Origin of the sequence: Mumia sp. zg.B21, assembly GCF_019550855.1 — a bacterium.
GTDB lineage: Bacteria > Actinomycetota > Actinomycetes > Propionibacteriales > Nocardioidaceae > Mumia.
In genome coordinates this window covers 789,958-845,819 of sequence record NZ_JAHWCJ010000002.1, presented here as the reverse complement: position 1 = coordinate 845,819, position 55,862 = coordinate 789,958, and the positions used below count along the sequence as shown (strand labels likewise).

General features: G+C 68.1%; 57 protein-coding genes, 1 tRNA gene and 1 pseudogene (2 of these 59 only partly in view). 21 read left to right on the top strand and 38 right to left on the bottom strand.

From position 1 onward, the window contains the following. Positions 1-90 carry the 5' end (the start) of an acyl-CoA dehydrogenase gene (locus KV100_RS12890; RefSeq protein ID WP_220343435.1) on the bottom strand. The gene continues 1,713 nt to the left of window position 1, outside the view, so only the first 90 of its 1,803 coding nucleotides appear in the window; its start codon is at positions 88-90; the stop codon falls past the left edge of the window. Positions 91-204: 114 nt separating this feature from the next. On the opposite strand from KV100_RS12890, the gene KV100_RS12885 reads away from it, so the two are divergent. From KV100_RS12885 to ppk2, 3 genes are all read left to right on the top strand, one after another. Beyond that, positions 205-1,407 (top strand): exonuclease domain-containing protein, encoded by a 1,203-nt coding sequence (locus KV100_RS12885; RefSeq protein WP_220343434.1) that lies wholly within the window; start codon positions 205-207, stop codon positions 1,405-1,407. Positions 1,408-1,468: 61 nt separating this feature from the next. Next, positions 1,469-2,146: a GAF and ANTAR domain-containing protein gene (locus KV100_RS12880; protein ID WP_220343433.1), complete on the top strand. Its 678-nt coding sequence runs from the start codon at positions 1,469-1,471 to the stop codon at positions 2,144-2,146. Between the two features lie 22 nt (positions 2,147-2,168). After that, a complete protein-coding gene (gene ppk2 / locus KV100_RS12875) occupies positions 2,169-3,062 on the top strand; it encodes a polyphosphate kinase 2 (protein ID WP_220343432.1) in 894 nt (297 codons plus the stop codon). A 551-nt stretch (positions 3,063-3,613) separates the two neighbouring features. Here the strand turns inward: ppk2 and KV100_RS12870 are convergent. The 3 genes from KV100_RS12870 to KV100_RS12860 all read right to left on the bottom strand — a co-directional run bounded on the left by KV100_RS12870 (position 3,614) and on the right by KV100_RS12860 (position 5,761). Continuing rightward, positions 3,614-4,192, bottom strand: a complete 579-nt coding sequence (locus KV100_RS12870; RefSeq protein ID WP_220343431.1) for a hypothetical protein — start codon at positions 4,190-4,192, stop codon at positions 3,614-3,616. Between the two features lie 213 nt (positions 4,193-4,405). After that, on the bottom strand, positions 4,406-4,669 hold the full coding sequence (locus KV100_RS12865) for a hypothetical protein (protein WP_220343430.1): 264 nt from the start codon (positions 4,667-4,669) through the stop codon (positions 4,406-4,408). Between the two features lie 429 nt (positions 4,670-5,098). Next, the gene (locus KV100_RS12860) at positions 5,099-5,761 is read right to left on the bottom strand and encodes a hypothetical protein (protein ID WP_220343429.1); all 663 of its coding nucleotides are present in this window, start codon (positions 5,759-5,761) and stop codon (positions 5,099-5,101) included. A 335-nt stretch (positions 5,762-6,096) separates the two neighbouring features. On the opposite strand from KV100_RS12860, the gene ddaH reads away from it, so the two are divergent. Both ddaH and KV100_RS12850 read left to right on the top strand, forming a co-directional pair. Then, entirely contained in the window at positions 6,097-6,966 is an 870-nt protein-coding gene (gene ddaH, locus KV100_RS12855) for a dimethylargininase (protein ID WP_255566136.1), read from the top strand. Then, positions 6,963-8,015 carry an ornithine cyclodeaminase gene (locus tag KV100_RS12850; protein ID WP_220343428.1) on the top strand — a complete coding sequence of 351 codons (1,053 nt, stop codon included), beginning with the start codon at positions 6,963-6,965 and terminating at the stop codon, positions 8,013-8,015. Before ddaH ends, KV100_RS12850 begins: the two co-directional genes overlap by 4 nt. A gap of 13 nt (positions 8,016-8,028) precedes the next feature. Here the strand turns inward: KV100_RS12850 and KV100_RS12845 are convergent, their stop codons facing one another. Beyond that, positions 8,029-8,928 (bottom strand): LysR family transcriptional regulator, encoded by a 900-nt coding sequence (locus KV100_RS12845; protein ID WP_220343427.1) that lies wholly within the window; start codon positions 8,926-8,928, stop codon positions 8,029-8,031. Positions 8,929-9,049: 121 nt separating this feature from the next. Here KV100_RS12845 and KV100_RS12840 point away from each other — a divergent pair, with 121 nt between their 5' ends. Continuing rightward, positions 9,050-12,505, top strand: a complete 3,456-nt coding sequence (locus tag KV100_RS12840; protein WP_220343426.1) for a bifunctional proline dehydrogenase/L-glutamate gamma-semialdehyde dehydrogenase — start codon at positions 9,050-9,052, stop codon at positions 12,503-12,505. Positions 12,506-12,541: 36 nt separating this feature from the next. Next, positions 12,542-13,249: a sortase domain-bontaining protein gene (locus KV100_RS12835; RefSeq protein ID WP_220343425.1), complete on the top strand. Its 708-nt coding sequence runs from the start codon at positions 12,542-12,544 to the stop codon at positions 13,247-13,249. Positions 13,250-13,285: 36 nt separating this feature from the next. Here KV100_RS12835 and KV100_RS12830 read toward each other — a convergent pair whose 3' ends face one another. Further along, a complete protein-coding gene (locus tag KV100_RS12830; RefSeq protein ID WP_220343424.1) occupies positions 13,286-13,867 on the bottom strand; it encodes a hypothetical protein in 582 nt (193 codons plus the stop codon). A gap of 96 nt (positions 13,868-13,963) precedes the next feature. Here KV100_RS12830 and KV100_RS12825 point away from each other — a divergent pair, with 96 nt between their 5' ends. Together KV100_RS12825 and KV100_RS12820 are read left to right on the top strand one after the other, a co-directional pair. After that, positions 13,964-14,935 (top strand): GlxA family transcriptional regulator, encoded by a 972-nt coding sequence (locus tag KV100_RS12825; RefSeq protein ID WP_220343423.1) that lies wholly within the window; start codon positions 13,964-13,966, stop codon positions 14,933-14,935. Between the two features lie 65 nt (positions 14,936-15,000). Next, the gene (locus KV100_RS12820) at positions 15,001-16,218 is read left to right on the top strand and encodes an MFS transporter (RefSeq protein WP_220343422.1); all 1,218 of its coding nucleotides are present in this window, start codon (positions 15,001-15,003) and stop codon (positions 16,216-16,218) included. Here KV100_RS12820 and KV100_RS12815 read toward each other — a convergent pair. From KV100_RS12815 to KV100_RS12795, 5 genes are all read right to left on the bottom strand, one after another. Further along, on the bottom strand, positions 16,203-16,586 hold the full coding sequence (locus KV100_RS12815; RefSeq protein ID WP_220343421.1) for a hypothetical protein: 384 nt from the start codon (positions 16,584-16,586) through the stop codon (positions 16,203-16,205). The two genes, KV100_RS12820 and KV100_RS12815, sit on opposite strands and share 16 nt — an antisense overlap. Beyond that, positions 16,579-18,033 (bottom strand): amino acid permease, encoded by a 1,455-nt coding sequence (locus KV100_RS12810; RefSeq protein ID WP_255559648.1) that lies wholly within the window; start codon positions 18,031-18,033, stop codon positions 16,579-16,581. Before KV100_RS12810 ends, KV100_RS12815 begins: the two co-directional genes overlap by 8 nt. Positions 18,034-18,041: 8 nt before the next feature. Then, entirely contained in the window at positions 18,042-19,421 is a 1,380-nt protein-coding gene (locus KV100_RS12805; protein ID WP_255566134.1) for a glutamate decarboxylase, read from the bottom strand. A 118-nt stretch (positions 19,422-19,539) separates the two neighbouring features. After that, positions 19,540-20,184, bottom strand: a complete 645-nt coding sequence (locus KV100_RS12800) for a bifunctional 2-polyprenyl-6-hydroxyphenol methylase/3-demethylubiquinol 3-O-methyltransferase UbiG (RefSeq protein ID WP_220343418.1) — start codon at positions 20,182-20,184, stop codon at positions 19,540-19,542. Positions 20,185-20,192: 8 nt separating this feature from the next. Further along, positions 20,193-21,524 (bottom strand): FAD-binding oxidoreductase, encoded by a 1,332-nt coding sequence (locus KV100_RS12795; RefSeq protein ID WP_220343417.1) that lies wholly within the window; start codon positions 21,522-21,524, stop codon positions 20,193-20,195. 81 nt (positions 21,525-21,605) lie between these two features. On the opposite strand from KV100_RS12795, the gene KV100_RS12790 reads away from it, so the two are divergent. Further along, on the top strand, positions 21,606-22,313 hold the full coding sequence (locus tag KV100_RS12790; RefSeq protein WP_308291432.1) for an HD domain-containing protein: 708 nt from the start codon (positions 21,606-21,608) through the stop codon (positions 22,311-22,313). On the opposite strand, the gene KV100_RS12785 is transcribed toward KV100_RS12790, so the two are convergent. The 7 genes from KV100_RS12785 to KV100_RS12755 form a co-directional block, all read right to left on the bottom strand. Next, positions 22,279-23,280: an alkaline phosphatase family protein gene (locus KV100_RS12785; RefSeq protein ID WP_220343416.1), complete on the bottom strand. Its 1,002-nt coding sequence runs from the start codon at positions 23,278-23,280 to the stop codon at positions 22,279-22,281. The genes KV100_RS12790 and KV100_RS12785 overlap by 35 nt on opposite strands. A gap of 42 nt (positions 23,281-23,322) precedes the next feature. Further along, on the bottom strand, positions 23,323-23,958 hold the full coding sequence (locus tag KV100_RS12780) for a cytochrome b/b6 domain-containing protein (RefSeq protein WP_308291431.1): 636 nt from the start codon (positions 23,956-23,958) through the stop codon (positions 23,323-23,325). After that, positions 23,951-24,637: a molybdopterin-dependent oxidoreductase gene (locus KV100_RS12775; protein ID WP_220343415.1), complete on the bottom strand. Its 687-nt coding sequence runs from the start codon at positions 24,635-24,637 to the stop codon at positions 23,951-23,953. Before KV100_RS12775 ends, KV100_RS12780 begins: the two co-directional genes overlap by 8 nt. Further along, the gene (locus KV100_RS12770) at positions 24,621-24,812 is read right to left on the bottom strand and encodes a hypothetical protein (protein ID WP_220343414.1); all 192 of its coding nucleotides are present in this window, start codon (positions 24,810-24,812) and stop codon (positions 24,621-24,623) included. The genes KV100_RS12775 and KV100_RS12770 overlap by 17 nt, the downstream gene beginning before the upstream one ends. A gap of 217 nt (positions 24,813-25,029) precedes the next feature. Continuing rightward, positions 25,030-26,817, bottom strand: coding sequence for a serine hydrolase domain-containing protein (locus tag KV100_RS12765; RefSeq protein ID WP_220343413.1), 1,788 nt, complete (start codon positions 26,815-26,817; stop codon positions 25,030-25,032). A gap of 18 nt (positions 26,818-26,835) precedes the next feature. After that, entirely contained in the window at positions 26,836-28,146 is a 1,311-nt protein-coding gene (locus KV100_RS12760; RefSeq protein WP_220343412.1) for an exo-beta-N-acetylmuramidase NamZ domain-containing protein, read from the bottom strand. A 149-nt stretch (positions 28,147-28,295) separates the two neighbouring features. Then, positions 28,296-28,670, bottom strand: coding sequence for a hypothetical protein (locus tag KV100_RS12755; RefSeq protein WP_220343411.1), 375 nt, complete (start codon positions 28,668-28,670; stop codon positions 28,296-28,298). A gap of 121 nt (positions 28,671-28,791) precedes the next feature. Between KV100_RS12755 and KV100_RS12750 the strand changes: the two genes are divergently transcribed. Next, positions 28,792-29,322 carry a hypothetical protein gene (locus tag KV100_RS12750; protein WP_220343410.1) on the top strand — a complete coding sequence of 177 codons (531 nt, stop codon included), beginning with the start codon at positions 28,792-28,794 and terminating at the stop codon, positions 29,320-29,322. 87 nt (positions 29,323-29,409) lie between these two features. On the opposite strand, the gene KV100_RS12745 is transcribed toward KV100_RS12750, so the two are convergent. Then, positions 29,410-30,525, bottom strand: coding sequence for a YbdK family carboxylate-amine ligase (locus KV100_RS12745; RefSeq protein ID WP_220343409.1), 1,116 nt, complete (start codon positions 30,523-30,525; stop codon positions 29,410-29,412). An 808-nt stretch (positions 30,526-31,333) separates the two neighbouring features. Here KV100_RS12745 and KV100_RS12740 point away from each other — a divergent pair. Then, positions 31,334-31,576: a hypothetical protein gene (locus KV100_RS12740; protein ID WP_220343408.1), complete on the top strand. Its 243-nt coding sequence runs from the start codon at positions 31,334-31,336 to the stop codon at positions 31,574-31,576. Here KV100_RS12740 and KV100_RS12735 read toward each other — a convergent pair whose 3' ends face one another. From KV100_RS12735 to KV100_RS12700, 8 genes are all read right to left on the bottom strand, one after another. After that, positions 31,577-32,128, bottom strand: coding sequence for an RNA 2'-phosphotransferase (locus KV100_RS12735; RefSeq protein WP_220343407.1), 552 nt, complete (start codon positions 32,126-32,128; stop codon positions 31,577-31,579). After that, positions 32,125-32,523, bottom strand: a complete 399-nt coding sequence (locus KV100_RS12730; RefSeq protein ID WP_220343406.1) for a hypothetical protein — start codon at positions 32,521-32,523, stop codon at positions 32,125-32,127. Before KV100_RS12730 ends, KV100_RS12735 begins: the two co-directional genes overlap by 4 nt. Before the next feature lie 719 nt (positions 32,524-33,242). Continuing rightward, the gene (locus KV100_RS12725) at positions 33,243-33,593 is read right to left on the bottom strand and encodes a hypothetical protein (RefSeq protein ID WP_220343405.1); all 351 of its coding nucleotides are present in this window, start codon (positions 33,591-33,593) and stop codon (positions 33,243-33,245) included. Next, on the bottom strand, positions 33,590-34,171 hold the full coding sequence (locus KV100_RS12720) for a hypothetical protein (protein WP_220343404.1): 582 nt from the start codon (positions 34,169-34,171) through the stop codon (positions 33,590-33,592). Before KV100_RS12720 ends, KV100_RS12725 begins: the two co-directional genes overlap by 4 nt. 36 nt (positions 34,172-34,207) lie before the next feature. After that, entirely contained in the window at positions 34,208-34,609 is a 402-nt protein-coding gene (locus KV100_RS12715) for a hypothetical protein (RefSeq protein ID WP_220343403.1), read from the bottom strand. Positions 34,610-34,734: 125 nt separating this feature from the next. Continuing rightward, the gene (locus KV100_RS12710) at positions 34,735-35,097 is read right to left on the bottom strand and encodes a hypothetical protein (protein ID WP_220343402.1); all 363 of its coding nucleotides are present in this window, start codon (positions 35,095-35,097) and stop codon (positions 34,735-34,737) included. After that, positions 35,094-36,197: a site-specific tyrosine recombinase XerC gene (xerC, locus tag KV100_RS12705; protein WP_220343401.1), complete on the bottom strand. Its 1,104-nt coding sequence runs from the start codon at positions 36,195-36,197 to the stop codon at positions 35,094-35,096. Before xerC ends, KV100_RS12710 begins: the two co-directional genes overlap by 4 nt. A gap of 61 nt (positions 36,198-36,258) precedes the next feature. Continuing rightward, positions 36,259-39,348 (bottom strand): CHC2 zinc finger domain-containing protein, encoded by a 3,090-nt coding sequence (locus KV100_RS12700; protein WP_220343400.1) that lies wholly within the window; start codon positions 39,346-39,348, stop codon positions 36,259-36,261. Between the two features lie 135 nt (positions 39,349-39,483). On the opposite strand from KV100_RS12700, the gene KV100_RS12695 reads away from it, so the two are divergent. Next, positions 39,484-39,840, top strand: coding sequence for a helix-turn-helix domain-containing protein (locus tag KV100_RS12695; RefSeq protein WP_220343399.1), 357 nt, complete (start codon positions 39,484-39,486; stop codon positions 39,838-39,840). Here KV100_RS12695 and KV100_RS12690 read toward each other — a convergent pair whose 3' ends face one another. The 4 genes from KV100_RS12690 to KV100_RS12675 are packed head-to-tail and all read right to left on the bottom strand — an operon-like array spanning position 39,841 to position 41,778. Beyond that, a complete protein-coding gene (locus KV100_RS12690; protein WP_220343398.1) occupies positions 39,841-40,194 on the bottom strand; it encodes an Imm8 family immunity protein in 354 nt (117 codons plus the stop codon). Then, complete coding sequence (locus KV100_RS12685; RefSeq protein WP_220343397.1) at positions 40,191-40,889, bottom strand: hypothetical protein; 699 nt, start codon at positions 40,887-40,889, stop codon at positions 40,191-40,193. Before KV100_RS12685 ends, KV100_RS12690 begins: the two co-directional genes overlap by 4 nt. After that, on the bottom strand, positions 40,886-41,194 hold the full coding sequence (locus tag KV100_RS12680) for a hypothetical protein (protein ID WP_220343396.1): 309 nt from the start codon (positions 41,192-41,194) through the stop codon (positions 40,886-40,888). Before KV100_RS12680 ends, KV100_RS12685 begins: the two co-directional genes overlap by 4 nt. Beyond that, positions 41,188-41,778: a hypothetical protein gene (locus KV100_RS12675; protein WP_220343395.1), complete on the bottom strand. Its 591-nt coding sequence runs from the start codon at positions 41,776-41,778 to the stop codon at positions 41,188-41,190. The genes KV100_RS12680 and KV100_RS12675 overlap by 7 nt, the downstream gene beginning before the upstream one ends. A gap of 799 nt (positions 41,779-42,577) precedes the next feature. Here KV100_RS12675 and KV100_RS12670 point away from each other — a divergent pair. Beyond that, positions 42,578-43,835 (top strand): annotated as a pseudogene (locus KV100_RS12670) (IS3 family transposase). Between the two features lie 61 nt (positions 43,836-43,896). Here KV100_RS12670 and KV100_RS12665 read toward each other — a convergent pair. Then, a complete protein-coding gene (locus KV100_RS12665; protein WP_220343394.1) occupies positions 43,897-44,241 on the bottom strand; it encodes a DUF2185 domain-containing protein in 345 nt (114 codons plus the stop codon). Then, positions 44,238-45,302 carry a polymorphic toxin-type HINT domain-containing protein gene (locus KV100_RS12660; RefSeq protein ID WP_220343393.1) on the bottom strand — a complete coding sequence of 355 codons (1,065 nt, stop codon included), beginning with the start codon at positions 45,300-45,302 and terminating at the stop codon, positions 44,238-44,240. The genes KV100_RS12665 and KV100_RS12660 overlap by 4 nt, the downstream gene beginning before the upstream one ends. A 111-nt stretch (positions 45,303-45,413) precedes the next feature. Here KV100_RS12660 and KV100_RS12655 point away from each other — a divergent pair, with 111 nt between their 5' ends. Both KV100_RS12655 and KV100_RS12650 read left to right on the top strand, forming a co-directional pair. Next, positions 45,414-46,439: an FtsX-like permease family protein gene (locus KV100_RS12655; RefSeq protein ID WP_308291449.1), complete on the top strand. Its 1,026-nt coding sequence runs from the start codon at positions 45,414-45,416 to the stop codon at positions 46,437-46,439. Positions 46,440-46,602: 163 nt separating this feature from the next. Then, entirely contained in the window at positions 46,603-47,154 is a 552-nt protein-coding gene (locus KV100_RS12650) for a hypothetical protein (RefSeq protein WP_220343391.1), read from the top strand. Positions 47,155-47,582: 428 nt separating this feature from the next. Here KV100_RS12650 and KV100_RS12645 read toward each other — a convergent pair. Together KV100_RS12645 and KV100_RS12640 are read right to left on the bottom strand one after the other, a co-directional pair. Beyond that, a tRNA-Thr gene (locus KV100_RS12645) sits at positions 47,583-47,655 on the bottom strand. Positions 47,656-47,687: 32 nt separating this feature from the next. Further along, positions 47,688-48,314 (bottom strand): DUF4203 domain-containing protein, encoded by a 627-nt coding sequence (locus tag KV100_RS12640; RefSeq protein ID WP_220343390.1) that lies wholly within the window; start codon positions 48,312-48,314, stop codon positions 47,688-47,690. An 84-nt stretch (positions 48,315-48,398) separates the two neighbouring features. Between KV100_RS12640 and KV100_RS12635 the strand changes: the two genes are divergently transcribed. The 4 genes from KV100_RS12635 to KV100_RS12620 are packed head-to-tail and all read left to right on the top strand — an operon-like array spanning position 48,399 to position 51,643. Beyond that, the gene (locus tag KV100_RS12635) at positions 48,399-48,809 is read left to right on the top strand and encodes a phage holin family protein (RefSeq protein ID WP_220343389.1); all 411 of its coding nucleotides are present in this window, start codon (positions 48,399-48,401) and stop codon (positions 48,807-48,809) included. Then, positions 48,799-49,071 (top strand): DUF3618 domain-containing protein, encoded by a 273-nt coding sequence (locus tag KV100_RS12630; protein WP_220343388.1) that lies wholly within the window; start codon positions 48,799-48,801, stop codon positions 49,069-49,071. Before KV100_RS12635 ends, KV100_RS12630 begins: the two co-directional genes overlap by 11 nt. Positions 49,072-49,130: 59 nt before the next feature. After that, entirely contained in the window at positions 49,131-50,327 is a 1,197-nt protein-coding gene (locus KV100_RS12625; protein WP_308289440.1) for an alanine racemase, read from the top strand. Next, on the top strand, positions 50,324-51,643 hold the full coding sequence (locus tag KV100_RS12620) for a D-arabinono-1,4-lactone oxidase (protein WP_220343387.1): 1,320 nt from the start codon (positions 50,324-50,326) through the stop codon (positions 51,641-51,643). The genes KV100_RS12625 and KV100_RS12620 overlap by 4 nt, the downstream gene beginning before the upstream one ends. Before the next feature lie 66 nt (positions 51,644-51,709). On the opposite strand, the gene KV100_RS12615 is transcribed toward KV100_RS12620, so the two are convergent. The 3 genes from KV100_RS12615 to KV100_RS12605 form a co-directional block, all read right to left on the bottom strand. Next, positions 51,710-53,008, bottom strand: coding sequence for a hypothetical protein (locus KV100_RS12615; protein ID WP_220343386.1), 1,299 nt, complete (start codon positions 53,006-53,008; stop codon positions 51,710-51,712). A gap of 104 nt (positions 53,009-53,112) precedes the next feature. Next, positions 53,113-53,616: a response regulator transcription factor gene (locus KV100_RS12610; protein WP_308291430.1), complete on the bottom strand. Its 504-nt coding sequence runs from the start codon at positions 53,614-53,616 to the stop codon at positions 53,113-53,115. Between the two features lie 150 nt (positions 53,617-53,766). Continuing rightward, positions 53,767-55,653 (bottom strand): sensor histidine kinase, encoded by a 1,887-nt coding sequence (locus KV100_RS12605; protein ID WP_220343385.1) that lies wholly within the window; start codon positions 55,651-55,653, stop codon positions 53,767-53,769. Positions 55,654-55,758: 105 nt separating this feature from the next. Between KV100_RS12605 and KV100_RS12600 the strand changes: the two genes are divergently transcribed. Further along, positions 55,759-55,862 carry the 5' portion of a DUF4032 domain-containing protein gene (locus KV100_RS12600; protein WP_220343384.1) on the top strand. It continues 1,120 nt past the right edge of the window, so 104 of the gene's 1,224 nt are visible here — the first part of the coding sequence; the start codon lies at positions 55,759-55,761; the stop codon falls past the right edge of the window.

Here is a 55,862-nt window from a genome sequence, read left to right as displayed (position 1 = left end):
CCGCTCGCGAGACGTGAGCTCTTCGACGTCGAGCCACTCGTGCAGGAGGAACTCGAGGTCGCGCCGCGAGAGGATCCGGGAATCGGCCATGCGGCTGATACTAAGCGCTCGCTTAGTCAGCGTGTGAGCCCGGTCTCAGGCGGACGCTCTCCTGTCGGTGCCGACGGCTAGGTTGCTGATCACGACCCAGGAGCGCGAGGTGCTATGTACGCCGTGATCGACACCGAGACGACCGGGCTCAGTCCGGCGTTCCACCACCGCGTGGCCGAGGTCGCCGTCGTCCTCGTCGATGCCGACGGCCGGGTCGAGCACGAGTGGTCCACTCTGGTCAACCCCGAGCGAGACCTCGGACCCCAGCGCATCCACGGCATCCGTGCCGTCGACGCCGTGCGCGCACCGCGGTTCTCCGAGGTCGCCGCGCACCTGGTGTCGCTCCTCCACGGCCGCACGCTCGTCGCCCACAACCTCCCGTTCGACCTGACGTTCCTCGTGGCGGAGTTCGACCGGATGGGGCTCGTCTTTCCCGTGGCTCACGACGCCGGACTGTGCACGATGACCCTGAGTGCCGACCTTCTCCCGGGCACGGGACGCTCGCTCGGAGACTGCTGCGCTGCGGCGGGGGTCCCTCTCGACGGATGGCACGCCGCCGCGGCCGACACCCGCGCGACCGCCGCGCTGCTCGCCCACTACCTCCGTCGCGTCGGGACACCACCTCCCTGGCACGACGTCGTCGACCGGGCGCGCGACGTCGCGTGGCCCGAGATCGCACCGCGGCGGTTCCGCGCGGTGCCGCGCCCCGACGATGCCTCGGCCGCGCGCCCGACCGGCTTCATGGCCGGCCTCGTCGGCGACCTCCCGCGAGACTCGGCGTCGGACCTCGCCGACCCGTACCTCGCGGTGCTCGACCGAGCGCTGATGGACCACGAGCTGGCGGCCGACGCCCCGGCCATGCTGGCGGCGGTCTCTCGCTCGCTCGGTCTGGGAGCCTCGGATGTCACTCGCATGCACCGCGACTACCTCCGTGCTCTCGCCCGGCTCGCCACCCGCGACCGGACCTGCACCGACGCTGAACGACGAGAGCTCGAGCGCGTCGCCGACGCTCTCGGCCTCGACGGGTCCGACCTCGACGCTGCCCTGGCCGGCGCGGCCGTTCCGATGATCGTCGCCCCGTTCGCGCTCCCGCGCAGCGCCCGGGTGGTCTTCACCGGTGAGATGTCCGAGCCGCACGACGCCTGGGCCCGGCGCGCCACGGCGGCCGGGTTGCAGGTCCTCGACGGCGTCACGACCGAGGTCGACGTGGTGGTGGCCGCCGACTCGTGCACGATGTCGGTCAAGGCCAAGAAGGCACGCGGATACGGCATCCCGGTGATCACCGTGGAGGAGTTCGCACGCCACCTCGACCGCTGACCCTCGGCGCACCCGGACACCGGGGGTTAGGCTGCACCATCGGCTTCGAGGAGGACGTCCGATGGCAGAGCACAATGAGATCGTGAGCACGGTCGTGCGCGAGCTCAGCAGCATCCGGGGCCTGGAGCCGTCGATCGAGAAGGTGACGCAGTCCGCACGACTCCTCTTCGACGCCGACCAGGCGGGGGTCACGCTCATCCGTTCGCGCGGCGAGCTCGAGACCGTCGGGCCGACGCACGAGATCGTGACCGAGCTGGACTCGCTGCAGTACGCGCTCGGCCAGGGTCCGTGCGTCGATGCGGTCACCGAGCAGCACGTCGTCATCGCCAACGATCTCGACTCCGACCCGCGCTGGCCGGAGTGGGGTCCGCGGGCATGCAGCGTCGGCATCCAGAGCATCGTGGCGGCCGACCTCCAGGCCGACGGCAGGAGGATCGGCGCTCTCAACCTGTACGGTTCTCGCACCAACCAGTTCAAGGGCACCGACGCCGCACTGCTGCTGTCGTTCTCGGCCCACGCGTCCGCGGCGCTCGCCGCCGCCCGCACGATCGAGTCGCTGAGCGCCGCGCTCGACACGCGCACCGTCATCGGCCAGGCGGAGGGCATCATCATGGAGCGGTTCGGTGTCGACCCGGTGACGGCGTTCGCGATCCTCAAGCGCTACTCCCAGGACTCCAACAAGCGTCTGCGCGAGATCGCCGAGCAGATCGTCGAGCGACGAGAGCTGCCGAGCAGCTAGTCGCACACCGGACGGGGGCATCATGATCCAGAACTTCCGCGAGTACCTCGAGGACCTGGTCGTCGCGGGCTACACGGTCAGGCACGACGGCCACGGGTCGGACCCGGATCTCATCGATCCCGGCGGCCACCCGATCGAGACCTGGCGCGAGGACTACCCGTACACGACACGGATGGACCGCGACCACTACGAGGCGGAGAAGTACCGCTTGCAGGTCGAGCTCCTCAAATTCCAGTACTGGGCCCAGGACAGCGGCACCAAGCACGTCATCCTCTTCGAGGGCCGTGACGCCGCCGGCAAGGGCGGCACCATCAAGCGCTTCACCGAGCATCTCAACCCCCGCAGTGCACGCGTGGTCGCCCTCACCCGACCGACGGAGACCGAGCGCGGCCAGTGGTACTTCCAGCGCTACGTCGAGCGGTTGCCGACCTCCGGCGAGATCGTCATGTTCGACCGCTCCTGGTACAACCGGGCGGGTGTCGAGAAGGTCATGGGCTTCTGCACCGACGTTCAGTACGAACGCTTCATGCGCCAGGCGCCGCTCTTCGAGCAGATGCTGACCGACAGCGGGGTATCGCTCACCAAACTGTGGTTCTCGGTGACCCAGCACGAGCAGCGGACGCGTTTTGCCATCCGCCAGATCGACCCCGTACGCCGGTGGAAGCTGTCGCCGATGGACATCGAGTCGCTCGACCGGTGGGACGACTACAGCGACGCGAAGGAGGCGATGATGCGGCACACCGACACCGACATCTCCCCCTGGACCGCGATCAAGAGCAACGACAAGAAGCGCGGTCGTCTCAACGCCATGCGGTTCTTCCTGAGCCAGTTCGACTACGAGGACAAGGACACCGCGGTCGTCGGCTATCCGGACCCCAAGCTCGTCCGTCGCGGCAAGGAGTCGGTCGGCGACTGAGCGCATGGGGCTCCTGGCGGGCAGAATCTCTTGCGACCGCCCGTGGACGTCACGATGAGGCCTGGTCCGTACCGGAAGCCGCCGGAAATGCACTCGCCAAGATTTCCCTGTGCCCATTCGTCTGAGTACTCGTCCGTAAGCGAGTCGATCAGATCGCGAGCTTCGCTCTCCCGTCCAGTTTCGACGAGCAGTCTCACAAGATCGTCAGCCGCCTCCAGAGCGTCCAGACACAGTCACGCAGCGCTGCCTCGGCGAGTGCATCGTTGCCCAGCATTCGTTGCGCCAAGGCATACCCGCGCGCACCTCGCACGTTCCCGTCCAACGCGAGGTCGAGGAAGATTTCCGCTGCGAGCTCGGGATCCTCGGACAGTGTGAGATGGCCAAGAAATGATCTTCCGCCTCATCTTCGTCCCCGGCATGAGCAGCGACCACGCCCAGAAGCCTGTGGGTCGGCACTGAGACACCCCGCTCTAGCGCGTCGCCCAGATGTCGGCGGAGACGTCATCCGCACTTCGAGGAGCACCTCACCGTTTGCTCGCCGCGCCGTCTGCTCAGCCTTCCGCGACGAAGACTGGCTTGTTCCCGGTGAGATCACGAAGACGCTCTAACCATTCGTCCGTGGAGCATCGTTCCAACTCCCCGGTGCCGATGACGACAGCAGACCACGCCGCTCGTTCAAGGCCTTGCGCCTCCACGGAGAACCACGAGCCTCCCGACTCGGCGTACCGCAGGAACACCTCACCCAACCCAACTGGATCTCCGTTGTCTATCCCTACCCCCACCAGCGGAGGAGCACCACCTTCGAACGCGTCTCGGTCAACGACGGAGTAGTCGGTTCTCGAGATAACTGAGATCTGGGTCGACGACTCCGCGGGATCAAGCATGTCGATTCCGGGCGCGTGAAATTCGTCCTCATCCTCGACGGCGAAGGGAGGAACAGTATTGGCATAATCCGATAGCGCATCCGAGTACTCCTCAATGGCATGGACAAGCGGGTCGTCGAAAGAGAAGGCCTCGCGAGTTTCCGAGCTTGACGTGAGGTTCGACATCGACTCGGTGTACTCGAGGATCGCGCGCGCCAACTTCTCTCCCGACCTGACAAACGCGTCGCGCTCTTCAACAGTCCACATACCACTTCCCTGCTTTCCCTTATTTCATTGCGTGCAGCGACATCCGAGACGAGTCCGGGGAACGAGGACGAACAACGTTCGCACAAGTTATCCCAGGAGGCGCACCGCGTCCCGGCGTTCGCCAACATGGTTCGAGCCTCAGTGCCGAGTCGAGTCAACCCGGCGAAGGGCTGCCCGTCCGGTCGCGCTCGTTCGCGTCACGGCAGCGCCTCATCATGACGACGTCTCGAACGTGGGCCCTTCCAGAAGGTAGGAATCGCCTTCCACTGCGAGCCGCAAGCCGTGCCTAGTCCGACCGCGAATCGGCCGTATCGCGCACCATTCACCTTCACCATCGAAATAGGAAACAGAGAGGCGCACCATGAGGCGGAATACTTCGTCCCACGAATCCACGCAGTCATCGATCTCGATGAGACCGAATCCACCCTCGATCGCAAGCTCGAACAGGCCGGCCCCCGAGAGCTCGATGAAGGCCATCTCCCTCCGGAGAGGCTCGACCGGGGCTTGCTTGCGGCTCATCGTGAGGGCTAGGCCACGCTTCCGTCTCTCGGATTCCACGATGAGGGGCCGATCACCAATTATGGCGCGAGCAGTGGCCCGAGCGATCTCCGGATCGAGGAGTTGAGCACCATACTTCGTCAATGTCGTCCGCCCTGGGATGCGATACGTCGTGGAGCAGCCGTGCCTACTGCGCCTTTGTCGCGGCGGGGGCCCATCAGCCACAGGCCGCCGACGATGCCGACACCTTGGCAGGGTCTTACAAGGGGTCGATCAGTGGTCTGCTCTAGTGGTTGAGACCTCAGAGCGGGTCCACCCACGGATGGAGCTCGAGCGGCTGAGCGACGATTCCGAGCAGACGGACCGCATCCGCCGTGAGCCCCGGAGGAGGACTCAGGTCAGACGGACTCAGCGTTCGGGCCCGTTGACGTCAAACTCGTCCAGCTCAACTGTGTTCCCCGCTGACAGCGCCACGAGGGCAGCCGCTGCGACCGCAACCAGCACCTCGCCGCGGTCAGCGCCTTTGGGATCCTCCAGAACCACGTCGAGAGCAGACTCGAGAAGCCCGATGGTTTCGCCCTTCTCAGCGGCATCGTCCATCTCGAAACAGAAGTCCGCGACCTCGTCACTGCCGAAGATCACAGTGGCCCCTACACCCATCCGCGGCAACCCCGCGACAGGCGATGAGTCAACACGCAGCCAACGAAGCGCCCCGGTGACACGTTCAAGGAGATCGGGCCGACCTTCCAGCACCTCAAGGTGCGCCAGTCGAGGTGCCGAGACACCTGTAACAACGACATCTGCCCGTCCAGTCAGTTCGGTGAGATTTGTGAGCCCCGAAAGATCGACCGGACCCGCAGACTCGAGCTCCTGGTCAAGTTGAAGGAGCTCGAACTGACGAAACTCGTCGAGCATTGACAGGTCGACGCCAGACCCGCCCCTCAGGACCAGATCGCGCAGTGTCCGGGCGAGCGGAAGGAGCGGTTCGAGCGATGTTGCCCCCCAGGGCAGCTCGAGAACAACCCCCAACCGCGGGACGAAATCTCCTTCAGCTCTTCCGGGCTCGGCCACCGCTGCCCAGCATCGAAACGCGGCCAGACCGGGTGGGACAGATACGCCTGTCTCATGAGACTGCCACCTCAGCCGAGATCAATTGACCGGATCAATTTGCAATAGCGGACGCAGGGAAGAGCGATCAGGTCCCGACGGCCGCCCCCGGTGCCGCCGTGTCACGGTCGCCGTCGTCGAGGGCGCCCTCGCGGGTCGGCTGCACGAGACCCGCTGACGAATCCGCGTCAACCCCACAACAGATCGCTGGTCGGGGCCTGATCTTCGCAACGAATGCGGCCCACTGGCGGAACGCTTGTCGACATACCTTCGAGTCACCGATGACACGGAGGTACTCGATGACGATCACCACCCGCGCTCCGCTGCCCTCGCCGGCGGAGCACGCGGTCAGCTCGACGACGGCCGGCGAGGCCATCCCTCGCCGGTTTCTCATGTGCCGACCAGAGCACTTCGACGTGACCTATGCGATCAACCCGTGGATGGATCCCACCAAGCCGGTCGACACCGACCTGGCGGTGGCCCAGTGGGAGGTGCTGCGCGCCACCTACGAGAGCCTCGGCCACCGCGTCGAGCTGATCCAGCCGGTGGAGGGACTCCCGGACATGGTGTACGCGGCCAACGGCGGGGTGGTCTACGACGGCAAGGCCATTGCGGCCAGCTTCACGTTCGCCGAGCGGCAGCCGGAGGGTGCCGCCTATCACGCATGGTTCGACGAGGCCGGGCTCCGACCGACCATCCAGGCGGCCTCGCAGAACGAGGGTGAGGGCGACTTCCTCGTCGTCGGACGCCTGATCCTCGCCGGCACCGGCTTCCGTACGTCAGTGGCCGCCCACCACGAGGCCCGTGAGTTCTTCGGCGCACCGGTGATCTCGCTGGAGCTGGTCGACGCCCGGTTCTATCACCTCGACACGGCCCTCGCGGCGATCGACGACCAGACGATCGCCTACTACCCGCCCGCCTTCAGCGCCGCGAGCAACGCGATCCTGCGTCAGCTGTTCCCCGACGCCATCATCGCGACCGCGGCCGACGCCGAGGTGCTCGGCCTCAACGCCGTCTCCGACGGCTACAACGTGGTCCTGACCGACAAGGCCGTGCACCTGCACGAGCGCCTGCGGGAGAGGGGCTTCAACCCGATCGGCGTCGACCTGAGCGAGCTGCTCAAGGGCGGCGGAAGCGTGAAGTGCTGCACCTTGGAGGTACGCGCATGACCACCGTCTCGTTCGTCGACGTCCCCGGCATGCGCCGCTGGATCGCCGAGCAGGGCGCCGAGCAGATCATCGGCGACATGGTGACGGCACTGGAGGGCGACTTCCGCCGCTGGCCGCAGTTCGACAAGTCGCCCCGCCACGCCGTTCACACCCGCGAGGGCGTGATGGAGCTGATGCCGACCAGCGACGGCGACGAGTACGGCTTCAAGTACGTCAACGGGCACCCGAAGAACCCCCTGCGGGGCTTCCAGACCGTCACCGCCTTCGGTGTGCTCGCACAGGTCGACAACGGATACCCGACGTTCATCGCCGAGATGACGCTGCTCACGGCCCTCCGGACGGCGGCCACGTCGGCGATGGCGGCGCGCTGGCTCGCCCGTCGCGACGCCTCCACGATGGCGATGATCGGGACGGGGTCGCAGGCGGAGTTCCAGGCGCTCGGGTTCCGGGCGGCCCTGGGCATCGACCGGCTCAGGATCTGGGACACCGACTCGGCCGCGATGCAGAAGCTCGTCCGCAACCTCGAGCCGCTCGGCTTCGAGGTGACCGTCGCGAGCAGCGCCGCCGACGCCGTCCTCGGCGCCGACGTGATCACCACGTGCACCGCTGACAAGACCAACGCGACCGTGCTCCGCGACGCCGATGTGGCCCCCGGGGTCCACATCAACGCGATCGGCGGTGACTGCCCGGGCAAGACCGAGCTCGACCAGGCCATCCTCGAACGCGCGTCGGTGTTCGTGGAGTATCCGGAGCAGACCCGTGTCGAGGGTGAGATCCAGGCCTTCGGTCCTGAGTTCCCGGTCACCGAGCTGTGGACGGTCGTCGCCGGAGAGGCCCTGGGTCGTACGTCGGCCGACGAGATCACCGTCTTCGACTCCGTCGGCTTTGCGATCGAGGACTTCACCGCGCTGCGCTTCGTCCGCGATGCCGTCCGCGGCACCTCGTACGAGGCGGCGCTCGACCTCGTCGCCGAGCCGAGCGATCCCAAGGACCTCTTCGCGATGGTGACGCCGGCGCAGGTGCGCGAGCCGGTCGCCGCCGTGCACTGAGGCGACGGTGGCGTCAGCGCGGCGACTCGGCGGCGTACGCGAGGGCACGCCGGCACGAGGCGATGCCAGGACTCGACGCCGCCGAGAGCCGCGCGGACGTGAAGATCGAGCGTTGCGGGTCGTCCGGGAGGGGGCACAGCCGCGCCGGTGCGGGCAGCCCCTTCCAGAGGATGTCGGGGAGCAGGGCGACCGCGTGACCGGACTGCACCAGCCGCAGGTGCGCCTGGAGATCGGCGGTCTCGAACCGTACGTCGGGCTCGAAGCCCGCACGTCGGCACGCCTGCTCGGCCCAGTGCCGCGACGCCGCTCCGACGGGCTCCATCACCCACGGCACGTGCGCCGCGTCCTCGATGCGCTCGATCCGGCGGTGCTCGGCAGCATCGGGCGAGATGGCGAGCCAGAGCGTGTCGGTCGTGAGCGGCAGCCGGTCGAGGCCCGGATGACGCGGTGCAGCGTGGTGCGGGTACTCCTCGGCGACGACCAGGTCGAAGTCACGTGCCCAGGTCTCCGCGAGAGCGGTCTCGGGCTCCCGCTGGACGACCGTGACGCGGAGATCGGGGTGCTCGGCGTCCAGCCACGTGAGGGCCGCGGGAAGCAGGGCGAGCGCCGCGGACTGGAAGACGGCCACCCGCACCGAGCCGGACGGGCGTTCGAGGGAGGCCGCGACATCGGACTCCGCCTGCTCCAGCCGCGCGAGCATCGCCTCGGTGTGCTCGACGAGGATCTCGGCCTGCGGCGTCAGGCGCACGCCGCGACCGGACTTGAAGAGCAGCGGGACGCCGACCTCGCGCTCAAGCTGGGTCAGCTGCTGGGAGACCGACGACGGGCTCTGGTGCAGCGCCTCGGCGACCCGGGCGAGGGTCCCGCGCAGGGCCAGCTCCCGGAGGAGACGGAGCCGTCGAACCTCAAGCACGACGGCCGCCTTTCATCAGAGATCCTGACGAATCATCGTCAAGAATCGTCACTTTACCTAACGACACCCCGAGCGCACACTGAACACGACACGCTCGACGACCCTGGGACGGCGAAACCTCATGACCTCGACCACTGAGACTGACGCTCTCGCCACCGACCTCTCCGACGAGGTCGAGTCCCTCGTACGGCAGTGGCTGGACACCGCGAGGGACATCCCGGCCGACCGGTCCGCCGAGCAGCTCGCGGCCGTGCTGAAGGACCCCAAGGGCCTGCCGTTCGCCGTCGGCTTCGTCGACGGCGTGATCCGGCCCGAAGACCCTCGCGTGGCCGCGCAGGCCTTCGCCGACCTCGCGGGCGACCTGCCGCGCTTCCTTCCCCTGCACCTGCGCACAGCGGTCAAGGCGGGTGCCGTCGCGGCGCGGGTCGCCCCCGGGCTGGTGATCCCGGTCGTCCGCCGGGTCCTGCGCGCGATGGTCGGCCACCTCGTCGTCGACGCCTCCGACCGCCGGCTCGGTCCGGCCATCTCCCGGATCCGCAGCCGTGGAGTGCGGCTCAACGTGAACCTCCTCGGCGAGGCGGTCCTCGGCGAGCGCGAGGCAGCCCGTCGGCTGGACGGGACGCACCGTCTCCTGGCCCGCGACGACGTCGACTACGTGTCGATCAAGGTCTCCTCGACGGTGGCACCGCACTCCCCGTTCGCGTTCGACGAGACGGTCGACCACGTCGTCGAACAGCTCCGCCCCCTCTACCGGCGTGCCGCCGCGGCGTCCCCGCAGAAGTTCATCAACCTCGACATGGAGGAGTACCGCGACCTCGACCTGACCGTCGCCGTCTTCACCCGGCTCCTCGACGAGCCCGAGCTGCTCGACCTCGAGGGCGGGATCGTGCTCCAGGCCTACCTGCCCGACACGCTCGCGACGATGGCGCACCTCCAGGACTGGGCCGCGGCTCGGCGAGCGCGCGGCGGCGCGGAGATCAAGGTCAGGCTCGTCAAGGGAGCGAACCTCCCGATGGAGACCGTCGAGGCGTCCGTACGCGACTGGCCGCTCGCGACCTGGGGCTCCAAGCAGGAGACCGACACGCACTACAAGCGGATCCTCGACTACGCCCTCCACCCCGACCGCATCGCGAACGTCCGGCTCGGTGTGGCCGGGCACAACCTGTTCGACATCGCGTTCGCGTGGCTGCTCGCCGGTCGTCGCGGCGTCCGTGACGGCGTCGACTTCGAGATGCTGCTCGGCATGGCCCAGGGCCAGGCCGAGGCCGTCCGCCGCACCGTCGGTGACCTGCTCCTCTACACGCCGGTGGTACGCGCCTCAGAGTTCGACACGGCGATCGCGTACCTGGTGCGGCGCCTCGAGGAGGGCGCGAGCCAGGAGAACTTCATGTCCGCGGTGTTCGACCTGGACAGCGACGAACGGCTCTTCGCGCGCGAGCGGGCGCGGTTCCTCGCCTCGCTCCGGGCGCTCGACGCGACGGTCCCGGAGCCGAACCGCCGTCAGGACCGCCGTACCGACAGCGTCCCCGTACCGCCCGCCGGCTTCGAGAACACCCCTGACACCGACCCTGCACTCCCGGGCAACCGCGAGTGGGCACGCGACATCCTCGACCGTGCCACCACGACCACCCGCGGCGAGGACCTCGTCCGCGACCACACGGTGACGTCGCCGGAGGCACTGGAGAGCATCGTCGCCGCGGCCGTCGGCGCGCAGCCGGCGTGGTCCTCGCTCGGCGGCGACGGACGTGCGGAGGTGCTGCGGCAGGCCGCTGCCGAGCTCGAGCGCCGTCGCGCCGACCTCGTCGAGGTGATGGCGGCCGAGTGCGGCAAGACGATCGACCAGGCAGACCCGGAGGTGTCGGAGGCGATCGACTTCGCCCGGTTCTATGCCGAGTCGGCCGCGATGCTCGACCGTACCGATGGTGCCCGGCCGGTGCCTGTGCGCCTCACCGTCGTCACGCCCCCGTGGAACTTCCCCGTCGCCATCCCCGCGGGGTCGATGCTCGCGGCTCTCGCGTCGGGCTCGTCGGTGGTCGTGAAGCCGGCACCCCAGGCCCAGCGGTGCGGGTCACTGGTCGTCGAGGCGCTGTGGGCCGCCGGGGTCCCCCGTGACGTCCTCCACCTCGCCCACGTCGAGGAGTCCGACCTGGGGCGGCGCCTCGTCTCGGACCCGCGGGTGGACCGGCTCATCCTCACCGGTGCGTACGAGACGGCCGAGCTGTTCCGGACGTTCCGGCCCGACCTGCCGCTGCTCGCCGAGACGAGTGGCAAGAACGCGATCGTCGTGACCCCGAGCGCGGACCTCGACCTCGCGGTCAAGGACCTGGTCGCCTCGGCGTTCGGGCACGCGGGACAGAAGTGCTCAGCGGCCTCGCTGGCCATCCTGGTCGGTCCGATCGCCACCTCACGCCGGTTCCGCGACCAGCTCGCCGACGCCGTCCGCTCCCTCAAGGTCGGCTACCCCACCGACGCCACCAGCCAGGTCGGCCCGGTGATCGAGCCGGTCCACGGCAAGCTTCGTGACGCGCTCACCTCGCTCGAGACCGGTGAGTCGTGGCTCGTCGAGCCCCATCAGCTCGACGCCGACCAGCCCGACGGCGGTGGCCGGCTCTGGTCGCCGGGAGTGAAGGTCGGCGTCGCGCCGGGCTCACAGACCCATCTGGTCGAGTTCTTCGGGCCGGTCCTCGGCATCATGACGGCTGCGACGCTCGAGGAGGCGATCGCTCTGCAGAACGCCCCCTCGTACGGCCTCACCGCGGGCATCCACTCGCTCGACCCGCACGAGATCGCCACCTGGGTCGACGGTGTGCAGGCCGGAAACCTCTACGTCAACCGCGGCATCACCGGCGCGATCGTACGGCGACAGCCGTTCGGCGGCTGGAAGCGCTCGGCGGTCGGTGCCGGGACGAAGGCCGGCGGCCCGAGCTACCTCCACGGGCTCGTCGACTGGGAGCCGGCCGAGGCCACGGCGACCGACCCCGTGCTCGACGTGCAGCGGCCGTTCCTCGAGTCGGCCGGCGCCGCGGGTGCCGCTGTGCACGACCTCCGCACGCTCGAGCGTGCGCTGCGCAGCGACGCAGCCGCGTGGCGTACCGAGCTCGGGAGCCCGACCGACGTCACCGGCATCCCGTTCGAGCGCAACGTCCTGCGCCACCTGCCCGTGCCCGTCACCGTGCGCTACGACGGGTCGCGGCCGTTGGTCGAGCTGATCCGTGTCGTCGCCGCGGGCGCCCTGACCGGGTCGACCATCTCGGTCAGCTCCGCTGTGCCGCTGCCGGACGCCGTACGCGCCGCGTTCGGACGTGCACGAGCCTCGGTCGTCGTGGAGCCGGAGGACGCGTGGTTCGCGCGTGCCGCCGAGCTCCCGTCCGGGCGGGTCCGGCTCGTCGGTGGCGACGCGGCAGCCCTGGCGCGGGCGACGGGCGGTCGACCGGACCTCGCCGTCTACGGGCACGCGGTGACCGAGGCGGGGCGGGTCGAGCTGCTGCCGTTCCTGCACGAGCAGGCCGTGAGCATGACCGCCCACCGGTTCGGCACGCTCGACGGACTGACGGAGCAGGTGCTGCCGACGGTGTAGGGCGCCCGCGCCCCTGTGCGCGGGTACCGTCGAGAGATGCGTCGACTCGTCGTCCTGCTCGCAGGAGGCGCCGGCCTGGTCGTCACCGGGTGCGGTGTCTCCCAGGAGACGCGCACGCCGTCGCCACCACAGAGTGCCCCCTCTTCGACGACCGAGCGAGCAACGTCGCCTGCGACGCCGCCCGTAGCACCGACCGAGCCCGTCGAGGCCAGACCTGCGACGCCGGCGAACCCTCCCCGCGACGCCGTCCTCTCGATACCCGCGATCGGCGTCGACGGTCTCCGTGTCGTCGCGTACCGGGGTCGGACCGACGACGCCGCCGGGACCCGCATCCAGAACCGCGGTCGCGCGGCGAGTCCGCACGGGCCTCGCGGCGGCGCCGGCCCCGGCGGTGTGGGCAACTACCAGGTCACCGCGCACCGGTTGTCGTCGACGCGCGCCTTCCTCGACCTTCCGGACCTGGATCGCGGTGACCGGGTGCACGTGACCGCCGGCGGGACCCGATGGACGTACGAGATCGTCCGCACCCGCTCGACGTCCTTCCGCTCCGCCCGCTCCCTCGCCGAGCAGCGGGCAGCCGTCCCCGGGCAACCCGGTCGTGAGCCGCGCCGTGCTTTCATCACGCTGTCGACCTGCGCGACGCCAGAGGACCACGCGCAGGGCAACTACTGGTCCGACGCCTTCGACAACCCCGAGCACCGCATCGACAAGATCGGCGTGCTCGTCCGCACCTCGGCCTCCTGAGCTCACCGGCGCGGCATCAAGCGGCGGGCTCCGTCCTCAGCGCAGCACGATCACCAGCACGCCGACCCCGAGCACCAGGTCGAGCGTCCCGCACCACTCCGCGAAGGGCCTGCTGACGACGGCATCCTCGTGCCAGTGGACGGCGTCCCAGGCGGCGTGCCCGATCAGCCCGACCCCGGCGACGGTGCCGGCGAGCACCGGGCTGGCGTACGCGCCGACGAGCCCAGCGACGAGGAACACCGCGGTGAGGTACGGATAGAGCACCTCGAACCGTGACGGACCCCACCGGCGTCCGACCGCTCCGACCAGCGCCAGGACGACGGCAGCGACCGCGAGCACAGGGACCGGGTCGACGCCGAAGGCCTCGAGCAGGACCACGACGACCATCTCGGCCGCGACGACCGCCCAGATGAGGCTCTGCCGGTCGAGGACGGCGGTCGCGAGGTAGCCGAGCGCGGCCACGACGATGACGAGCGCGGCCTCCGAGCCGTCGCTCGTCTCTGACACGAGGAACGCGCCGATGCCGACACCGAGCACCGTCGGCCAGCGGCGGACGAGCCATCGTCCACCGGTGCGCCACGTGGCCTCGGTCGGCCGCGCCTCCGTCGAGCGGTTCATGGAGGCGACGCTAGGACGACGGGGACGTACGGCGGGCCGGTCCGCCGCTCCGTGTCCGAGATCCTGGGATACCTGACACTCGGCCTAGACTCGAGCATGGCCGAACGCACCGTGGTCGTGGTCGCCTACGAGCAGGCCGAGCTGCTCGACATCTCCTGCATCACCACCCCGCTGATGATGGCGAACATGATCGGCACGCCGCGCATCCCGTACGCGTGGCGCCTCGCCTCGCCCGGCGGGCTTCCCGTCGTCGCCACGTCGGGGCTGACCTTGGCCGCGGACGAGGCGCTCGAGCGGGTCGAGACACCGCTCGACACGGTCATCGTCTCGGGGGGCATGGGGCACGAGCGCGCCGCCGAGAGCGTTCTGGTCCGGGACCACGTCCGCCGTCTCTCCGAGGGGGCGCGGCGGACCGCCTCGGTGTGCACCGGGGCGACGGTGCTCGCCGCAGCCGGTCTCCTCGACGACCGGCGGGCCACGACCCACTGGCAGTTCGCCGCACGACTGGCGCGGCACCATCCGTCCGTCGTCGTCGATGCGGAGCCCATCTTCATCCGCGACGGATCCATCGCCACCGCTGCCGGAGTTACCAGCGCACTCGACCTGACGCTGGCGTTCATCGAGGAGGACCACGGCGCTGAGCTCGCTCGGCAGGTCGCGCGCTACCTGGTCACGTATCTGCAGCGTCCCGGCAGCCAGGCGCAGATGAGCATCCACACCTCTGCGCCGGCACCCGACAGTCCGGTCCTCCGCCGTGTCACCGCGTACGTGACAACCGATCCGGCCGCTCCAGCCGACAGCACGGCGCTCGCCGACGTGGCGGGCGTGAGCGTGCGACACCTCGCTCGGGTGTTCGCCTCGGAGCTGGGGACGACACCCGCACGCTATGTCCGTACGGTGCGGCTGGAGGCCGCATCGCACCTGCTCGAAGAGACGTCCGAGCCGCTCTCGGTCGTCGCCCGACGGTGCGGTTTCGGCTCGGCGGAGATGCTGCGGCAGTCGTTCGTACGCCACTACGGGACGACGCCGTCGGCCTACCGCCGTGCGCACGCACGGGCGCATGCCTGAGCGCACGGCGGCAAAGCGTACGGAATGCGGGCGACCCCGACGGACGCATGACCTATCGTCGTCCGGTGACCGCGACCCTCGACCCGACCCTGCGTCGCGCCCGCACCGCCGTGGCCGTGCTGTTCCTCACGAACGGGGCGATCTTCGCCAACATCCTCCCGCGCTACCCGGGAATCAAGGCCGACCTCGACCTGAGCAACGCCTCGTACGGCCTCGCGGTCGCGGCGCTGCCCGCCGGTGCCTTGGTGGCCGGCCTCGCGGCGGGCGTGCTGATCCAGAGGCTGCGGTCGTCCCGGGTGGCGGTCGTCGGGACGTTCCTCGCCGGGCTCGCGTCGTTCGCGATCGGCCTGTCACCGAGCGCGGGAGCGTTCGCCACCGGTCTGTTCCTCCTCGGCGCCGTTGACGCCGTCACCGACGTGGCCCAGAACGCGCACGGGCTCCGCGTGCAGCGCAGGTACGGGCGCTCGATCCTCAACTCCTTCCACGCGGTGTGGTCGGCCGGCGCGGTGCTCGGCGGGTTGATGGGCGCAGGAGCCGTGGCCCTCGGGTTGTCGCCGGCGGTGCACCTCGGCCTGTCGTCGGCGCTGTTCACGCTCGTCGCCATAGCGGCGTACCCGTTCCTCCTGCGCGGGCCGGAAGCAGATCCGGTGGAGCAAATCGACGCCGCGCCGGGCGCCCGCCCCCGTCGTGTCAGCCGCTCCGGTGGTCCCACGCCACGGACCGTCCTCGTCCTGGGCGCGCTCGTCGTCCTCGGGATCGCCGGGACGCTGGTGGAGGACGCCGGGAGCACGTGGGCCGCGGTCTACCTCAGCGACTCGCTCGGCGCCGCCGGCTCGATCGCCGCATTCGGGTACGTCGCGCTGGTCGGCGCTCAGTTCGTCGGTCGTCTCGTGGGCGACCGGCTGGTCGACCGGTACGGCGAGCGCGCCGTCGTCCGCGTCGGCGGCCTCGTCACGGCCGCCGGGATGGGTGCCGCCCTCGCGTTCCCGTCCGTGCCCGCGACCATCGCCGGATTCGCCGCGGCAGGCTTCGGCGTCGCGACGGTGATCCCGGCGGCGATGCACGGCGCCGACGAGCTGCCGGGGTTCAAGCCCGGCACCGGTCTCACGCTGCTGACGTGGTTGATGCGGATCGGCTTCCTGGTGTCGCCGCCGCTCGTCGGTCTCATCGCCGACGCCACCAGCCTGCGTGTCGGTCTGCTCGTCGTCCCGCTCGCGGGCATCACCCTGCTGGCGCTTGCAGGCGTGCTCGACGGACGTCGCCGCCCTCAGTCAGGGTCGTAGTTGAGGTCGTCAAGGAGGGCATTGAACGTCGCCTCCTTGTCGGGGCAGTAGACGTCCACGACGACGCGGTCATAGTCCACGAGCTCCTTCACGTGCTCGCTCGGCATCCGGTGCGTCCGCGTCCACGCCCACGGCAGCGCGACGTCGTCCGGCTGGTCGTCCAGCGCCGCGCAGACCGCACCGCCATCGTCGCCGTAGAGCGACTTGGCCAGCTCGGGCGTCATCTCCGGCGCCACCCCCGAGTCGACGGCAGCCTTGGTGAAGTCAGAGGCCAACCCGTCCGCCGTGTCCTCGTTCGTCGACCCGCACCCCGCGGCCAGTCCCACGACGGCGACCAGCAGCGCGCCTCTCCTCAGCAGATCACGCATGGCTGTCCCCTCCCGCCGTGGCCTGCCCCTTCTCATGCTCGTCGCGCTGATCCCAGGCAGGTTTTCGGAACGCGTAGAAGAGCAGCGGCGGGACGCCCAGGACGATGATCACGGCGCCCATCACCCACGGGTATGCGCTGGACGGGATCCCCGCCAGGCCGGACGGCGGGATGAATCCCAGCAGGAATGCCGCCAAAGACGCGAAGAACCCGACCCCCGCGACCAGCGGCATGAGCGGCACCCGGTAGTCGCGCTTGACGTTCGGTGCCTTCTTCCGCAGCGTGATCGCGGAGGCGAACATCAGCATGTACATGATCAGGTAGAGCGCCGCTGCCATGTCGACCAGCGTGAAGAACGCCGCGCTGACGTTGGGGATCACCACGAACAGCCCGGCGAGGATCGTCACGATCACGCCCTGTGAGATGAGGATCCCGATCTGCACGCCGGCCTTGTTCTCCTTCTGGAGCCACGGTGGCAGCAAGCCCGTCCGACCGGCTGCGAGCAGCCCTTTGCTCGGACCGGCGATCCACGTGACGACCGATGCGAGCGCACCCAGTGCGATCGCCGCGGAGATGATCGCGGTCGCCCAGCCGATGCTCCAGTGGTCGAAGTACGCCTGGAACGCGATGTTGATCCCGGTCGTCAGCCCGAGCTGGCTCTTCGGGACGACGAAAGCGATGGCGAGGGTCGGCAGGATGAAGACGAGAAGGATCAGACCGGCCGCGATGAAGATCGACCGCGGATACTCCTTGCCCGGTCGCTTCATGTCGTTCGCATGGACGGCGTTGACCTCCATGCCCGCGTAGGCGAGGAAGTTGCTGACGATCAGCACGATGCTCGCGAGACCGGTGAACGGCGGGATGACGTCGCTCGTCTCCATCGGGACCTGGCTCTTGTTGCCGGCGATCAGCCACACCGCCCCGAGCACGATGAGGATGACCCCGGGGATCAGGGTGCCGATGAGTCCACCCCATGAGCCGACCTTCGCGAAGAGCCCGCCTCCACGAAGGTTCAGCAGGGTGCAGATCCAGTAGAAGACGACGATGACGATCGCCGTGTAGATGCCGGAGTTGGCCAGGTCGTTGTCTCCGAACACGAACGCGATGCTGGCGGCGATGAAAGCGAGCTGGACGGGGTACCAGACGACGTTCTGGACCCACTGGAGCCAGATCGCCTGGAAGCCCCACCTGTTGCCGAACGCCTCGCGCACCCATGCGTAGACCCCGCCGCGCCACCCGGTGGCCAGCTCTGCCGCCACCAGCGCGGTCGGCACCAGGAACAGCAGCGCAGGGATCAGGTAGAGCGTGATGCTTCCCAGCCCGTACCCCGACATCGCCGGCAGGCTGCGCAGGCTGGCGACGGCGACGACCGTCAAGATCGAGACCTGGAACATCGAGAGGTAGACCTTGGCGGCCCTCTGCCCGGGCGTGCTTCGCGTGTCGCTCATCATGCCCCTCAGTGGTGGAACTGCTGCTTCGACACAGCGTGGGGGATCGGGGCGGGCAGGCTGTCGAGGTCCTTGGTGGCCGAGGCGATGTCACCGAGCAGCTTGTCGGCCAGGTCGATGCTCAGCCCGTTGCGGACGACGATGCGCTGGACGGTGAGGTCGGACAGGTTGTCGGGCATCGGGTACGCCGGCACCTGCCACCCGTACGTGCGCAAGCGGTCCGACAGGTCGTACAGCGTCCAGTTGTCGGTGTGGCCCTCCCTGAGCCGCCACGCGAAGACGGGGATGTCGCTGCCGTCGTTCCACAGCTCGAACGCGCCATGCTGCGCGATCCCCTCGGCGAGGTGCTTCGCGGTGTCCTGCGAGGCTTGCTGCACGGCCGTGTATCCGTTGCGGCCCAGGCGCAGGAAGTTGAAGTACTGCAGGAGGACCTGCGCACCCGGACGTGAGAAGTTCAGCGCGAACGTCGGCATATCGCCGCCGAGATAGCTCACGTAGAAGATCAAGTCGTCGGGCAGGAGGTCGCGCGAGCGCCAGACGACCCAGCCGAGCCCCGGGTAGACGAGACCGTACTTGTGACCCGAGGTGTTGATCGAGTGCACCCGGTCGACGCGGAAGTCCCACTGGAGATCCTCCTGCAGGAACGGGGCGATCATCCCGCCGGAGGCGCCGTCCACGTGGATAGGGACGTCGAGACCGGTGCTCTTCTGGATCTCGTCGAGCGCCGCCGCCACCTTCGTCACCGGCTCGTACATGCCCGTGTACGTGACACCCATGATGACGACCACGCCGATCGTGTTCTCGTCGACGTACTTGTCGAGGTCGTGTCCGTCGAGGGTCTTGTGCTCCTCGGAGATCGGGACGTAGCGCGCCTCGACGTCCCAGTAGTTGCAGAACTTCTCCCACACCACCTGGACCGCCGAGCTCATCACGAGATTCGGCGTAGCAGCCGGCTTGCCCGCGGCCTTGCGAGCGTTCTGCCAGCGCCGCTTGAACGCCAGACCGGCGAGCATGCAGGCCTCGGACGAGCCGATCGTGGAGGTGCCGATCGAGTTGGCGGGGTCAGGCGCGTTCCACAGGTCGGCGACCATCCGCCAGCAGCGTTCCTCGATCGCCGCGGTCGCCGGGTACTCGTCCTTGTCGATCATGTTCTTGTCGAACGTCTCCGAGTACAGCTTCTCGGCGTAGGGGCCCATCCAGGTGCCCACGAACGTCGCCAGGTTGAGTCGTGCGTTGCCGTCGAGCATGACCTCGTCGTGCACGATCTGATAAGCCGTCTCCGGAAGCATCGGGTCGTCCTGCAGCACCGTGCGGGAGTAGGTCGTCTGCTCCCCCGGACGTGCGAACAACGGGTTGACCTCGCGGGTTCCCACCTCTGGTTCTGCCATCATTCCTCCAGACTGCGCGCTGAACTCAGCGCAACGAAACCGGACCCGGGGGAGGCACTTCGTCGAAGCGGTCGCTCTACGGTCCTAACACAGCCCTTCGCACAGTGCAGCCTGGAAGTCAGGCGCGTCGGCGAGCCAGCACGTACGCCTGGCGAGTGCGCTCGCCTGCCTCGACATCGGCGGCACGGACCGTGGTCGCATCAACGTCGAGACCGTGGCTGTCCAGCAGCGTGCCGAATGCGGCCGGGTCTGGCCGGTGGAACTCGAGCGACACCGCGATGTCCCTGAGGTGGTTCGGACGGAAGGTCTCGGCATCGGTCTGGAACGCAGCGAGCAGCCAGCCGCCGGGCTCGAGCACTCGAACGAGCTCCGCGACAGCACCGGGCAGCGCCTCAGGCGGGACATGGATCAGCGAGTACCAGGCGACCACGCCGACGTACGACTCGTCGTCGAAGCGCAGGTCCGTCAGCGACCCGACCTCGAAGCGCAGGTTCGGGTGGACGTCCCGCGCGTTGCGGATCATCTCCGCACTGAGGTCGATCCCGTGCGCATCGACCTCGAACGAGGCGAGCTGCGCGGTGATGCGGCCCTCGCCACAGCCCGCGTCGAGCACACGCCCGCGCCCCGCGACGTGTCGGGCGAACACGCCGAGCACGGCGTCGTCCCACGGACTGGTCGCCAGCTCGCGGACCCACGTCGCATACTCGTCGGCGAGCGCGTCGTACGAGGTCCGCGTGCGGGTGAGGAAGTCGGGTTCGGCCACCTTGGATCCTAGGTCGCCGCGCTCCCGGAGGGCGGGATGTTCTGGTTGAGGTGGAAGACGTTGTCGGGGTCGAAGGCGTCCTTGAGGGCAGTGAGCCGGGCGAGCTTCGCGGGTGGGTACGCCCGTCGTACGCCGGCGGCTCCGTCGTCGCTGAGCACGTTGACGTAGACCCCGCTGGCGAAGTGCTCCAGGCGCGCACCCGCGTCGCGCGCGGACTGCATCCGCGCCTCGTCCTCGGTGGGATCGGTCCACCGGACCGCGGCGACGTACTCGAACGCCGTACCGCGCTGGCTGTAGGCGGTCGCGTCGTCGGCCACGTCCGCGATCGCGCCACCGTAGGCTTGGAGACTCGCCGCGACGGCGGGGTCCTGCGCCACCAGGACCTCGATCGCGGCATCGGTGAGCTCACGGAAGTAGTGCCCCTTCCAGTAGCGCCGCAACGAGTGGCCTTCGACGGAGTCGCCGATGCGCTGAAGGTCGATGTAGGACAGCTCGCCGACACGTCGCTCGAGGGGCGTGTGGAGCGCATCGAGGACGCGTGCGTGCGCTCGCCCCTCCTCGGGGTCACCGATCCAGACGAAGCCGAGCGTCACGACACCACCTGCGATGTCGGCCGTGTACGTCGCCTGCCGCGGCGCGGTCGCGCTCAGGTCGCGCCACTGCGCGACGGCGGGTGCCGCACCCGAAGCGGGGAAGTCGAGCTCCACGGTGAGCGCCCGGGTCCCTGTCTCATGCAGCTCGAACTCGAACTCCGTCACGACACCGAAGTTGCCACCACCACCGCGAAGCCCCCAGAACAGCTCCGGCTCCTCCTCGGCCGACGCCCGGACGATGTCACCGCCGGCCGTGACCAGCTCGAACGACACGACGTTGTCGCAGGCCAGGCCGTACTGACGGGCGAGCCACCCCATGCCGCCACCCAGCGTCAGTCCGCCGACGCCGGTGTGGCTGACGTTGCCGGCGGTGGTCGCGAGCCCGTACGGCTGGGTGGCCGCGTCGAGCGCGCCGAGCAGCGCGCCGCCCTGCACCCACGCTCGTCGGCGGTCCGGATTCACACGGACGGCGCCCATCGGCGTCAGGTCGATCATCAGTCCCCCGTCGGGCACCGCGTGCCCGATCACGCTGTGGCCACCGCACCGGACACCGATCTCCAGGCCCTCCTGACGGGCGTGCTCGATGGCCGCGGCGACGTCTTCGGGCGTACGGCAGGGCACGATCATCGCGGGCCGGTGGTCCACCATCGCGTTCCAGACCTGACGCGCACCGTCGTACCCGTCGTCGCCTGGTCGCAGGACCTCGGTGTCAGAGATCGGGGTCGACTGTCTCCGGGTGGTCGCCATCGGTTCGCTCCTCGCATTCGGCCGTTCTGAGAGCACTGACCGACGACGACGGCGCAACTCATCGCGTGAGAGTGTCGAGTGGTGGACCACAACGTGGACGACGACGACCTCATCATCACGGGCAACCCGTTCCCGGACGGGATCGACGACCGCCTCTCCGCGCAGCTGGCCTTCATCGCCGAGGCCGACAAGCTCAAGACGATCGTGCGTGCCTCACCGTTGGCGGCAGCTGATCGACGGGAGAACGACGCCGAGCACTCGTGGCACCTCGCGCTGATGGTCATGCTGCTCGCGGAGCACGCGAGCGAGCCGATCGACGTCGGTCACACGCTGAGGCTCGTCATCATCCACGACCTGGTCGAGATCTACGCCGGCGACAGCCCCGTCTTCGACGCAGCCTTGCGCCTCGATCAGCGGGAGCGGGAGGAATCGGCGGCTGACCGGCTGTTCCCGCTGCTGCCCGCCGACCAAGCACAGGACATCCGGGCGCTGTGGGACGAGTTCGAGGCCGGCGCGACACCGGAGGCGCGCTTCGCCAAGGCGATCGACCGGCTGGAGCCGATGGTGCTCAACTGGTTCAACGAGGGCGGGACGTGGCGGCTGCCCGGCGCGAACCTCGCCACGATCCGCGCACGCGAGTCGGGGGTCGTCGCTGGATCCACCGCCCTCGGTGATGCGACCGGCATGCTCGTGGACGAGGGCCTGCGCCGCGGGTGGATCCGCGGCGAGGCGTCCGAGGACGACGGCCCCGAGGTCAGCGGAACGCGTCGAGGCGCTGACGGCGGTTGAACGTCGACCCGGGGACTCGAGGCAGATCGAGGACGTCGGTCACCAGGTTGGCGAGGTCGCCGTTGCGGATCGGCTGACGCCCGCGGTAGGTCGTGCGGGCCGAGCCGGGGCCTCGGTAACCACGGCTGAGGCCGTACAGGTTCCGCCCGGCGGCGACGCCCGGACCCCACACCAGGAACGGCACTCGGTAGTTGGCCACCCTACGAGCGTCGGCGTGCGTGGCACCGGAGCCGCCGTGGTCGGCGGTGAGGGCGACCAGGGTGTGCTTCCGCAGCGCCGGCCGGGAACGGACGGTCGAAAGGATCCGTCCGAGCAACCGGTCGGCCCGTCGGACCGCCCGCAGGTAGGCCGCACTCATGAAGCCGCGGGCGTGGCCCGCCTGGTCGGGCAGCGACAGGTGGACGAAGGTGAAGGTCCGAGGCGACCGCCGCAGCGAGGCCGTCACGTTTCTCACCAGTCGGGCGTTGTCGGTGTCGACGGTGAAACGGTCGATCTTGGGCCCCCAGCTGCGCTGGAAGAGCGCGAACTTCGTCTTCGCGGTGAAGAGTGCCGTCGAACGGCCGTGGTCGTGCACGACGTCGAACACGCTTGGGACGTATCGGCCCGCGGCGCGGTGCACGGTCGTGCCGGTGTCGGTGTTGAACGAGACCCCGTGCCCGCCGCGGCGCGCGTCGATCCGCCGGCCGGTCAGCATGCCTGTGTGGTTCGGCAGGGTCAGGGTCAGCTCGCGAGCGGTACGGGCGTTCAAGGTGGACGCTCCTTGCCGCATCATCCGGTGGAAGTTCGGAGTGCGGGACCGGCCCAGCACACGGATCGCCCTGGGATTCAGGCCGTCCATCGAGATCGCGACGACACGGTTCACCGGGTCGTCCGGGGAGTCGCGGGCGGCGGTTGCGGCGGGTGCGGTCAGCAGACCGACGACGGCCAGCCCGGCGTATGAGACGACTGCTGCACGACGGCGGATCATTGGAAATCCCCCAGTCCTTGGTCAGATCCTGTGCGGGAAGTCTCAATTCTGCGACTGATGGGCCTCGGACGCACCCGGCTCTTCGGCTATCTCGTCCAGCCACGCGGCATGCTCGTCCTGGGCCCAGCTGCGGGAGACCTGGCCGGTGCGCATCCCGCGGCGGGCCTCGGGGTCCTTGAGCGCGTAGACGATGTGGCCGATCACGAGGATCCCGAGCATCAGGGCCGTCCAGTCGTGGACGAACGTCGCGCCCGAGCGCCAGGACAGCCGGACGAGCCCGGTCCAGTACATGAGGACTCCGGTGCCGAGCAGGACCCCGGTCGCGCCGGCCACGAGCCACGAGTTGATCTTCTGTCCTGCGTTGAACTTGCCGACCGGGATCGTGCCGTCGCGGCGCGTACGCGTGCGCAGCCACCGCCAGTCGTTCGGCGTGAACCGGTTCAGGCGTCGTACGTCCAGCCTGTACGCCGCCGACACCGCGCCGACGAGCATCGGGACGGGGAGCGCGAAGCCGCTCCACACGTGGACCAGCTCGACGACGTGGCGGTAGCCGACGCCCATCGCCAGCGTGCCGTTGTAGAGGATCGCCGCGGTGACGAGGCAGATGCCCATGAGGATCGCCAGCAGCTTGTGGACCAACCGCTCCGCCTGCGTGAAGCGGCGCAGGGTGTCACTCACCGATGATCCCGTTCAGCGGATAGCCGCGGTCCTCCCAGTAGCCTGGGCGGTTGTCCGGCGTCACCTCGATCTCAGACAGCCACTTGGTGCTCTTGTAGCCGTACATCGACCCTGAGTAGATCCGCACCGGCCCACCGTGGTCGTGGGTGACCGGCTTGCCGTACATCCGCAGCGCCACGATCACGTCGTCCGCACGGGCCTGGTCGAGCGTCATGTTCACCGAGTAGACGCCGTCGAAGGACCGGAAGCGCACCCCGACGGCCTCGTCGGTCGGCGCCGCCCGTTCGAGCAGGTCGGCGACCCGCACGCCTCGCCACGGCACATCGGGCACGTGCCACCCGGTCACGCACTGGAAGGTGTCGGTGAACGACAGCTGCGGCAGCGCCTCGAGGTCGGCGTACGAGTACGTGGCCGAGCGGTCGACCAGGCCGGAGACCTTGAGCGTGTACGACCCGGCGGCGCGCGGCTCGACCTCACCCGTGACGGAGTAGTAGCGCCACGTGTTGCCGAGCGGAACCATCGACGTGAACCCGGTCGGGTCGCGCAGCTGGACCGGAGCGAGCAGCTCGCTCAACCCCGCCTGAACCTTGCTGCCCGTGATCACCCCGAGGGCGCCCAGACCGATCAGGCCGAGCACCGCACGGCGGCCGACAGGTGCGCCTTCAGGACTTGCGTCCACGGACACCGACCACCATGAGCAGGGCGCCGGCGAGCAGGACGATCGGGCCGATGATCGACCACGTGGTCGTATTGCTCATCACGCTGCCCTCGATGACGCCCACCCCCTGCAGGGTCCACACCAGCCCCACGAGAACGACGAGGACACCAGCAACGACCCACAGCGGCTTGGCCATAGGACAACTCAACCACGCGTGTGTGACGGCGTACAGGGCGTCTCACGCCGGCCGCCAGGTCGATGAGGGCACCACCATCGTGGAGGCCTTCGATCCTCAGGCCATGATCGCCTTCGCCGGCGACTCCGGTGACCCTCTGCGGGTGGTCGCCGACGACGCGCGCCAGCGACTCACCGCGGCACTCGCGGCCTCACCGGACGACAGCGCCGATCGGGAGTCAGTTCCTCGACTCCACCCAGCCGTCCGCGACGAAGCGGGCAGCGTCGGACCGCCGTTGGCCGTTGAACAGCGCCCCACCGAGATCCCGCGCCATGACACCGTCGACGTACACGCCCCGCCCGCGCGACGGGGTTGCTCGCAGGCCGGTGTAGCTCCAGCGGACGTGGGTCGCGCCCGCGGGCAGGGCAGCGTCCGCCTTCAACCACTGGCGTCCTTCGAATCCGGAGAACGTGCCGTCGGTGGACCAGCGGCTCTTGCCCGCCCTGAGGTCGAACGGCACCAGCTGCCAGGTCGTACCGCCGTCGGTGGACGCCTCGAGCTGCCCCACGTCGTACCCGGCCTCGGTGTCGTACCAGAGCCGGAACGTCAACCATGCCCAGTCCTTTGCCGGCCGCGACAGGGGCGCGGTCAGCGTGTGCGTCGTGGCGCTCGGTCGCCCGGCGAACCACGACGTACGACCGACGGCCGGCCGTACGGGGATGGCGCGGCCCATGTTGCGGGCCACAGACTGCCGAGCACCGTTGTTCGAGCCCCACGCACGGTTGGGGTGGACGCGGTTGGTGAGCAGGACGACGAGCGACCGCGACAACGGGTCGAGGACCAGCGAGGTGCCGGTGAACCCGGTGTGCCCGAAGGTCACCGGCGAGTCGAGCGAGGCCATGTAGAAGGACTGGTTGAGCTCGAACCCGAGACCGCGGCGGGAGGTGATCGCGGGCGGGATGCCGACGTTCTGGTCGGTGATCGCCTCGCGCATGATGCCCTGGGAGAGGATCCGCTCCTTGCCGTACCGGCCGCCGTTCAGCAGCATCTGACCGAAGACGGCGAGGTCGCCGGCGGTGGAGAACAGCCCGGCGTGGCCCGCAACGCCGCCCAGCGACCACGCGTTCTCGTCGTGCACCTCGCCGTGGACCATGCCGCGCCCGATCGACGACATGTCCTCGGTGGCCGCGATGCGCGGGCGCAGCGACTCGGGCGGGTTGAACATGGTGTCCGTCATGCCCAGCGGCTCGGTGATGCGCTCGGCGACGAGCTGGTCGAGCGTCTGGCCGGTGACGCGTTCGGCGAGCGTGCCCAGCGTGATGAGACCCAGGTCGGAGTAGACGTACGCCGTGCCCGGCGGGGTCACGATGGTCTGCGCGTAGACAGCCGCGATCCGCGCCTCCGGCGTCGGGTACGCCGAGTAGAGGTTGACCCAGCTCCGCAGGCCCGACGTGTGGGTCAACAGGTGTCTGACGGTGATCGTGCCCTTGCCGTTCTGCGCGAACTCGGGGATGTAGTCGGCCACCGGGGTGTCGAGACCGACGACGCCCTGGTCCACCAGCTGCAGCGTCACGACGACGGTGAAGAGCTTGGTGATGGAGGCGAGGTCGAAGATGGTGTCCTCGCTCATCGCGATCTGCTGAGCCTCGGGCAGCTCGGTGCCGTCGGCGCTCGCGTAGCGCACCGCGTCGCCCACCGCGCCGTGCTCGACGACGACGCCGTCCTTGGCGACGAGCGCGACCGCTCCGGCATACATGGGGAAGTTCGGGTTCTCGGGCGTGGTGCCCAGGTACGCGGCCAGGTCGGGCATGATCCGGGCGATGTGCTCGGGGAGCAGGCCTGCCTTCTCGGGCGAGCCCGCACGGAGGGTCCGAGGCGGCGAGAACCGGACGTCCTCACCGGTCACGGTCGGCGGCCCGGTCTCGTGCCCTGGCGGATCGACCGCTCCCGCCGGCGCCGCGAAGGATCCGACGACGACCGCCACCGCGAGTGCCACACCCAAGCTGGTCCGACGTGTACGACGCATCGCTCCCCCTCCGCCCTGCTACCGACGACCCCGCACCTGGTGGTAGATGAGGTACTTCTTGCGCGTCCGCCGGAACTCGGCGAGCTCGTCCTGCCAACCGGCGACGATCTCGTCGACGTCCCCACCGGCGTCGATGACGAGGCGCGCGCGCTCGGAGCCGGTGAGCTTGTCGAGCCAGAACGAGGTGACGTCCTGGCTCCGCCAGCGGTAGTCGGGGAACTCCTGGCGCTGGGTGACGATCATCGTCAGACCCGTGGTGATCGGGTCGAAGGCGTCGCGGTCCTCGACGTACACCTGGACACCGCCGCAGACCTTGTTGGCCTGCTTGGAGATGGTCGGCGTGAAGTACGCCTCGCGGAAGCGCACACCGGGCAGCTCGCGGGCGTTGAGCGCCTCTGCCCAGCGGTGGTCGATGCCGGGTGCGCCGATCAGCTCGAACGGGCGGGTCGTGCCGCGACCCTCCGACAGCGCGGTGGCCTCGAACAGCGCCGTACCGGGGTAGACGACCGCCGTGTCCACCGTCGGCATGTTGGGCGACGGCAGCACCCACGGCAGGCCGGTCTCCTCGTACCACATGTCGCGGGACCAGTTCTTCATCGGCACGACGGTCAGATCCACCTGCTTGCCGATCGCGGCCGGGAGGAACTCCCCGTTGAAGTACTTCGCGAGCTCGCCGACCGTCATGCCGTGCTGCTGGCTGATCGGCTTGAGCCCGACGAAGGTCGAGTGCTCCGGGTGGAGCACCGGCCCCTCGGCCCGCACGCCGGTGATCGGGTTGGGGCGGTCGAGGACGACGAACCGAAGGTCCAGCTCGGCGGCCGCCTCCATCGCGAGGTACATCGTCCAGATGTAGGTGTAGAAGCGGGCGCCGACGTCCTGGATGTCGAAGACCACGGTGTCGATGCCGGCCGCCGCGAACTGGTCGGACATCCGGGCGGCGTCGTTGTAGGCGTTGTAGACCGGCAGGCCGGTCTTGGCGTCGATGAAGAAGTCCTCGCCCTGGCCGGCCTGCGAGACGCCGCGGAAGCCGTGCTCGGGACCGAAGACGGCGACGATGTCGACCTGGGGGCTGTCCGCGAGCACGTCGACCTCGTGCGTCAGGTCGCGCAGGACGCCCGTCGGGTTGGAGATCACCCCGACCCGCTGCCCGCGCAGCTCACGGAAGCCGGCGGCAGCCAGGGTCTCGAAGCCGGTACGAACCTGCCGGCCCCTCCCGTGACCCACCGGCTTGGCTGCGACGGTCGCACTCGCTGCTGCGTTGGTCGCACCGCCGAGGACCGGCACGCTGGCCACCCCCAGCATGCCTGCGAGAACATCCCTACGTCGCATGGTTTCTCCCCTGCTTGTGGGTGGTGAGAAAACGGTTTCCATCAGGAAGAGCGAGAGCAGAACAGGATTTTCATCAACTGGCGCGAACGTAGTGGGCGCGTCGTTATCGGGTCAAGAGGTCAGCGTTCGGGCGGCGAACATGCACCGACTCACTGCGTCGATCCCGACACCAACCAACGGCCGTCCTGCTCCTGCATCCAAAACCCGAGGACTCGTGACCCGTTCTTCGCCTGCACGAGCGCCTCGCCGGACGGATCCCACACAGGGATGTCCACCTCGGCCTCAGCAGGCGGCAGTGCCGTCGCCGCGTTCGAAGCCAACGCTGCCAATGCGCGACCACAGTCGGCTGCCTGAGGGTTCGACGTCGACGCGGCTGCCAGCTCGCGACGGTAATCGTCCGTCATGTGGCCGCAGGCGGCTTCGTCGCGCTGGTGCACGGCGACGAGCCAATCTCTGAATCCCGCTTCGACAGCGACGTACGGGTCACCGCCGCAGCCGGACATCAGGACCGCGAGGGCGAACACGGGAACAACATGGACTCGCGCCACGGCGACCCTTCCAGGTGGTGAAGCGTCATGGTCGCACCTCCGTGTCCGCCCCGTGTGACAGTGAAGGAAGGTGGCTCACACGAGGGGGAGGAGTGTCATGGGCGTAATCAGCAGGACGATCGCCACAATCGGGTTGTCGTGCGTTCTGATTGCTGGCTGTGGGTCAGCCGCCGACGATGCCGGGACGGGGGATGCGAAGACAACAAAGTCGGAAACGACGACCTCGGCAAGCCCGAGCCCCGAAAAGACGGCCCAGAAGACCGAGGCAACCAAGGAACCCGACGACGATACTGAAGATTCTGACGACATCGACGTCGCAGAGATCGAACGGATCGGCATCGAGGCGGAGGGCGGGCGGCCACTTAAGTCGATGTGCGATGCCGCGTACACGCACTGGTCCTGCTTCTACGACGGCATGAAGGCGATGAATAGCGACGATGTGCGCGTGAGCCTGACCACGGATGGCGGCTGGTCAGACGCCGACCTCGATGCGCTGGCCGAGGATGCCGCGCGCTGGTGGATTCAGATGACGTGCGAGGATACGGACAAGCCGGAGATGGTCGTGGTGGAGGTCAACGGCATCGACCGCGCCGACTGGAGCCGCGACGACTCGTTCAATTGCCGTTAGAAGCCGACGGTCGACGTCGACCCGCCGGACCAGGCCACCGCCACTGAGCCGCCCTCACTCGTGACCGGGCGGCCGTCCCCGAACCTTTCAGCAGTCGACGTTTGCCGTACGCGCGGCGAGGTCGGCCAGCAGGGCCGGCATCCCGTCTCGCTCGTACAAGGCCCGCTGGCGGACGTACTCAGGGGGCTCGACGAGGATCGCCTGCACCGCGTCGAGGAGTCCGTCCAAACCGTCAGGAGTCAGATGCTTGCGTGCGTCGTCGAGCGCGCGTGCCGCAATTTCACGCATGGGTCGTCGTGACCCGTCCGCATCGACGACCGACGCCTCGAGCCCGTAGCGGCACGCGCGGAGGTCATTGGCGAGGACGACCTCGTCCGGCAGGTCCTGAAGATCAGGCGACTCCACGGCATGGCGTGCCAGCCCCTGCACCAGGGCGGTCAGTCCGGCGGCGCGGGCGAGCGACGACTGCGCGTCCATGACCCGCACCTCGATCGTCCCGAGTCGCGGTTGGGGCCGGAGCTCCCAGCACACATAGCTGTAGTCGGGCACCTCGTGCGCCCACACGGCGAGCTCGATCGCCTCGACGTATGCCTCCCAGGTGGGGAGCGCGGGCGGCATGGTCGTCCGGGGGTACGACCTGAGGATGGCTGGACGGACGCAGGCGAGTCCGGAGTCGCGGGCGTGCCAGTACGGCGATCCTGCGGCGAGCGCGCGGAAGACGGACAGGCGGTTGCGGAGCCCGCGGTAGACCTTCAGGGCGGTGGCCGGGTCCGGCACACCGACGTGCACCTGGAAGGCCGCGGTCGGCGTGCGCAGCAGACCGGCGAACTCGCCACCGATGCGGTCGTACCGGGGAGACGCCGCAAGGTCCGCCGTGCCGAAGCCGGCGCTCGGGTGGAGGCCGACCGCCATCGGTCGTACGCCTTCGGTGACCAGTAAGCTTCGCAGCCGTTGGAGCGACCGGTGCACTCCCTCGGCATCCGAGCAGACAGGTGTCTCGAGCTCGATCTCGTCGACGAAGATCTCGCCCTTGAGGGTGCCGTGAGCTCCGCGTGCGGAGAGGGTGGACATCACCGCCTCCGCGGCCGGTCCGAGCATCAACCCTCGCTGGTCGACGAGGAACAGCTCGTCCTCACCACCAAGGGTGAACTCGCCCCCCGGATGCCACTCGAGGCCGCTGATCTCTGGCGAACGACGAGCCACTGAGGGCCTCCCCCTGATGCGTACGGACTTCCTGATGAGAGGTACCCCCGTCAGCCGCCGGCAAGCGCCGACGATCGGCTGCGCCCGACCTCCACGACGCGCGTCTCACAAACCGCGAACCGAACTAGGCATGGGAGAAGGCCACACAACAGGCTGCGAGCAGCACGGAAGCGAGTCGCGAAATGGGTCGGCTATGCGCGCTCATGTGCCGCCAACCTCACGTCTCAGGCAACCCCACACCTCCTGCTCCTGCTCCTGCTCCTGCTCCTGCTCCTGCTCCTGCAGATCACGAAAGCATTCGATTGGCAGCGCTACTGCTTCGAGCTCGACCATTACTGGGGGCAAGAAGGCCGCCACCACGTACGCCTCCACCTCCGAGACGACCTCGCGGTCGTCGTCGTTGACCTGCTCATACAGGAAGTGCCCTGAATGTTTTGAGCGCTGGCCTCACGGCGACAGGGCGAAGCGCGCTCCTTGAAGCCGGCCCCACTTCTCGGAACCTTGTTCACCGGGGACGCCGACCAGATCAACCGCTACAAGAACGGCAAGATCACGCCCTCGGTCAAAGCCATCGAATTGACGAACGACCCGCAGCCACCTTGAGCGGAGCAGGCGAAGGAGTACTCGTCCAGCGACTGCCCAGCCGGCGCCGGAGGCTGCCCACGCAAGGCAGCCCGCCGGTTCGGGTCCCGAGCCGCGCCAGGCATCCGGTTCAGGCGCGTCGGGGCGCCGTTCGCGACCGCGTTGTCAAACGTGTTCGCGATACCCGGAGCGCGACTCCGGCTGAACACGACAGTCGGCACCTTCGGTGCTGCGTTTGCGGCACCAATCACCCCCCTTTGAGGTCCTCCGCGCCCTCGCCATCGCCCTCGCAGTCTCAGCCGACGACCTCGTCTTCGACCCCGACGAACGCGGCCCCCAAGACGAATCCCTGCGCAACCACCTCGCCAAGCTCGACCAACTCGACCCCGACGAACGCAACAGCATCCGCGCACTCATCGAAGGCGCGCTCCTACGCCACCGAGCCCGCGAGTTCGCCAAGACGAGCTGACTACTCTTCGATCCCGATGAATTTCGCCGGGACATTGGCAGCGAGCCAGACGAGCTCGTTGCCTTCGTAGAACCTCGTGCCAGACGCAGCAGCCGAGGCGGCGTCGATCACCAGCAGGACTGGATCGGCGCTCTTCCGGCGACCCACCATCAGAGCGGTCTCACGATCCATCGACAGATGAACGAACTGGCGTCGCATCGGCCGTAGCCCGTCGCCCTGGACCACATCCCAGGTCTCCGGCGCGGTTCCGTGGAACAGTTGCGCGGGCGGGTCCGCCTTGTGCCGTTGGACACGGCCCGGCACCGAATGGCCGTAGAGCGCTCGAATCCTGTCTCCGTCAAGCTCGTGTCGACGCTTCGAGCCACCCTCGATCATCCGGTCCAACGCTGGACGGTCGACCGACACCCACTCGCCACCCTTTTCACGCAGAGCGCTGAGCAACTGATCAACCGGCACCCAGCCCTGCTCGTCCAACTCAAGCTCGTAGAGCCACGGCTCGTGACGAAGCGCGTGCGACACAGCACGACTCAGGTGAACGTCGGGAAGCGTCACGCCGCTCCTTCAGGCAGCCACTCAACGTCCTCAGCCGCGACCTCATAAGCGCCTGCGCCATCGAGGTAGATCAGGAAGTGTCTGATCTTCCAGTCCCCCCAGATCTCGCTCGGCTCCGCGGCTAGCAACTCACCTACCCAGTCAGAGTGCTCAACTTCTACGAGCGTGTCGTAGGCACCTTCGATATGCCACGGAGTGCAGTGCCCTTCAGCACGGAACCTGTAGGCGCGTACACGATGGAACAAGAGACCGCCGACGTACATCGAGCCGTTCCGCTCATAGGTGCACCGCAACTCTGAGTCCCCGTCGGGATGGGTGAACACCACGTCCTCGGTATAAGCCGACGGTGGCGGCGACAGCGGCCCGATCACACGCTTGGAACCACCGACATTCACGGCAGATCCGTCCCCGCGCTGCCCAGGCCGTTGCGACCAAGTTGCCCAGAGAGCCGAGATTCATACGCCGCCTGACCAGTCCGATCGATCACGTTCCAGCCCGACCGCGGGATCCCCGCTCGGGTGAGCGCCTGAGACGAACGCGTATTGAGAACCAAACTGTTCCCGTCCCGCACGATGACATCAATCGGAACATCCTTCGGAGACATCGCACCCGAACGCAGGGACCCCGCGACATCATCAATTGTCCAACCACCGAACAAGCCGCCCTTGCTGAAGGTCTCGCTGAACGACCTCTGCGCGAACTTCGCCCCGCCGACATCTACCGATGTTTGCGGCAACAGAGGCCGAAAGCGACAAGAGATCCCCGTTGATGGCCCGGAAGTAGCTGCCGGTCATACCCACGATGTTGTCGATCTGAGCAAGTTGCGCAGTTGCGCCGTAGGTGGTGTCGGCGCTGGTGACATTGTCGATTGAGCGCGACGAAGCGCCGCCAGTCCTGCGGTCGACGGCACTTCCGGTGGAGGATGAGTCGTAAACGACGGGTGGCCCACGGTCGCTGTCGACGTGCAGCTGCGCACCGGGGATGCCCCGACTGTCGTAGGCGCAGGTGTAACCGCCTGAGGTAGTCAGAACGGGACCAGCCGCCGCGGTAGCGGGAGCCAACCAGAACAGCACGGCAGCGAGTAGCGCACCCAACACAGGCTCGAGTCGCCGCTTCACAGACCTTGCCTCCCGGTCACCACGAGGCCGGGAATCATCAGCGTCCACGGGTCTAAGTCGCTGTCCGCACGCACGGCCAGGTCGATGTCCCCGGAAAGATGGAAGGTCGGATCGATGACATCTGGGCCCGCTGTGAGTGATGTGATTTCGCGGCCGACCAGGTCCCATACCTCGTCTTCAAGATTCTCCGATTCCCACGAACTGGAGACGCCCGGCCCTTCGACGGTCCATGGGCACATCAGTGTTAGGGACCAGTCGTCTCCGAAGAGGGTCAGCACTGGGTCCGTTACCTCGATGCCCCGAATCGTCAACGGCAACGCTTGGACGATTGCGCCATAGGTGTTCATGGCCCGAGCTCCACATGAGTCCGTGAACGGATGTAGTCGAGTTTTTCTGGCTTCGTCAGCCCTGATGGTGGCTGGACGGGCTTGCCAGTGAAGGGGCTGATCGGGCCTCCGTTTGGATTCGTGAATGAAGCCCGGAGGGGCGCTTGACCCGACGGCTCCATGATGCGGACCAGACTCCCGTCAGGCAGCGCGTACTGGATGCCGGGAGAAGTGGTGGGCGTGCTTGGTAACCCGGCGCTGTCAAATCCGCCCGCGAGACGGCTCCTACTGGTCGGAACTACCACCCCATCCGTGCTCGCAATGAACGTCGGTCCCCTGTTTGCGGCAACACCGGTAGCCACCGCGATTCTGGGCCCCGAGGCATCGTTTCCTAGCTGCTGACCTGGGGAAACAGTTTCCGGGTGTTCGATGAGAATGTCGATCGCGACGCTGGATGCCCCGACGCGGTTTTCGGTCCCGGTGGTGGTTGCGGCCGACGCCGTCGTGCTGGCCAGCAGGGTGGCCGCGATGGCGACGAAGGCGGCTAGGAAGAAAAACACCCAGCGACGCGAGTGTGTCTGCCGGGTGTGGGTGTTCATGGGGTTCAGTGTTCCAGTTTTGGCGGGGTGGGGTGGTCAGCGACGCGGGGTCGGCGTGTGTCGCTCGTGGTCGGCGATGGCGGTGTTCAGGTCGTCGACCGCGCGTAGCACCCCGCGCCAGCGTGGGTCACGAGTCCAGTGGTGGATGCGGGCCAGTGCGGTGAGGTTGTCGATGACGTATTCGACCGCGTGCTGGGAGTCGGTGACTCGGTCGGCGCAGTCGGTGATGAGGTGCCCGCGGCGGGTCTCGACAACAACCCGTTCGACGACCTGGACACGGACGGCGCCGGGTTTCTTCGCGCGGCGTTGTTCGTAGGCGGCCTTGCGGCACGCAGGGCGGCAGTAGATGCGGGTGCGGCCCGTGGCCGCGGCTGGTGGCAGCGGTGCCCCGCAGTGCTGACACCGGCTGATCGGTTGGACGGTGCGGACCATGCCCATGGGTTCCATGGTGCACCCGCGAACCGGGTTTCGTCACCGACTAAACAACTCGTGGCCTCGTTGTGCCAGAGGTGTGACCGGTTTCCGGGGCAGGTTTCGCCTGCTGACGAAACGGAGTGTGTGTTTCAGGGGGTGGGTGCGGCCCAGGTGAGTGTCTGGTGGGCGGCGTCGATGTGGTGGGCCAAGTCGTGGGCGGCGCCGGCTGCTGAGGCGATCCAGTGCCCACAGATGGCGGCGACCGCGACCGGATCACCACGATTCACGCCGTCGACGATGACGATCTCGTCGTGTTCGATGAGGTCGTCGAGGACGTCCTCGAGTTGCCGCAGCAACTGCGGCAACCGCGACATCATCAACGCGAGTTCACCGAGCAGGTCGTAGACCTCGCTGACGTCGAACGCGACCGTCCCGGCACGGGTGTGGTGGTTCAGGGAGCGGATCGCCTCGGCGGCTTCCCCAGCCGCTGTGGTGGCCTCGGCGGGGGTCATGACACCGCTCCGGTCGACTCAGTACCTGATCCGGGGTGGCCGCGGTTCTCTTGTTCTATTTCGGAGTCGATAGCAGCAAGTAATTCACTGGCCGACACCTTCCGGTCCGTTGGTGGGGTCGGCTCGGAATCGATGACGGCATGGGTCGGCTGATTGTTTCGTCGGGGACGATTCGACGCCCCGGGAAACGTCGCAGCATGCACCGCTTGTAGGGCTCTGATGCTGACTTGGGTATAGATCTGGGTCGTGGACAGTTCGGCGTGGCCGAGCATCGCCTGGATGTAACGGATGTCGGCACCGCCCTCCAGCATGAGTGTCGCCAACGTGTGGCGGAACAGGTGACAGGCACCCTCCTTGTCGGTCCCACTGGCTTTCACGTAATCCCTCACCAGTTGGGTGAGCCGGTCCAGGCTGAATCCGGTGCCGTCGACAGTGAGGAACAAGGTGCCGTCGTCGGGCCCACCAACCCCACCACCAGCGCCACTTCCGGCGAACCTGGGTCTCACCTCAACCAGGTAACGCTCGATCCAAGTGATCGCCCGTTCCCCGATCGGGACCATCCGATCCTTGCGGCCTTTGCCTTGGCGGACCATCAACGTGTGGCGTTCGATGTCCAGGTCACGCCAGTTCAACCGCGCCAACTCAGCACGACGGATCCCAGTGCCATAGAACGTCTCCAACATCGCCCGATCCCGCACCCCGGTGGCTGTTCCTAGGTCAGGTTGGGCGAGGACCGCTTCGGCTTCGTCGATCGTGAGTGCGGCCTTCGGGAGCCGTTTCTCGACCTTCGGCAACTCCAACTCCGATGCCGGGTTCGCAGCCACGTGGTCGTTGCGCACAGCCCACTTGAAGAACGCCCTGATCGGCAACAACCGCGCATTCTGCGACCGGAACGACAACGGTTCACCGTCGGCCTTCCTGTAGTGGAACAGGTAACGCTGATACCTGACCAACATCGGGCGGGTGACCTGCACCGGCTGGGTGACGCCACGATCAGCCAACCAGGCCGCCAACGCCGCCAGACACTGCCGACGCGCATGGATCGTGGCCGGTGAGTAGCCGCGTGCGCCGAGGTCGATCAGGAACTCCTCCACCAACACCGGGAACCCGTGCCGGTCACTCGGGTCCCCCGGGATCTTCTGCGGAACATGCACACCACGCTTACCCATGCCGTTCACCACCGACAACCCGGGGCGCCCAGACATCCTCAGCCCCGTCCCCACCCGCTGGCGGGCTGCTCACCGCAGGTGCCGACTGAGGGCCGACCACCACCCGACCGGGCCCCGACCAAGGGCCGACCACCGGGGTATTTGGCCCGACCGGTTCGGGGTCGTAGTCGCTCCCGATGAGCGCTCGCGGATCCGTCAGACCAGCCAGGAACCGCTGGCCGCTGTCGTAGCCGTTGCTCGCGTCTGGGGTCGCAGGCGGCTTCCAGGTGAGCTCGTAGCCGAACGCGCCGGACTCCAGGCGGTGCACGTAAACGAGTTCCAGGTCGACCAACCGGGCCAGGTGGACCTTCAACTGGGTGTCGCCCCAGCCGGCGCCCTGGGCGGCCAGGTGCTCACGCAACTGTCGTCGGGTGAAGCGGACGAGGTCCAACGGGATCGCGAGCTTCTTCGCCTCCGCGGTCGCGTAGGAGTGGACCGCGGTCAACAAGCGCCTCGTCTGTGGGGCCAGCTCGTCCAGCGACTGCCCCAAGACGGCATGGGCGAGTCGGTGGGCAACCTCGATGTCACCGATCGTGGTCTCCACATACGACACGACCCGACCGTTCACGGTGGCGGTCTTCCGCTCCCGCTGATGCTGGTGCAGCAGCGTCACTGCGCTGATGAGGCCGAGGTACTTGCCGTGATCACGCCGGGTCCGCGTCCTTCCATCGGCGAACGTCAACCGGTCCGCGAACGGGTTCACCACGGATAGGGGTTCCAGCAACCGTTGGGCGTCGCGGTGGACGCCGATGATCTGGTCCCGCTCGGTCCGCGCGGCCAACCCGGCGAGGGTTTGCGATCTGCGTTGGGCGGCGTGGATCGCCCGGGTCTGATCCCGGTCCTCATCAACGGTCAGCACCAGACACCGGTTGAGCAGTTCCTCGTCGATGTCGATCGCGGTCGTGGTCAACACGATCGCGGTCGGGCCGGTGACCTTGTAGGTATGCGTCACCAACCGGCCGGACGCGGTGTCCTTCCCGGTTGAGGCGATGCTGATCTCGCCTTCGGACTGCAGCAGCTTCAACGCATAAGCAGCCCTGCTGGCGCCTTCTTCTTCAGCGATCGACAACACCTTGTGAGCCAGGTCAGACTCACCCATGTAGAACAACGACTGCCCCGTCATCGCCGAGAAGCTGACGCGGTCCTCGTCAGGTACGAACCCCAACACCGACTCCATCACCGCGGACTTGCCCGCGGCCGACGTGGACTGGACGATCACCGCCAACGGCGACGGCAACAGACGGCTGACGGCGGTGAGGTAGCCAACCAGACAGTTCGTGACCTCCCCGACCATCCCGACCCGACCGAAGTCGCCCTCGATCCGCTTCACCAGATCCGGATCCCGCAACAACTCAAGTGCCGCCTCACGCTGCGCGCTGGTCAACCGGATCTCCGGCTTCGCCGGGGCCTGCGCGGCCGCGATCACCTCCTCAGCCTTCGCCTCACACGCCAACAACACCCGCCCCAGATCCGCCTTCACGACCTCCGGCGCAAGACGCAGTTCGGCGGCCGCGGCCGCGACAAACACCGACCGGGCCCTCGCGGAATACAGATCCAGGGTGTCGACATGAAACCCCGTCCCAGTCGCCGCGCTCGGCGTCGACGGCTCGTCGCTCGTGATCGTGATCGTGACCAACAGGTTCACCCGCAGCACGTCGAAGGACGTGACCTTCTCCAACCCGCGGATCCGCCACCTGCGTTGCGCGAACTCCACGATCAACTCACGCCCCACCACCTGACCAGGACCGGTCGCATCCGCTTCCTCGGCGAGCGGCTCTTGATCGACTGCGACAGCAGCGGCTGGGACGACGGTCGGCGTGGGCTCGACCGGCTCAACGACGTGCGCGGGTGAGTCCAGGCCGGGCGCGATCACCGGCGCTGGCCGCGGGGTCGGTGATGGTTGGGTACCGCCCATCCAGCTCGCTTTGCGCAAGTAGCGACCGAGTACCTCGGTCGGGTTCCCATCAGCCCCTGCCTCGACCGCCAGTTCGTTCACATCTGCACCGCGCGGGAGTTCGACGCGGAACACCTCCACCTCCGCTGCCCCGAGTTCGCCAGCCAGTGCGGTGGCGCCGCGGTCGCCGGCCTCGTCACCATCGAAGGCGACCAGCACCCGCTTGATGCCATGCTCAAGGACCGCCTGTTGGTGTTCGGGGGTCCAGCCGTCCACCCCATAAGCCGCAGTGACGTGCCGGAACCCCGCGCACCACAACGTAAGCGCGTCGATCAGCGACTCACACACAATCAACTCATCCGTGGCCGCGAACGCAGCGATGTTGAAGACACCGCGGTGCGGACCGGGCAGGTAGAGATGCTTCGGTGTCGCCGCACGCAGATCGTCACGGATCTTCCTCCCGTAGACCTCACCGACACCTCCCTCCGCGTCGATCACCGGCACGACCAGCGAGCCACGGAAGTGCTCATGACCCGTGGCGCGCAAGACACCGAGCTTCTGCAACCTCGAGCGGATCCGCCTGCCCTCAGCGGTCTGGTTCCCCGGGATCCGGTAGCCCAGCGTCCGGTCCCCGAACCCAAGTCGGAACTTTTCGACCGCCTCGGGGTGGTCGATCTTCCGGCGGGTCAGGAACGCCCGGGCTTCGTCATGGCCAGCCAGGGTCTCGGCGTAGTAGCCGACCACCGTGCTCAACAACTCCTGATCGGCGGCATCGGGTGCGACCAGCGTCGGCAACATCGACCGCTTCGACCGGCCCACCGGACCGGCACCCGCCGTCTTCGGATCCGCCAACACCGACAGCGCCGAGGATGCCTCCCGCAACAACTCGACCGCATGCCGGAAGCTCACGCCTTGGGCGGTCATCACCCAATCGATCGGCCCACCACCCCGACGACACGCACCCAAGCAGTGCCACAGGTTCTTCCCCGGCGTCACCACCAGCGACGGCGACGAGTCATCGTGGAACGGGCACGCCCCGACCAGATCCTTGCCCTGCTGACGCAACTCGACCCCGCAACCCTCCACCAGCCGCTGAACCGACACCTCGGCCTTCAGCCTGCTCAGCTCTGCGTCGGGAATCCTCGCCATGGCCAACTCCTGTCAAGAACGTCACTTCGCTCGCTGGAATAGACCTAGTTCGCTCTCGTGCGTCAACGACACCAGAAGGTGGATCCTATGGTTTCCGCAGACCTCACCCCACTGCACGCACCTGGAAGCGAGCCCGTGACCGACACCAACTTCGCCGCCCGCCTCACCGCAGCACGCAAAAAGGCGTCGCTCACCCAGCAGCAACTCGCCGAGCGATCCGGTGCCCACGTCACCCAGATCCGCCGCTACGAAGCCGGCACCAGCCAGCCCACCCTCGACGTTCTTCGGTCTCTAGCGCTCGCGCTCAACGTCAGCGCTGACTCGCTCCTCTTCGACGACGAAGAACGCGGCCCACAGAACCCGACACTTCGACTCAAGCTCGAAGCCGTCGACCAGTTCACCCCCGACGAACAAGAACACGTCGCAGCCTTCATCGAAGGCGCACTCCTCCGCCACCACGCCCGCCAAGCCTTCTCAGGCCAAGCCAGCTGATCAGGGCTGATAGTCCTCGAACTCCCAATAGCCGAACCGGGCGAGCTTCTCGGCAACCTCGCGCCAAGTCGCCCCTTCGCACTGATGAACGCGCCTCTCGATGTAGGCCCGCAAGGATCGCCAATCGAACCATTCGACGATCAGGTGGTGGCGACCGTCGACTACGCCGTCGCGCCGGACTTGCTCGGTCAGCCAGGCGACACTGCAGACGGTGACATCGAAGGACTCCTCCCCGGGACCGTCATCCGGGCCCGCGACAACCCGGAGCCCGAGCGCCCACGCATCGCTGTCAGGAGCCCAAGCGTGGAGCTCATCGACGTCGAAGCTCAGGAGCGAACGAACAGCTGCCCTCACGGGACCATGTCCGTGACGTCGAAGTGCCCGTTGCCAATCGGCTTGCGCGTGACCTGCCCCTCGACCCAGTACTCGAAGTTCGCCTGGTACTTGCCGAGGTTGGACTTCCACGACGGCGGCCGGAAGACCCTGAGCCCATCGCGGCTGACGAGCGACTTGCCGTCGCTGGCGATCCGATAGCCATCGCCGACCCAGGACTCGCCGGCTCGCGTTGCCTGCGATGCCGTGCCAGAGCCGAGACCAAAGTTGCCCTTGCTCCGTGACGCATCACGGACGACGCCACTGATGACCGGCCAGTCGTCTGCTGACTTTGCGGCGCTCACGGACCTGCCCGACGCCAACAGGTCCCCGTCAAGGGTCACAACCTGGCGACCCGTCGTAGTCGTAGGCTCGCCAGCCTGCACTAGCTTCGAGAGGTAGGCGTCGGAGGTGAACGTGAGCCGGGACGCGTCGTGCGGGCGCACCGAAGCGCCGTGCGACCAGCGGACGACGGCGTCATGGGTGGTGTAGCGGACTTCCGTCGGCGGGCCACGCTCTGACGCGGCGTCGCTGCCGGGACCGTCGTAGGCAGGTGCGTCGTAGATGTAGGTCTCAACGTGAGTGCTCGCCGATGCCGATACTGCGATCGCCGGCAACGCGAGCCAACCGAGTACGGCCATCACCGTGGCCAGCAGCAGGCGCAGGAAACCGCTCATTCGGTAGTCCCACCGCACGCGACCACCAGCGCTCGACACGCGCTCCACAGGTCCTCCGCCGTGGAAAGGTCACGATGCTCAAGCAGCACCACCGCGCCATCGGCGACTCGATATGCCTCCAGTTCGCACTCTCCCGAAGCCCAAACCGTCAACTGTCCAGCGGCATCCTCACCTTCGAGCACGAGCCACGCAGATCTCTTGTCAACGTCCGCAGCGCCGAGCTGCGTACGGGCCGACAGACCTCGTCCGCTGGCGCCGTTCCAGCTCTGCGTCCATTCCACCAAGAGGTCCAGATAGTTCAGCACGACCCCACCACCACGATGTTGCACGCTGGCACCGGGAACTGAACTTGCGAGCCACGCCGCTCCGCTAGCCGAGCGAGGATGTGGTTCGGACCCGGGATCTGCGCACCACCTGGCCAGCCGGATGGGGAAAGCGAAGTCCGAGGCACGTCGAACTCAACGTACTTGCTCCCTGGCGCCGCCTGCTTGGCGTATGTCGACATGTTCGCCGGATCCGCCACATGCGTAGTGCCGCCACCCCCGACCTGAACCTGACCTGACTTCTGCATCTTGAGGAGTTCGTCGTCGCCCATCCAGCGGCCCACACGGGTGAGGTCGTCACCGGCGTTTGCGGCAACACCGGTAGCCACCACGATTCTGGGCTCCGCAGCGTTGTCGCCTAGCTGCTGACCTGCGGTGATGTGTTGTGGCGGCTCGACGAGAACGTCGACGGTCTGGGTGTGAGCCCCGACGCGAGTTTCGGCGACGCCGGTGGTGGCGGCCGACGCCGATGCGATGGCCAACACCGTGGCCGCGACCGCGACGATGGCGGCTAGGAAAACGAGCACCCAGCGACGTGGGTTCGTCTGCTGGGTGCGGGTGGTCATGGGGTCAGTGTTCCAGCCGCTGCTCTGGTCTGGTGTGAGCGACTCGGTGAGCCTCACAGGTCATCTGGGATCGGCGGTGGTCAGGTGCCGCGGTTGGTGGCGCGTGTGAACGCTTCGGTGAGGTATTCGACCGACGTGGCCAGGTCCCAGAAGGCGTCATCGGTCGGGTGATCTGTTTCGACCCGACCTGCCTCGATAGGCCGATGAGGACCTTCCGGATCAGAGCGGGGTCGGCCAGGACTGTGGCCACACACGCTGCTGGCGGGTGGGGTCGATACTCGACGCGTTCGATGGTCTGGGTGACGATCCGGTCGACGAGCTGTACCCGGACGGCGCCGTCGCGTCGGGCTCTGCGGTCCTCATAGGCGGCCTTGCGGCAGGCCGGTGTGCAGTAGACCCGCGGCCGTCCCGTCGACGCGCTAGCAGGCAGCGCCTGGCCGCAGCGGGCGCACTCGACCAGCGGCTGACGCCGCTGGTCGACGACCTTCTCGGTGACCACCGGCTTCGGGGACGGGCGTTTGCGGTGCCTCCGTTTCATGTGGGCGGGCATCCGGCGACGGTCACCGGCGGACCAGTCGAACCCCGGGACGAGCGATGGGTCCAGTGGCGGGTCTGGCTCCGGAATGTCCATGCTTCTCAGGGTGCGCCCGTCCTACGGGTTTTGTCACCGACGCAACAGAGCCGGCCTCGTTCTGCATGACGTGTATGTCGAACAGGACGGGCGATGTCGGCCGGGGCCGATCGGGACGGGCGATGCTGTCTGAATCGCACTGGGTTTCGTTCCGCTTGATGAGTCAGGATGGGAACGATGGCCAGGTATGCGAACGAGATGCGTGAGCGGGCGGTGCGGATGGTCGCCGAGGTCCGCTCCGAGCACCCGCAGGAGACGTCAGCCCTGAGGCACGTGGCGGGACTGTTGGGGATGAACGTGGAGACCCTGCGGCTGTGGGTGCACCGAGCCGAGGTCGACGCCGGGAAACGGCCCGGAGTCACCACCGATGAGGCGGAGGAGATCAAGCGTCTCAAGCGCGAGGTCGCCGAGCTCAAGCGAGCCAACGAAATCTTGAAGTCGGCGTCGGTGTTTTTCGCCAAGGAGCTCGACCGTCCCACGACGAGATGATCCGCTACATCGACGAGCACAGGGATCAGTTCGGGGTCGAGGCCATCTGCCGGGTGTTGCGCCCGGCAGTTCGTGGGTTCATCACCTCGCGCGGTTACCGGGCTGCGAAGGTCAGGCCGCCGTCGGCGCGGGCGTTGAAGGACGAGTTGCTGGTGCCCGAGATCGTCCGGCTGCACGCCGAGAACTACGGCGTCTACGGGGTGCGGAAGATGCACGCCCTGATGCGCCCGGCAGGGCTGGGACGTCGGTCGCGACCAGACCGCGAGGTTGATGAAGATCGCCGACGTTCGCGGGGTGAAGCGGTCGAAGAAGGTGTTCACCACCAAGTCCGATCCCGCCGCCGCGAAACCGGCTGATCTGGTCCAGCGCAAGTTCCACGCCGTCGCACCGCGTCGGCTGTGGGTTGCTGACATCACCTACGTCGCGACCTGGTCAGGGTTCGCCTACGTGGCGTTCGTGACCGACGTGTACTCCCGCAGGATCGTCGGTTGGAACGTTGCCGGCACGCTGCGAGCCGATCTTGGACCGATGCCGGCCTTGGACATGGCCGCGTGGGACGCCAGGCGCGAAGGCGCGAAGGATCTGACAGGGCTGGTCCATCACGCCGATCACGGGTCGAACTACCTGTCGATCGTCTACACCGACCGAATCGCTGAACTGGGTGCGACACCGTCGACCGGCACGGTCGGGGACAGCTACGACAATGCCCTGGCTGAAGCGGTCAACGGTCTGTACAAGACCGAGTTGATCCGGCGCCAGGGGGCCGTGGAAGACGATCGAGCAGGTCGAGCTCGCGACCTTGGAGTACGTGTGGTGGTGGAACAACCAGCGCCTGCACGGCGAGCTCGAGATGCGCTCCCCGCTCGAGGTCGAGGCGGCGTACTACGCTGCCCAGGAATCATCCAGGCCAGCACTCGCTGGCCAAGGGAACGCATAGGAACGAAACCCAGCGCGATTCAACCGGCACCTAAAGAACGTTCCGGATCACGGTCGGCGGCTCACACGAGGTTGCGGTCGAACCACACATCTTCATAGCCGGGCGCCAGCAATACTCGCCAGCCGGGAGGCAAGGCCAGATACGGAACGATGCTCGGGCACCATTCCGCGACGTGTGCGACATGGAGCGGGACAAAAAAGTCAGGATCCTCCGATAGTTCCACTCCCGCCCAGATGTACCAGCCGCAGGTATCCCCCTCGGGCAAGCGCCGCAACGCGTTCAGCGGCTGAAGACCATCCTTGACGTTGCGGGCGATGCCAACCTTGTCAATCGGGTCAGGAGGCAACACTGACGCCGCCCCGAAACGCTCGGCGGTCGCGAGTTGTGCGTAGTCGATATCTGTCATTCCAGCCCCAGTTGTTTGCGCATCTCGATTGAGTATCGGCTCATGGCGGCTCCTTGCCGAGATGAACACGTCGGGCACTGTGGCTGAACAGCGTCCAACGACCTCATCCGATCTCGATCAATTGCTCCGGTTCGGTAATACTCCTTGACCAGCGGGTCAATGTGGTCTGCCACCTGACGTTCTGCGATCTCTCCGCAATCAACACACGGCTTGCCCTGCACGGCCTCGCGTTGGGCGGGCGTGGTTGCACCAGACGGACGCGAGTAGCGCTTGGTGATGTTGGCGGCATCGTCGGCGCCCCCTGCGGCACCTGCGATCGAGCAGGTGTTGTGGACGAGGATATCGCCGGTGCCGACGTGGTAGGTGTGGATGCCCTGGATCGACAGGTTGTACGCCAAGGCGGGTCGTGCCGTCGTGGTGTTGATAGCGTCGGTGACGGTCCGGGGTTGTCCGTCGGCGCCGAGCACCCGCTCACCGGCTGCCAACTCGTCGGCGCGTTCGAAGGTCTGGTCGTCGACCGACCAGAACGGGTGGTCCTCGGTCGTCGTGACGACCTCGCCATCGACCTCGATGTCGGTGACGGTGTCGTGGTGGACGTGGACCGCTTCGACCCGGCGTGCGGCCTGCTCGTCGGTCTGCGGATCGGATGCCATGACGCGGTCGTCGACCTTGATGTCTTCGATCGACTTGCGCGAACCGTCGGCCATCAGGACCAGGGTCTTGCCAGCGAAGGAACACTTTTTCGCCAGGCTGCGACTCGCGCCGATGGCGTCGTCCATCTTGCCCGCGATCTTGAAGGCGAGCTTGCCGGCCTTGGCAAACTTGCCCCAAGGCGTCATCATCGCGAGCTCTGCCCCGCAGCTCAGTGAGATGCCTTGTGAGCAGGCCCGGATCATGTCGCCGATGGCGAAGTTGCAGGCCTCGACGGCCACCTTCTTGAGGGCAGACCCGACGACATCGACTTTCTTGATGACCGTTTTAGCTTTGGCCACCACCTGCGTCGCACCGGACGTCGCGGCGTTCCACGAGCTAGACACCGATGATGTTGTGGCCCGGTACACGGAATGGACGCTCGATGAGTAGGACCGGGCGGCCGAGTGAACGGGGCGCGGGCATGTGTCGCCCTGTTGAGGGAGATCGGCGCCGCGGCGATCGGGCACCGGGTGCAGTCGATGGTAATGCTGGCCGTCGTCGCGGCCGCGACCGCGACGCTCGTCCTCACCAGTGGCCGCAGCGCCGGCCTGGAGGCGTCCATCCTGGAGACGATCGACGCCCAGGGCACCCGCAGCATCCACGTACAGGCCATGAACGAACAGGTCGCACTGCCCACCACGATCGTCGATGACCTCGCCCGCGCCGAGGCCGTCGAAGAAGTCGTGGGATGGGGCAGGACCGAAGACGCGACCGCCGCGGGGATCCCGGACGGCACGCGCGTCGCCGTCCGGCACGCGTACGGGACGCTCGCGGGGATACATCTCACCCGACGGCCAGGGGGCGACGCGCCCGCCTACAGCACCCCCGCTGCCGCGACCGCGCTCGGGCTCCCCCCCGGCGCCGGCTCGGTGAGGCTGATCGATGGGCCCGAGTACGTGCTGTCAGGACGCCTGGACCTGCCCGAGCACCTGCACTCGCTCGAGCCGATCGTCGTCGTCGCACCAACTGACGAGGCCCTGACGCTGACGAGCATCGACATCCTGTCGACGTCGGCCGAGTCGCTTCCCGCACTCATGAGGCTCGTGCGGGGATACCTCGAGGACTACGGTCCCGACGAGGTCACCGTCAGCACCTCCGAGCAGTGGGCGACACTTCGCTCCGCTATCGGCGGTGAGCTCGCCACGCAAGGACGAGCCATCATCGGAGCGGTGACCGGCGCCGCCGCCCTGTTCGCCCTGGTCGTCGCGTCGGGATTTGTGCTCGGCAACCGCAAGGACTTCGGACGCAGACGTGCCCTCGGCGCAACTCGGACCACCATCGTCGCGCTCGTCGCGGGCCAGGTCTTCACGGCCGTAGCCCTCGGCGCCGCGGTCGGTGCTGTCGCCGGCGGCTCCTGGCTCGCCCTCGAAGGCAGCCCCACGCCGCCCGCCACCTACCTGGTCGCGATCATCGTCCTGATCACGAGCGCGGCCACCGGCGCGGCAGCCCTCCCCGGCGTCGCGGCGGCACGACGGGATCCGGTACGCGAACTCCGCGTCCCCTGACGGTTTCGTTGCCCAGCACGGGCAGGCGATCACCGATTGAGCGCTGGCTTGGTTCGCCCAATCAGCTGTGATGACCGGGCGAGTTGTTCGCCATGACCGGATAGATTCCAGAGTGTTGCCTGGAGTTTGCCGAACACGCTAGCGTCCGCTCGTGACGAGAAGCATGCGGGTTCGGGCGCTCATCGGCGCGGTCGCCCTGGCGACTGTACTTGCTGCCTGTAGCGGTGGTGCGAGCGTCGGTGACCCGGACGCCGACAGCCCGAAGGCGACATCAGCGACGTCGGGGGCAGACTCGCCCGCAACGGGCACGATGGCGGAGTGGCTCGGCTCGATGCAGTCCTGTCTCCAGGAGGCGGGTTGGAAGGTCGAGATCGACCTCGAGCAGAACGGGATCATCGCTGATTCGGTGACCGCCGAGCAGGCGTCGTCGTTCAGTCAGGCGCAGACTGAATGTCACGAGCGTGTGGGGAAGGCCCCGAACGACGTACCGCTGACCCCCGCATTCGCTGCCAAGACGTACGGCCACCTCGTCGAGATGCGCCAGTGCCTTGCGGACCTCGGCTATCAGTCATCCGAACCCCCGAGCAAGGCAAAGTTCGTGGACGACATGATGGGCGGCAGCGCCCCCTGGTCGCCGTTCCTCGACGTCCCCGACGACATCTCGGAGATCGACTGGCACAAGCTGTTGAAGGAATGCCCCCAATCGATTGAATAGTGTGATCCGTCAGGATCTCGGCGACGTATTTGTCACGACATCCGCGACAGCACCCGGTACGGGATGCTCGAGCAGCGTCGAAGGCACATCCGGTCGTCACCGCGCTGGTCGGTGAGCGTCCCACCGTGGCCGCTGTCCGCCACCGTCTACAGCGTGCCTGATTCATGGCCGGCAGGGTTGGTTCGGCTGCAGCCGAACGTCGCTTGCGGAACGCCTCCACAGCGTCACACTCAATGCCTGACGTGCCCGACGTCGTCACGCGACCCCTGATGCTCATTCGCCGAGACAACGCACCGAAGGCCACAGGCCGTCCCACCGCTCCGACGCATACGGTTTGACACCGTGAACGGCACTTGGCGACGCATTCGGCGTCAGCCTCTTGCGAGAGTCGCCGACGTATGACGTCCCTGCCCTGCACCAACACCCAGAGCCGGTGACAGGAGTCGAACCCGCGACATCCTCATTACAAGTGAGGCGCTCTACCAACTGAGCTACACCGGCAGGGCCCCGCGACCTCCGGAGCCGGGCCCATCCTAACTGTCGACGCTCTCCGACCGACGCCGCGAGGTCATCCCCAGCTGGGCCAGGAGACCCACGACGAAAAGCCCGATGGCTGCGGCGTACCAGGGCCATGCCGGCTCGACGGCAGTGAACGCCCGGTTGATCTGGCGCTCGCTGATCTCACCGACCAGCAGCATCACGCCGATCACCACCAGGATGGCGCCCGACCAGGCGCTCGCGATCACGAGCAGCAGGGATGGGAGTGACATGGCGATCGCGATCACGACGAGCACCGCGGCGACGACCAGACCCACCGTGGTGAGGACCCAGCTGTCGTCCGCACCGAACACGGCGGCGACCGAGACGCCGAGCACGTACCCCATCGCGCCGACCCAGATCACCACGCCGAGCCAGTACCAGACGTACGCGAGGATGCCGAGCACCAGCGCGCCGACGACCGCGGCGATCCACCCGCCGGGGGTGCCGAGCAGCTCGCCCCCGACTCGCTCCTGCACGATCTCCGCGCCGAGGAAGAAGCCGATGAACGCGCCCGCCAGGGCAATCAGTGCTCGCAGCGCGGTGCCTCCCCAGAAGACCAGGATCGCCCCGAGGCCGATCAGGATCAACGCGAGCACCGACTCGTTCACTCCAGCATCCATGCCCGCGAGCCTAGGACGCCGTGCGCATGTACGCCCCGCGGAAGGGCACCTGTGTGGCATGACCGACAGAGGGGAGCACCCCAAATGACACAACCTGATTCGCGGGCCGACGAGTCGATCGCCGATCTCGTCCGCGACCTGTCCGAGCAGACCTCTCGCCTCGTGCGTGACGAGATGCGCCTCGCGCAGGCCGAGCTCAAGGACAAGGGCACGAAGGCCGGCGTAGGGCTCGGAGGTTTTGGCGCCGCCGGGCTTCTCGCGCTGTACGGCCTCGCCGCCCTCTTCACCGCCATCATCGCGGCCCTGGCCCTGGTGATGGACGTGTGGCTCGCCGCACTGATCGTCGCCGTCGTGCTCTTCATCATCGCGGCCGTGCTCGCGCTGCTGGGCAAGAAGAAGCTGCAGCAGGTGGGATCACCAGTTCCCGAGCATGCCGTGGAGAACGTCAAGGCCGACATCGCCGAGGTGAAGGAGGCGCGCAACCGTGAGCACTGATCCCAACGACATCCAGCGCGAGATCGAAGAGACCCGCGAAGACCTCGGCCGTACGGTGGAGCAGCTGACCGACCGCCTGGACGTCAAGAAGCAGGCCAAGGCCCGCGTCGACGAGGTCAAGTCCGAGGTGAAGTCCGAGGCGGAGCAACGGCTCGAGTACGTCAAGCAGAATGCGCGCGACAACCCGCAGCTCCCGGCGATCATCGTCGGCGGCGTGCTGCTGCTGATCGTGGCGCGGGTGTGGAGGAAGCGCCGGAGCTGAATCTGAGGAGTCCTCCTGGTCGGGTGTCCAAAGTCACGTTCCTGGCGCATACTGGTGCCGTGGCTATTGGACGCTTGCCCAACATGGAGCGACTGGAGCGCCTGACGCGCGACCTCGAGACCCCGTACGCGGTGGTCGACGGGGCCGCGCTCGCGCACAACACCGCCGAGCTCGTACGCCGAGCCGGCGGTGTTCCTGTGCGTGTGGCGTCGAAGTCCCTGCGTGTCCGCGAGATCCTCGACCGCACCCTCGCCCACGACGGCTACGCGGGAGTCATGTCCTACAGCCTCGACGAGTCGATCTGGCTCGCCGACGAGGGACACACGGACCTGCTGCTCGCCTATCCCACGGTGCATCGCGCCGGCCTCCACGACCTCGTCGCGAAGGAGCACCGCTCGACAGCGATCACCGTGATGGTCGACTCGCTCGCGCACCTCGACCACATCGACGCCGTCGTGGGCACCGCCCGCCCCCGGATCCGCGTCTGCATCGACGTGGACTCGTCGCTGGAGCCGTTCCGCCGGGTGCACCTCGGTGCTCGTCGGTCGCCGATCCACAGCCCGGGTGACGCGATCGCGCTCGCCCGGGCGATCACCGCTCGGCCGGGCTACGAGCTGGTCGGCCTGATGTTCTACGACGCGCAGATCGCCGGCCTCCCCGACAGCTCCCCCGCCGTCCGCTTCGTCAAGGTTCGCAGCGCCGCCGACATCGCCGAGCGCCGCGCGCGCATCGTCGAGAGCATCCGCGAGACCACCGACCTCCGCTTCGTCAACGCCGGCGGCACCGGGAGCCTCGAGGTCATGCGCGACGACCCCTACATCACCGAGCTCACCTCGGGCTCGGGCCTGTTCATGCCGACGCTGTTCGACTCCTACGACGCCTTCGAGTCGACTCCCGCGGCGTTCTACGCGCTGTCGGTGGTCCGCAAGCCGACGCCCGACATCGCCACGCTCTTCTCCGGCGGGTACGCCGCCTCGGGTGCTGCCGGCAAGAGCCGGTTGCCCACGCCCGCCTGGCCCGAGGGTCTGTCGCTGATCGGCACCGAAGGCGCAGGAGAGGTGCAGACCCCCGTCCGTGGGCCGGTCGCCCGCAGTCTTCGGCTCGGCGACCGCGTCTTCATGCGGCACGCGAAGGCCGGCGAGATGTGCGAGCGGTTCGACGCCGTGCACCTCGTCCACACCGAGGAGTCGACCCATGGCGCGGCGACCGTCGAGGTGCTGCCGACCTACCGCGGCGAAGGGAAGAACTTCGGATGACCACGACCTCCCAGCACACCGCTGCTCGCTGGACCAACTGGGGCCGCTGCGCGAGCGCGGAGCCCGCCGACGTCGTCCGCCCGCGCTCGACCGCCGAGGTCGCCGAGGTCGTACGCTCCGCCGCCGCGCGCGGGCAGCGCGTCAAGGCGGTCGGCGCCGGGCACTCGTTCACCTCGATCGCAGCCACCGACGGCGTGATGCTTCGGATGGACCGCATCGCCGGCATCCAGCGTGTCGACCGCGACACCGGGCACGTGACCGTGGGCGCCGGCATGAGCCTCCGCGGCCTCAACCGCGCGCTCGACCAGATCGGCCTCGCGCTCCCCAACATGGGCGACGTGGACCCGCAGACGGTGTCGGGCGCCACCTCCACCGGCACCCACGGCACAGGGGCGCGACTCACCGGCATCGCGGGCGCGATCGCAGGCCTGGAGATCGTCACCGGCGACGGCACCGTCCTGACCGTGACCCCCGACGACCGCGAGCTCTTCGGCGCCGCACGCGTCGGTCTCGGCGCGCTGGGCATCATCACCTCGCTGACCTTCGCCTGCATCCCGTCGTTCCTCCTGCATGCCCGCGAGGAGCCGATGCGTCTCCCCGACGTGGTCGCCGGGCTCGACGCGCTCGTCGAGGACAACGACCACTTCGAGTTCTACTGGTTCCCGCACACCGACCGCGCGCTGGTCAAGCGCAACAACCGTGTCCCTGAGGGCACCGAGCGTCAGCCGCTGTCCAAGGCGCGCTTCCTCATCGACGACGAGGTGCTGTCCAACGGGCTCTTCGAGGTCGTCAACCGCATCGGGACCCATCAGCCGCAGTGGATCCCGCGGCTCAACGCGCTCTCCGGCCGCGCCCTTGGCGCCCGCGAGTACACCGACCGGGCGCCCGCGGTCTTCATCTCCCCGCGCCGCGTGCGGTTCCGAGAGATGGAGTACGCCGTGCCGCGCGCCGCGCTGCCCTCCGTGCTGATTGAGATCGACAGGTGGGTCAACCGGTCTGGCGAGACGGTGTCGTTCCCGATCGAGGTGCGCTTCGCCGCTCCGGACGACATCTGGCTGTCGACGGGCTACGAGCGGGCCAACGCCTACGTCGCCGTCCACCAGTACCACCAGATGGACTACCGCCGCTATTTCGAGGGCATCGAGGCGATCTTCGGCGAGCACGAGGGCCGGCCGCACTGGGGCAAGCTGCACACCCTCGAGCCCGACACGTTGCGCGCCCGCTATCCGCGCTTCGACGACTTCCGCTCCGTACGCGACCGGCTCGACCCGCAGCGGACGTTCACCAACGCCTACCTCGACCGGGTCCTCGGCTGAGGCCACACGTCGGCCGACGTCTCGCCTCGGCTGAGGCCACACGTCGGCCGACATCTCGGGCGACGGTCAGCGCCTCACCTTCGCGGTTCGCGTGGACCAGACCGACGTCGACTTGTAGCCGGAGCGCTTCACAGTGACCTTCACCCGCAGCCTCTTGCCACGGTCAGCCTTCTTGAGCTTGTAGACCCGCTTCGCACCGGCCTTGCCCTTGATGGCCTTCGCACCCCGGTACCAGCGGTAGGTGACCTTCGTCGGACGTGGCGACCACGTGCCCGCGGTGACCGACACCTTCTTGCCGACCTTCGCCTTGCCCTTGACCCGCGGCTTCTTCGTGACCACGAACGTCTTCGGCTTCGGCGGCGCCGGCTTCGCCACCGCCGGTGGGTTCAGCGACGCGGGCGACCAGTGCGGCTGGGATCCACCCACGATCAGGAGTGACGGCTGCGGCGTGTCGCACGAGCTCAGACCTCGCTTGACCCAGATGCCGTCCGGCTCCTCCCACGCGAGGCCCTGGCTGTCCGGGCTGAAGGTCGGACCGGCGAACCCCGCAGCCTCGTTCGTGTTGCACAGCGCGGTCGGCGGCGCCGGAGGCGTTCCCGTCCTCGCGTTCCCTCGGACGGTGTACCAGGCGATCTGCGTCGAGTCGCCGTACCCGCGGACGGCCGCGAGGTACTTGCCGTCTCGGCTCAGCTCCGAGTCCCCGAGATCCGTCGAGGCGGCGAACACGTCGTCGTCGTTGAACCACAGCTTCGGGGTCGTCGTGAGGTCGTGCAGCATGACGTGAGAGCCGTAGCCGCCGCCCTGCAGCGTGCGGGTGCCGCTCACCCAGGACGGGTTCCGGAAGTACGTGCTCCGCCCGGCCGACTGATACCTGCCGGCCGCGGTGTAGCCGGTCGCCGAGCGGATCCCGCAGCTCACCCCGACCGGACACTGGTACGCCGACACCGACCAGGCGATCGTGCTGCCGTCGGGAGAGATGACGCTGTCGGGGACGCCGTCGACAGGGCTTCCCGCCGACCCGGGGAGCGGGGGCGGGTCGATCCGGTTGAGGACGACGCCGTTCTGGCGCATCCGGACGATCGCGTAGCCCTTCGACACGGCGACGATGCCGGCGTCGGACATCGACGGGGACGAGTACGGCGAGACGGCGGTGCCGTCCGTGGTCACCCGGTGGTGGCGCCGACCGTCGGTGGTGGAGATCCAGACGTTGTGCGCCTTGATGTAGACGAGCGTGCCGGTCGCGCCGACGGCGGCCGGGGCGACAGCGGACTGGTTCACTGCGGGCGTCGCCGAGGCCGAGGCAGGTGTTGCGGTTAACGCGCCGGCCGCCAACGCCAGGGCCGCGGTCGTCGTCAGGGCACGCATCGTTGTTCCTCCAGGTGTGGTTGTGGGTCGGGTCCCACGATGACCCGCCGCCCACCACCGCCACATCGTCCGGACGGAGTAGCCCTCTCCTCCTGCCGGACGGTTCAGAGGTCCGCGCGGGGCTCCAAGAATCCTGATTCGTAGGCGAGCACCACCGCCTGGACGCGGTCTCGCAGCCCTGTCTTGGCGAGGATCCGGGCGACGTGCGACTTCACCGTCAGCTCGCTCACCGTGAGCGCCACGGCGATCTCGGCGTTCGTCAGCCCGCGCGACATCAGCCCGAACACCTCGAGCTCACGCTCGGTCAGGTCGTCCAGCGGGCTCGGCGTGCCGGTCGGGCGCGCCGTGCGCATGAACCGGCCGACGAGGCGGCGGGTGATCTCGCTGTCGAGCGACAGTGCGCCGGCATGGGCCTGACGTACGGCAGCGACGAGTTCCGCGCGCCCGGCCGTCTTGAGGAGGTAGCCGACTGCCCCGGCACCGAGGGCCGCCCCGACATGCTCGTCGAGGTCGAACGTCGTGAGCATGACGACCTTCGTCCGCGGGTTGGCGCGCGCTGTCAGTGTGACCCCCTCGATGCCTCCCGTGCCGGGCATCTCCACGTCCATCAGGACCACGTCCGCGTCGAGCTCGCGAGGCCCGCGCTGCCTCGTGCCCGTCGCCCACCTCGGCGACGACCTCGATGCCAGGCTCCACCGACAAGATCGCGGCGAGACCCGAGCGCACGACCTCGTGGTCGTCGGCGAGCACGACACGGATCACCGGCCGATCTCCTCAGGCGTCGGTCGGACGACCGCGTGCGGCGTCGCAGGCTCACCCAGGGCCTGCGCGTGTATCGGGATCCGTGCACGCACCGAGAAGCCGGTGCCGGCGGGTGCGGCCCACAGCCGCCCACCAGCCCGTTCGACGAGCTCGGCCTGCGTCAGCAGCCCGAACCCCGTTCCTGGCGGCTCGCTGCGAGGCCGGTGTCCCCCGTCGTCGACGACGGTGACGCACACCTCACCGCCGATGCGACGCACCCGCAGCGAGACGCGGGCACCAGGGGCGTGCTTGGCGGCGTTGGCGAGCGCCTCGGCGACGACGTGGCGGGCTGCGGTCGTCGCCGCACGCTCGGCGACGGGCACCTCGATCCGGGCTTCGACCTGCAGCCCGAGGGCGTCCGCGTCGGCGAGGAGGCGGTCCCAGGGATCACCCTCGCCCGGCCCCTCGTCGTACAGCACCCGGCACAGCCGCTCGAGCTCGACGTCGGCCCGCGAGGCCGCATCCATGACCACATCCATCGACCGCTGCGCGCGGGCGGGGTCGGTCTCGGCGAGGGCCACGGCTGCTTCGGCGTGGACGGCGACGACGCCGATCATCCGGCTCACGTCGTCGTGAAGGTCACGGGCCAGGCCGCGCCCGACTGCGACGAGCATCGGCTCGGCCTGTCCCCACACCGCTTCCTCGTACGCCCGTGCCGTCGACGTCGCGTGGTCTCTGTCCTGCACCACGTGGTGCCACACGAACGACGCGACCGCCACGAACGCGACGAGCGACCCCGTGACGAGGGGGTAGAGCGAGTCCGGATGCGTGGGCGCGAGCACGACGGTCACGCCCAGGAGCGCGCACGCCGCCCACGTCCGACGGTCCTCCGCGGCCACGGCGGACCAGGCGAGCAGCCCCAGGGTGGTCAGCGTGGCGAGGCCGAGCACGAGCTCCGTCCCGGCCACCGCGGCGACGACGAAGGGGACAGTCGCCCCCAGGCACGCACGGCCGGGCGAGACGCTCCGCCACGGCAGCGCGACGACGCAGACGAGTCCGAGCCACGCCATCAGCCCGGCGTCGGGGATGACGCGTCCGACGATGACGGTGTCCATCGCGGCGACGGCTGCCACCGCAAGCGTCAGCGCGATGTCAGCTCGCAGTCGTGCTCGCCCGTGCCGCCCACGATCGCCCGTCGGATCGGCGCCCGCGGGGGTGGCGGGTTCGGGCGACCGGAGGGAGACGAGCAGCGTACGGAGGTCCCCGATCGTGGACTGAGCGAGCCCGTGCACGCTCCGCAGAGCGGCGACGTCGACCCGTCCCCCCGTGGCAAGCACGATCTCCCTGATCGCGGCGACGGATCCGCACAGCGTCGCCAGGACGTCGAGCTCCATCCGGCGCCGTTCTGCCGCGACGACCCGGGACACCCAGGTCTCCATGTCGCCGGCCCGCCATGCGCGCGACCGCGAGCGCGCCTCGTCGACCGTGCGGTCGGCGTGCCGCAAGGCGACGCCGAGGCCCCAGACGACGAGTTGGACCGCCATCCCGATCACGTGACCGGCGAACGGCATCTCGCTCGCCGCGATCGCCACCAGGAAGCACCCGATGACCGGCAGGCCCGCCCGGACCGTGGTCAGGCGGCCAAGAAGGAACGTGACGGTGATCCCGGCGAGGAGGACGGCAGGGTTGTCGGGCGGGATGCCCATCACGACGACGGCGACCTCGGCCAGCAGCACGATGAGCGCGCCGGGCACGACTCGTCGCACGCCCACGTACGAGCCCACAGCGACCAGCGGGACGATCACCGCCTGCTCGAGCGGGCCACCCCAGAGCCATCCAACGGCCCACACCGCGCAGACGACCGGCAACCACGCACGCCAGAAGGGCACGACCGCCGAACGCATGCCTGGGATCGTAGGAGAGTCCGAGGGCCACGACAGCGGAACGTGCAAACGTCTTCTCGGGGGTTTCGACTGGCTTCGAGCGTTCCGTCCCGCGAGGCTAGGCGCATGCCGGTCCACGTCCTCTCCGCACGGCCCCGAAGCGGACTCGTCTCGCTACCGTGGCGCGAACCGCTGATCGACTGGCCGGAAGACCTCGATGTGTCCCTGCC

What these genes read in the sequence shown, in the direction of transcription:
- KV100_RS12665 (WP_220343394.1), bottom strand. Translation starts at nt 44,241, where the DNA reads ATGACAGATATCGACTACGCACAACTCGCGACCGCCGAGCGTTTCGGG.
- KV100_RS12830 (WP_220343424.1), bottom strand. Translation starts at nt 13,867, where the DNA reads ATGAACCGCTCGACGGAGGCGCGGCCGACCGAGGCCACGTGGCGCACC.
- KV100_RS12785 (WP_220343416.1), bottom strand. Translation starts at nt 23,280, where the DNA reads ATGATCCGCCGTCGTGCAGCAGTCGTCTCATACGCCGGGCTGGCCGTC.
- KV100_RS12635 (WP_220343389.1), top strand. Translation starts at nt 48,399, where the DNA reads ATGACACAACCTGATTCGCGGGCCGACGAGTCGATCGCCGATCTCGTC.
- KV100_RS12835 (WP_220343425.1), top strand. Translation starts at nt 12,542, where the DNA reads ATGCGTCGACTCGTCGTCCTGCTCGCAGGAGGCGCCGGCCTGGTCGTC.
- ddaH (WP_255566136.1), top strand. Translation starts at nt 6,097, where the DNA reads ATGACGATCACCACCCGCGCTCCGCTGCCCTCGCCGGCGGAGCACGCG.
- ppk2 (WP_220343432.1), top strand. Translation starts at nt 2,169, where the DNA reads ATGATCCAGAACTTCCGCGAGTACCTCGAGGACCTGGTCGTCGCGGGC.
- KV100_RS12870 (WP_220343431.1), bottom strand. Translation starts at nt 4,192, where the DNA reads ATGTGGACTGTTGAAGAGCGCGACGCGTTTGTCAGGTCGGGAGAGAAG.
- KV100_RS12770 (WP_220343414.1), bottom strand. Translation starts at nt 24,812, where the DNA reads ATGGCCAAGCCGCTGTGGGTCGTTGCTGGTGTCCTCGTCGTTCTCGTG.
- KV100_RS12810 (WP_255559648.1), bottom strand. Translation starts at nt 18,033, where the DNA reads ATGAGCGACACGCGAAGCACGCCCGGGCAGAGGGCCGCCAAGGTCTAC.
- KV100_RS12795 (WP_220343417.1), bottom strand. Translation starts at nt 21,524, where the DNA reads ATGGCGACCACCCGGAGACAGTCGACCCCGATCTCTGACACCGAGGTC.
- KV100_RS12700 (WP_220343400.1), bottom strand. Translation starts at nt 39,348, where the DNA reads ATGGCGAGGATTCCCGACGCAGAGCTGAGCAGGCTGAAGGCCGAGGTG.
- KV100_RS12760 (WP_220343412.1), bottom strand. Translation starts at nt 28,146, where the DNA reads ATGCGACGTAGGGATGTTCTCGCAGGCATGCTGGGGGTGGCCAGCGTG.
- KV100_RS12885 (WP_220343434.1), top strand. Translation starts at nt 205, where the DNA reads ATGTACGCCGTGATCGACACCGAGACGACCGGGCTCAGTCCGGCGTTC.
- KV100_RS12675 (WP_220343395.1), bottom strand. Translation starts at nt 41,778, where the DNA reads ATGACCACCCGCACCCAGCAGACGAACCCACGTCGCTGGGTGCTCGTT.
- KV100_RS12815 (WP_220343421.1), bottom strand. Translation starts at nt 16,586, where the DNA reads ATGCGTGATCTGCTGAGGAGAGGCGCGCTGCTGGTCGCCGTCGTGGGA.
- KV100_RS12825 (WP_220343423.1), top strand. Translation starts at nt 13,964, where the DNA reads ATGGCCGAACGCACCGTGGTCGTGGTCGCCTACGAGCAGGCCGAGCTG.
- KV100_RS12840 (WP_220343426.1), top strand. Translation starts at nt 9,050, where the DNA reads ATGACCTCGACCACTGAGACTGACGCTCTCGCCACCGACCTCTCCGAC.
- KV100_RS12720 (WP_220343404.1), bottom strand. Translation starts at nt 34,171, where the DNA reads ATGAACACCCACACCCGGCAGACACACTCGCGTCGCTGGGTGTTTTTC.
- KV100_RS12710 (WP_220343402.1), bottom strand. Translation starts at nt 35,097, where the DNA reads ATGACCCCCGCCGAGGCCACCACAGCGGCTGGGGAAGCCGCCGAGGCG.
- KV100_RS12620 (WP_220343387.1), top strand. Translation starts at nt 50,324, where the DNA reads ATGACCACGACCTCCCAGCACACCGCTGCTCGCTGGACCAACTGGGGC.
- KV100_RS12685 (WP_220343397.1), bottom strand. Translation starts at nt 40,889, where the DNA reads ATGAGCGGTTTCCTGCGCCTGCTGCTGGCCACGGTGATGGCCGTACTC.
- KV100_RS12615 (WP_220343386.1), bottom strand. Translation starts at nt 53,008, where the DNA reads ATGCGTGCCCTGACGACGACCGCGGCCCTGGCGTTGGCGGCCGGCGCG.
- KV100_RS12765 (WP_220343413.1), bottom strand. Translation starts at nt 26,817, where the DNA reads ATGCGTCGTACACGTCGGACCAGCTTGGGTGTGGCACTCGCGGTGGCG.
- KV100_RS12640 (WP_220343390.1), bottom strand. Translation starts at nt 48,314, where the DNA reads ATGGATGCTGGAGTGAACGAGTCGGTGCTCGCGTTGATCCTGATCGGC.
- KV100_RS12655 (WP_308291449.1), top strand. Translation starts at nt 45,414, where the DNA reads ATGGTAATGCTGGCCGTCGTCGCGGCCGCGACCGCGACGCTCGTCCTC.
- KV100_RS12865 (WP_220343430.1), bottom strand. Translation starts at nt 4,669, where the DNA reads ATGGCCTTCATCGAGCTCTCGGGGGCCGGCCTGTTCGAGCTTGCGATC.
- KV100_RS12750 (WP_220343410.1), top strand. Translation starts at nt 28,792, where the DNA reads ATGGGCGTAATCAGCAGGACGATCGCCACAATCGGGTTGTCGTGCGTT.
- KV100_RS12850 (WP_220343428.1), top strand. Translation starts at nt 6,963, where the DNA reads ATGACCACCGTCTCGTTCGTCGACGTCCCCGGCATGCGCCGCTGGATC.
- KV100_RS12725 (WP_220343405.1), bottom strand. Translation starts at nt 33,593, where the DNA reads ATGAACACCTATGGCGCAATCGTCCAAGCGTTGCCGTTGACGATTCGG.
- KV100_RS12650 (WP_220343391.1), top strand. Translation starts at nt 46,603, where the DNA reads ATGCGGGTTCGGGCGCTCATCGGCGCGGTCGCCCTGGCGACTGTACTT.
- KV100_RS12610 (WP_308291430.1), bottom strand. Translation starts at nt 53,616, where the DNA reads ATGGACGTGGAGATGCCCGGCACGGGAGGCATCGAGGGGGTCACACTG.
- KV100_RS12715 (WP_220343403.1), bottom strand. Translation starts at nt 34,609, where the DNA reads ATGGGCATGGTCCGCACCGTCCAACCGATCAGCCGGTGTCAGCACTGC.
- KV100_RS12880 (WP_220343433.1), top strand. Translation starts at nt 1,469, where the DNA reads ATGGCAGAGCACAATGAGATCGTGAGCACGGTCGTGCGCGAGCTCAGC.
- KV100_RS12805 (WP_255566134.1), bottom strand. Translation starts at nt 19,421, where the DNA reads ATGGCAGAACCAGAGGTGGGAACCCGCGAGGTCAACCCGTTGTTCGCA.
- KV100_RS12605 (WP_220343385.1), bottom strand. Translation starts at nt 55,653, where the DNA reads ATGCGTTCGGCGGTCGTGCCCTTCTGGCGTGCGTGGTTGCCGGTCGTC.